Source organism: Azospirillum brasilense (assembly GCF_005222205.1).
In the GTDB taxonomy this organism is placed as follows: Bacteria; Pseudomonadota; Alphaproteobacteria; order Azospirillales; family Azospirillaceae; genus Azospirillum; species Azospirillum brasilense_G.
The window spans coordinates 900876-957277 of record NZ_CP032345.1; the positions used below are offsets into that span (position 1 = coordinate 900876).

The 56402-nt window shown below is 69.5% G+C and carries 51 protein-coding genes, 2 tRNA genes and 1 other RNA gene (1 of these 54 only partly in view); 34 read left to right on the forward strand and 20 right to left on the reverse strand.

Features of this window, described 5'->3' with window-relative positions:
• Window positions 1-23: 23 nt before the first annotated feature.
• From D3869_RS04480 to treZ, 3 genes are all read right to left on the reverse strand, one after another.
• The gene (locus D3869_RS04480; RefSeq protein WP_175426395.1) at window positions 24-1187 is read right to left on the reverse strand and encodes a PAS domain-containing sensor histidine kinase; all 1164 of its coding nucleotides are present in this window, start codon (window positions 1185-1187) and stop codon (window positions 24-26) included.
• A gap of 261 nt (window positions 1188-1448) precedes the next feature.
• The gene (locus D3869_RS04485; RefSeq protein WP_137139089.1) at window positions 1449-3509 is read right to left on the reverse strand and encodes an amylo-alpha-1,6-glucosidase; all 2061 of its coding nucleotides are present in this window, start codon (window positions 3507-3509) and stop codon (window positions 1449-1451) included.
• The gene (gene treZ, locus D3869_RS04490) at window positions 3502-5463 is read right to left on the reverse strand and encodes a malto-oligosyltrehalose trehalohydrolase (RefSeq protein WP_247895720.1); all 1962 of its coding nucleotides are present in this window, start codon (window positions 5461-5463) and stop codon (window positions 3502-3504) included. The genes D3869_RS04485 and treZ overlap by 8 nt, the downstream gene beginning before the upstream one ends.
• A 111-nt stretch (window positions 5464-5574) precedes the next feature.
• On the opposite strand from treZ, the gene D3869_RS04495 reads away from it, so the two are divergent.
• Window positions 5575-6321, forward strand: coding sequence for a ThuA domain-containing protein (locus D3869_RS04495; protein ID WP_137139091.1), 747 nt, complete (start codon window positions 5575-5577; stop codon window positions 6319-6321).
• Window positions 6322-6325: 4 nt separating this feature from the next.
• Here D3869_RS04495 and D3869_RS04500 read toward each other — a convergent pair whose 3' ends face one another.
• The 5 genes from D3869_RS04500 to D3869_RS04520 form a co-directional block, all read right to left on the reverse strand.
• A complete protein-coding gene (locus D3869_RS04500) occupies window positions 6326-6580 on the reverse strand; it encodes a hypothetical protein (RefSeq protein ID WP_137139092.1) in 255 nt (84 codons plus the stop codon).
• A gap of 30 nt (window positions 6581-6610) precedes the next feature.
• Entirely contained in the window at window positions 6611-7801 is a 1191-nt protein-coding gene (locus D3869_RS04505; protein WP_137139093.1) for a zinc-dependent alcohol dehydrogenase, read from the reverse strand.
• Entirely contained in the window at window positions 7798-8535 is a 738-nt protein-coding gene (locus D3869_RS04510) for an SRPBCC family protein (protein ID WP_137139094.1), read from the reverse strand. Before D3869_RS04510 ends, D3869_RS04505 begins: the two co-directional genes overlap by 4 nt.
• On the reverse strand, window positions 8532-8966 hold the full coding sequence (locus tag D3869_RS04515; RefSeq protein WP_137139095.1) for a DUF3775 domain-containing protein: 435 nt from the start codon (window positions 8964-8966) through the stop codon (window positions 8532-8534). The genes D3869_RS04510 and D3869_RS04515 overlap by 4 nt, the downstream gene beginning before the upstream one ends.
• Window positions 8967-9045: 79 nt before the next feature.
• Window positions 9046-9252 carry a hypothetical protein gene (locus D3869_RS04520; RefSeq protein WP_137139096.1) on the reverse strand — a complete coding sequence of 69 codons (207 nt, stop codon included), beginning with the start codon at window positions 9250-9252 and terminating at the stop codon, window positions 9046-9048.
• A 235-nt stretch (window positions 9253-9487) separates the two neighbouring features.
• Here D3869_RS04520 and D3869_RS04525 point away from each other — a divergent pair, with 235 nt between their 5' ends.
• The 4 genes from D3869_RS04525 (at window position 9488) to leuA (ending at window position 13419) form a co-directional block, all read left to right on the forward strand.
• A complete protein-coding gene (locus tag D3869_RS04525) occupies window positions 9488-10147 on the forward strand; it encodes an alpha/beta hydrolase (RefSeq protein ID WP_137139097.1) in 660 nt (219 codons plus the stop codon).
• Window positions 10148-10222: 75 nt separating this feature from the next.
• Window positions 10223-10597, forward strand: a complete 375-nt coding sequence (locus D3869_RS04530; protein WP_137139098.1) for a CidA/LrgA family protein — start codon at window positions 10223-10225, stop codon at window positions 10595-10597.
• Entirely contained in the window at window positions 10594-11316 is a 723-nt protein-coding gene (locus D3869_RS04535) for an LrgB family protein (protein WP_038526571.1), read from the forward strand. The genes D3869_RS04530 and D3869_RS04535 overlap by 4 nt, the downstream gene beginning before the upstream one ends.
• Window positions 11317-11706: 390 nt before the next feature.
• Window positions 11707-13419, forward strand: a complete 1713-nt coding sequence (gene leuA / locus D3869_RS04540) for a 2-isopropylmalate synthase (protein ID WP_137139099.1) — start codon at window positions 11707-11709, stop codon at window positions 13417-13419.
• A gap of 208 nt (window positions 13420-13627) precedes the next feature.
• Here leuA and glyS read toward each other — a convergent pair whose 3' ends face one another.
• The 3 genes from glyS to D3869_RS04560 form a co-directional block, all read right to left on the reverse strand.
• Window positions 13628-15715, reverse strand: a complete 2088-nt coding sequence (gene glyS, locus D3869_RS04550; protein WP_137139101.1) for a glycine--tRNA ligase subunit beta — start codon at window positions 15713-15715, stop codon at window positions 13628-13630.
• Window position 15716: 1 nt separating this feature from the next.
• Window positions 15717-16604 (reverse strand): glycine--tRNA ligase subunit alpha, encoded by an 888-nt coding sequence (locus D3869_RS04555; protein WP_035675330.1) that lies wholly within the window; start codon window positions 16602-16604, stop codon window positions 15717-15719.
• 88 nt (window positions 16605-16692) lie between these two features.
• Window positions 16693-16962, reverse strand: coding sequence for a hypothetical protein (locus D3869_RS04560; protein WP_035675333.1), 270 nt, complete (start codon window positions 16960-16962; stop codon window positions 16693-16695).
• 183 nt (window positions 16963-17145) lie between these two features.
• Here D3869_RS04560 and D3869_RS04565 point away from each other — a divergent pair, with 183 nt between their 5' ends.
• Complete coding sequence (locus tag D3869_RS04565; RefSeq protein WP_137139102.1) at window positions 17146-17373, forward strand: type II toxin-antitoxin system HicB family antitoxin; 228 nt, start codon at window positions 17146-17148, stop codon at window positions 17371-17373.
• 167 nt (window positions 17374-17540) lie between these two features.
• On the opposite strand, the gene D3869_RS04570 is transcribed toward D3869_RS04565, so the two are convergent.
• Genes D3869_RS04570 through D3869_RS04580 form a run of 3 tightly spaced genes read right to left on the reverse strand, consistent with a single transcriptional unit; the run spans window position 17541 to window position 19426 of the window.
• Window positions 17541-18413, reverse strand: a complete 873-nt coding sequence (locus D3869_RS04570) for a S49 family peptidase (RefSeq protein WP_349017875.1) — start codon at window positions 18411-18413, stop codon at window positions 17541-17543.
• Between the two features lie 51 nt (window positions 18414-18464).
• The gene (locus D3869_RS04575; RefSeq protein WP_137139104.1) at window positions 18465-19214 is read right to left on the reverse strand and encodes a tRNA1(Val) (adenine(37)-N6)-methyltransferase; all 750 of its coding nucleotides are present in this window, start codon (window positions 19212-19214) and stop codon (window positions 18465-18467) included.
• Window positions 19211-19426 (reverse strand): DUF2007 domain-containing protein, encoded by a 216-nt coding sequence (locus tag D3869_RS04580; RefSeq protein WP_137139105.1) that lies wholly within the window; start codon window positions 19424-19426, stop codon window positions 19211-19213. The genes D3869_RS04575 and D3869_RS04580 overlap by 4 nt, the downstream gene beginning before the upstream one ends.
• A gap of 110 nt (window positions 19427-19536) precedes the next feature.
• On the opposite strand from D3869_RS04580, the gene D3869_RS04585 reads away from it, so the two are divergent.
• The 4 genes from D3869_RS04585 to D3869_RS04600 all read left to right on the forward strand — a co-directional run bounded on the left by D3869_RS04585 (window position 19537) and on the right by D3869_RS04600 (window position 21554).
• Window positions 19537-20553, forward strand: a complete 1017-nt coding sequence (locus tag D3869_RS04585) for a polyprenyl synthetase family protein (protein WP_137139106.1) — start codon at window positions 19537-19539, stop codon at window positions 20551-20553.
• A 109-nt stretch (window positions 20554-20662) separates the two neighbouring features.
• Window positions 20663-20739, forward strand: a tRNA-Pro gene (locus D3869_RS04590).
• 203 nt (window positions 20740-20942) lie between these two features.
• Window positions 20943-21019: transfer RNA gene (locus D3869_RS04595), tRNA-Pro, on the forward strand.
• Between the two features lie 121 nt (window positions 21020-21140).
• Window positions 21141-21554 (forward strand): hypothetical protein, encoded by a 414-nt coding sequence (locus D3869_RS04600; protein WP_137139107.1) that lies wholly within the window; start codon window positions 21141-21143, stop codon window positions 21552-21554.
• Between the two features lie 4 nt (window positions 21555-21558).
• On the opposite strand, the gene D3869_RS04605 is transcribed toward D3869_RS04600, so the two are convergent.
• On the reverse strand, window positions 21559-21948 hold the full coding sequence (locus tag D3869_RS04605; protein WP_137139108.1) for a carboxymuconolactone decarboxylase family protein: 390 nt from the start codon (window positions 21946-21948) through the stop codon (window positions 21559-21561).
• A gap of 293 nt (window positions 21949-22241) precedes the next feature.
• On the opposite strand from D3869_RS04605, the gene D3869_RS04610 reads away from it, so the two are divergent.
• Entirely contained in the window at window positions 22242-24332 is a 2091-nt protein-coding gene (locus D3869_RS04610; RefSeq protein WP_247895722.1) for a hybrid sensor histidine kinase/response regulator, read from the forward strand.
• 54 nt (window positions 24333-24386) lie between these two features.
• On the opposite strand, the gene D3869_RS32985 is transcribed toward D3869_RS04610, so the two are convergent.
• Window positions 24387-24563 (reverse strand): hypothetical protein, encoded by a 177-nt coding sequence (locus tag D3869_RS32985; protein WP_172428330.1) that lies wholly within the window; start codon window positions 24561-24563, stop codon window positions 24387-24389.
• 162 nt (window positions 24564-24725) lie between these two features.
• Window positions 24726-24956 carry an SMc00767 family acetate metabolism repressor gene (locus D3869_RS04615; protein WP_014241201.1) on the reverse strand — a complete coding sequence of 77 codons (231 nt, stop codon included), beginning with the start codon at window positions 24954-24956 and terminating at the stop codon, window positions 24726-24728.
• Between the two features lie 364 nt (window positions 24957-25320).
• Between D3869_RS04615 and D3869_RS04620 the strand changes: the two genes are divergently transcribed.
• On the forward strand, window positions 25321-26214 hold the full coding sequence (locus tag D3869_RS04620; protein ID WP_137139110.1) for an NAD(P)-dependent oxidoreductase: 894 nt from the start codon (window positions 25321-25323) through the stop codon (window positions 26212-26214).
• A 42-nt stretch (window positions 26215-26256) separates the two neighbouring features.
• On the opposite strand, the gene D3869_RS04625 is transcribed toward D3869_RS04620, so the two are convergent.
• From D3869_RS04625 to D3869_RS04635, 3 genes are all read right to left on the reverse strand, one after another.
• Window positions 26257-27660, reverse strand: coding sequence for an FAD-linked oxidase C-terminal domain-containing protein (locus D3869_RS04625; protein ID WP_137139111.1), 1404 nt, complete (start codon window positions 27658-27660; stop codon window positions 26257-26259).
• A gap of 265 nt (window positions 27661-27925) precedes the next feature.
• Entirely contained in the window at window positions 27926-31534 is a 3609-nt protein-coding gene (locus D3869_RS04630) for a hydantoinase B/oxoprolinase family protein (protein ID WP_137139112.1), read from the reverse strand.
• 110 nt (window positions 31535-31644) lie between these two features.
• The gene (locus D3869_RS04635) at window positions 31645-32199 is read right to left on the reverse strand and encodes a GNAT family N-acetyltransferase (RefSeq protein WP_137139113.1); all 555 of its coding nucleotides are present in this window, start codon (window positions 32197-32199) and stop codon (window positions 31645-31647) included.
• A 322-nt stretch (window positions 32200-32521) separates the two neighbouring features.
• Between D3869_RS04635 and D3869_RS04640 the strand changes: the two genes are divergently transcribed.
• The 22 genes from D3869_RS04640 to ftsZ form a co-directional block, all read left to right on the forward strand.
• Window positions 32522-33262 (forward strand): TerB family tellurite resistance protein, encoded by a 741-nt coding sequence (locus tag D3869_RS04640; RefSeq protein ID WP_137139114.1) that lies wholly within the window; start codon window positions 32522-32524, stop codon window positions 33260-33262.
• Window positions 33263-33375: 113 nt separating this feature from the next.
• Window positions 33376-35202 (forward strand): ATP-binding cassette domain-containing protein, encoded by a 1827-nt coding sequence (locus tag D3869_RS04645; RefSeq protein WP_137139115.1) that lies wholly within the window; start codon window positions 33376-33378, stop codon window positions 35200-35202.
• Window positions 35199-36077, forward strand: coding sequence for a DMT family transporter (locus tag D3869_RS04650; RefSeq protein WP_137139116.1), 879 nt, complete (start codon window positions 35199-35201; stop codon window positions 36075-36077). The genes D3869_RS04645 and D3869_RS04650 overlap by 4 nt, the downstream gene beginning before the upstream one ends.
• 7 nt (window positions 36078-36084) lie before the next feature.
• A complete protein-coding gene (locus tag D3869_RS04655) occupies window positions 36085-36795 on the forward strand; it encodes an N-acetylmuramoyl-L-alanine amidase (protein WP_137139117.1) in 711 nt (236 codons plus the stop codon).
• A 62-nt stretch (window positions 36796-36857) separates the two neighbouring features.
• Window positions 36858-37275, forward strand: an RNA gene (gene rnpB / locus D3869_RS04660) — RNase P RNA component class A.
• Between the two features lie 553 nt (window positions 37276-37828).
• On the forward strand, window positions 37829-38326 hold the full coding sequence (locus D3869_RS04665) for a division/cell wall cluster transcriptional repressor MraZ (protein ID WP_038526524.1): 498 nt from the start codon (window positions 37829-37831) through the stop codon (window positions 38324-38326).
• A complete protein-coding gene (rsmH, locus tag D3869_RS04670) occupies window positions 38323-39336 on the forward strand; it encodes a 16S rRNA (cytosine(1402)-N(4))-methyltransferase RsmH (protein ID WP_137139118.1) in 1014 nt (337 codons plus the stop codon). Before D3869_RS04665 ends, rsmH begins: the two co-directional genes overlap by 4 nt.
• Complete coding sequence (gene ftsL, locus D3869_RS04675) at window positions 39333-40040, forward strand: cell division protein FtsL (protein WP_137139119.1); 708 nt, start codon at window positions 39333-39335, stop codon at window positions 40038-40040. The genes rsmH and ftsL overlap by 4 nt, the downstream gene beginning before the upstream one ends.
• Complete coding sequence (locus tag D3869_RS04680) at window positions 40037-41842, forward strand: peptidoglycan D,D-transpeptidase FtsI family protein (RefSeq protein WP_137139120.1); 1806 nt, start codon at window positions 40037-40039, stop codon at window positions 41840-41842. The genes ftsL and D3869_RS04680 overlap by 4 nt, the downstream gene beginning before the upstream one ends.
• Window positions 41805-43292 carry a UDP-N-acetylmuramoyl-L-alanyl-D-glutamate--2,6-diaminopimelate ligase gene (locus tag D3869_RS04685; protein WP_432613405.1) on the forward strand — a complete coding sequence of 496 codons (1488 nt, stop codon included), beginning with the start codon at window positions 41805-41807 and terminating at the stop codon, window positions 43290-43292. Before D3869_RS04680 ends, D3869_RS04685 begins: the two co-directional genes overlap by 38 nt.
• A complete protein-coding gene (locus tag D3869_RS04690; protein WP_137139121.1) occupies window positions 43289-44785 on the forward strand; it encodes a UDP-N-acetylmuramoylalanyl-D-glutamyl-2,6-diaminopimelate--D-alanyl-D-alanine ligase in 1497 nt (498 codons plus the stop codon). Before D3869_RS04685 ends, D3869_RS04690 begins: the two co-directional genes overlap by 4 nt.
• A 10-nt stretch (window positions 44786-44795) precedes the next feature.
• Window positions 44796-45881, forward strand: coding sequence for a phospho-N-acetylmuramoyl-pentapeptide-transferase (gene mraY, locus D3869_RS04695; RefSeq protein ID WP_035675379.1), 1086 nt, complete (start codon window positions 44796-44798; stop codon window positions 45879-45881).
• 13 nt (window positions 45882-45894) lie between these two features.
• Entirely contained in the window at window positions 45895-47298 is a 1404-nt protein-coding gene (gene murD, locus D3869_RS04700) for a UDP-N-acetylmuramoyl-L-alanine--D-glutamate ligase (protein ID WP_137139122.1), read from the forward strand.
• Complete coding sequence (gene ftsW, locus D3869_RS04705; RefSeq protein ID WP_175426396.1) at window positions 47298-48419, forward strand: putative lipid II flippase FtsW; 1122 nt, start codon at window positions 47298-47300, stop codon at window positions 48417-48419. Before murD ends, ftsW begins: the two co-directional genes overlap by 1 nt.
• Window positions 48420-48424: 5 nt before the next feature.
• Window positions 48425-49579 carry an undecaprenyldiphospho-muramoylpentapeptide beta-N-acetylglucosaminyltransferase gene (gene murG, locus D3869_RS04710; RefSeq protein WP_137139123.1) on the forward strand — a complete coding sequence of 385 codons (1155 nt, stop codon included), beginning with the start codon at window positions 48425-48427 and terminating at the stop codon, window positions 49577-49579.
• Window positions 49576-49836 (forward strand): hypothetical protein, encoded by a 261-nt coding sequence (locus tag D3869_RS04715; RefSeq protein WP_137139124.1) that lies wholly within the window; start codon window positions 49576-49578, stop codon window positions 49834-49836. The genes murG and D3869_RS04715 overlap by 4 nt, the downstream gene beginning before the upstream one ends.
• A 7-nt stretch (window positions 49837-49843) precedes the next feature.
• Window positions 49844-51259: a UDP-N-acetylmuramate--L-alanine ligase gene (murC, locus tag D3869_RS04720; RefSeq protein WP_014241223.1), complete on the forward strand. Its 1416-nt coding sequence runs from the start codon at window positions 49844-49846 to the stop codon at window positions 51257-51259.
• 11 nt (window positions 51260-51270) lie between these two features.
• Window positions 51271-52197, forward strand: a complete 927-nt coding sequence (murB, locus tag D3869_RS04725; RefSeq protein WP_137139125.1) for a UDP-N-acetylmuramate dehydrogenase — start codon at window positions 51271-51273, stop codon at window positions 52195-52197.
• Window positions 52194-53144: a D-alanine--D-alanine ligase gene (locus tag D3869_RS04730; protein ID WP_137139126.1), complete on the forward strand. Its 951-nt coding sequence runs from the start codon at window positions 52194-52196 to the stop codon at window positions 53142-53144. Before murB ends, D3869_RS04730 begins: the two co-directional genes overlap by 4 nt.
• Entirely contained in the window at window positions 53129-54091 is a 963-nt protein-coding gene (locus D3869_RS04735; protein ID WP_137139127.1) for a cell division protein FtsQ/DivIB, read from the forward strand. Before D3869_RS04730 ends, D3869_RS04735 begins: the two co-directional genes overlap by 16 nt.
• 81 nt (window positions 54092-54172) lie before the next feature.
• Window positions 54173-55435 carry a cell division protein FtsA gene (ftsA, locus tag D3869_RS04740; RefSeq protein ID WP_038530575.1) on the forward strand — a complete coding sequence of 421 codons (1263 nt, stop codon included), beginning with the start codon at window positions 54173-54175 and terminating at the stop codon, window positions 55433-55435.
• Window positions 55436-55560: 125 nt separating this feature from the next.
• Window positions 55561-56402, forward strand: partial view of a cell division protein FtsZ gene (gene ftsZ, locus D3869_RS04745; RefSeq protein WP_137139128.1) — the start only. 949 nt of this gene lie beyond the right edge of the window; the window shows 842 of its 1791 coding nt (coding positions 1-842); its start codon is at window positions 55561-55563; its stop codon lies off the right edge, out of view.

Below are 56402 nucleotides of genomic sequence, written 5' to 3' on the forward strand. Positions count from 1 at the left end.
GGCTCACCATCCATTTGCCGGTGTTACAATCCGGCACGGAGACCTTGAGTCAGGGTCACGGTGACCGCGGTTCCGCCGCCCGGCTTGCTGAAGATGCGGATGCCGCCGCCCATGCGTTCGACCAGGGCCTTGCAGATCAGCAGGCCGAGGCCGCTTCCCACCTCCCCGTCGGCACCGGGCGCGGCGTGGTGGGGATCGATGCGGAACAGATGGGGCTGGAGTTCCTCCGGAATGCCCAGCCCGTTGTCCTGGACCCGCACAGCCACCCGACCATCCGCCGGCGCGGCGGACAGCATGACGATGCTTCCCGAGGGGGAGAAGCGCACCGCGTTCTCGATCAGATGCTTCAGCACCGTGTTCAGCGCGGACAGGTCGCCCAGCACCGGGGTGGCGACGATCCGATTGACGATCAGGATGTCGCGGGAGCGGGCGCGCGGCTCCAGCTCCTCCAACACGTCCTGGAGCAGGCCGCCCAACTCATAAACCCGCAGATCCACGGGCACCTGATTCAGCTGCAGGCGTGACCACAGCGACAAATTCTCGATGGTCCGCATCATCTGCCGGCCGGCGTCGCTGCACAGCGCCGCGTAGGCGCCCAGCTGCGCGCTTCCCTGGCCGGCGGCGCCCACCGGTTCGGGCAACGCCGCGTCGGAAGAGATCATCTGCGTCGCGCCCAGAATGGCGCTCAGGGGATCCTTCAACTCCTGGCAGATCTGCCCGAGAAAGCGGTTCATCCGCGCGACCGCGTCCGCCAGTTGGTCCACCCGCAGGGCGCGCTGCGTCTCCTCTTCGCTGCGGCGGGTGATGTCGGTGACGAAGATGCAGAAACCCGGCGCCGTCCCGACTTCGCCGCCGTCCAGCCGCGAGTCGTTGAAAATCACGCGCAGCGGCATCCCGTCGGAGCGGATCAGGGTCACGTCGTAACTGCGGTGCGCGGTCAGGTCACGGATGGCCGCCTGCCGCTCCAGGACGCTTCGGCTTTCCTCGGCCACATAGGTCAGCAGGTGGGTTCCGATCAGCTCACCGGCCCGGTAGCCGAGCAGCGCGCACAGCGCCGGGTTGACGGCGACGGTGACCAGTTCGCCGTCCACCACCCAACAGGCCTGGGCGCTCTCCTCCAGAATCCGCCGGCTCAAGGCGTCCCAATCGACCGCCGGGTGCTTTGCTTTCGACAGCAGTGCCAGCATGCCCCCTCCCGTCATCATCCTGTGCGGGTGGTCACACGGCCGTGTGTGTTCGTGAATTTTCGTTCCATCCCGCCATCAATGATAGGCACGGGCGGCAGAAACCTTCAACAAAATGTGGGTTTCCCGGATGTTATGACGCTGTCATCGAATCGTGTTTTTGCCGGGTCGCCGCTTTCTGTTCAGTAACCAAGAGGTTGCCGCGGGCTATCTCCTTAACTTCTTATGACGCTTTTCATAGGCGGTATGACAAGGCGCGTGGAATCAACGATCCTCCTGCGTCGCCGCCCAGCAGCGCAGCACCTCCGCGACGCTCCAGGCCTGCGAGATGCAGCCGCGGGGACTGAAGGGCGGCTCGGCGTCGAAGATCTCCGAGATGGTGCCGATCCCCGCCTGGTCCAGATGCGGCAGGAAACCCTGAAGCAGGTCCCGCGCCCCCGCCTTGTCCTCCGGATGCAGCTTCAGCCACGCGTCGACGTAGGGGCCGATCAGCCACGCCCAGACCGTGCCCTGGTGATAGGCGGCGTCACGGGCGCGCAGGTCGCCGAAATATTTCGGCTTGTAGTCGCGCTGCCCCGGCGCCAGGGAGCGCAGCCCGACCGGAGTCAGCAGCCGTTGCCGCACCGTCTCGACCACCGGCTCCCAGCGGGCACGGTCGAGCACCGGGTTGTCGAGCGAGACGGTGAAGATCTGGTTGGGCCGGCAGGCGTCGTCGTCGCCCCGCTCGCCGTCCACCACGTCGTACAGGTGACCGGCCTGGGCGCACCAGAAGCGCGCGTTGAAGGAGGCGCGGGCCTGTTCGGCCAGCTCCTCCAGCGGGCGGGCCGCCTGGACGTCCCCCTCCTCGTTCAGCCAGCCGGCGGTCAGGCACAGCGCGTTGTACCAGAGCGCGTTGATCTCCACCGCCTTGCCCCGGCGTGGCGTGACCACCCAGTCCTCGACCTTCGCGTCCATCCAGGTGAGCTGGTAGCCCTCCCGCCCCTGGCGCAGCAGCCCGTCGCCGGGGTCCATGGCGATGCCGAAACGGGTGCCGCGCCGGTGATGGTCGATCACCTCGACCAGCCGGGGCAGCAGCAGTTGCAGCGTGTGGCGGTCCTCGGTCGCCTGGACGTAGCGGTTCAGGGCGTGGAAGAACCACAGGGTGGCGTCGGCAGTGTGGTAGAGCCCCTCATCCTTGCCGTCGGGGAACATGTTGGGGATCAGCCCGTCGCGGATGTAGTGCGCGAAGGTGCGCAGGATCCAGCCGGCCTCCATGTGGCGCCCGGTGGTCAGGGTCAGCCCCTCCAGGCTGATCATGGTGTCGCGGCCCCAGTCGGTGAACCAGTGGTAGCCGGCGATCACCGTGCGCACCTCGTCCCCCTCGGCACGGGCGCGCATCTGGTCGGCGACGCGGCCCGCCGGCACGAACAGGAAGCTGTCCGCCGAGAGCACCAGCTCCGCCATCGCCCCCTCGCGCAGCGACGGATGGGCCGTCCCGACAATGCGCCGCCGCCGCTCCTTCTCGAAGCGCAGGACGTCGGCGGGCGGCAGCGCCCACAGCCGCTGCCACGGCTCGGTCGCCGCGACGAAGCTCAGCGTCTGGCCCTGGCTGAGGGGGCCGCTGAAATAGCCGGGCGTCCACAGCGAGCCGCGGGATTCGTAGCCGCGCTCCGCCTCCACCGGATAGACGATGTCGCGCCGCGCCCCGCCGTCCAGCGTCAGGGGAAGCTCCGCCCCCTCGATGGTCATGCGCAGCACCGGCAGTTCCGGCCCGGCCCATATCTCATACTCGTGGCCGCGGGCGGTGACGCGGTAGTCGCGGGCCAACGGCTCGTCCACCGCGGATTCCAGTTTGCGGAAGGCCATCACCGGGCGGAGCCGAAGGCAGATCGGCTGCGGCGCCTTCACCACCCGGTAGGTGACATGGACGATGTTCTGCAGGTGCGGCAGCACGATCTGCTTTTCGATCACCACGTCGCCGATCTCGTAGCGCCAGACCGGCAGGCCGGATTCCATGCGGAACTCGGCGAGGCCGGAGGGGGCGGCGTCCGACGGGTAGTTGGGGTCGGGCCAGTGATCCGCCTGCGGGTTGTGGCTGGTCAGCCGCCGCTCGGTGCCGTCGCGCTCGATCAGCACGTCGTTGAGCTGGCTCAGCATCACCACCCGGCCCAGCGGCGCCGGCAAAGCCGCCACCAGCAGCCCGTGATAGCGCCGCGTCACCGCCCCCGACAGGGAGGAGGAGGCGTAGCCGCCCAACCCGTTGGCGACCAGCCATTCGCGGGACAGCGCGGCGTCCGGTGCGGACCGCAGGACGTCGCGGGTGATCTTGCGGATGAAATCAGCCATGGGTCTCCTGAGCGCTCGCGCCGTTGCCTTCGCCCCGTTCCTCGTCCGGACCAACGTCCTTGGCGGCCAGGACGACCGCCGCATGGCCGGGCAGCCGCCAGCCTCGGTCCGGCGATTCCAGCGGGGCGATGCCGCAGCCGCCATAGCGGGGGTCCTCACTGGACCACAGGGGCGTCCAGTCCCTGCCAACCGGCGGCGCCAGCAGCGGTTCCGGCAGGACGTCCAGCCGCAGGTCGCGGCCAAGATTGACCAGCAGCAGCCGGTCGTCTCCATCGCTGCCGAAAAAGCGCAGGACGAACGCCTCCTCCCCCAGCACGGCGCCGTCCAGCCCGCCGTCGCCCTGCGCCCGGAACACCGGGTCCTCACGGCGCAGGCGCAGAAGGTCGCGGTGCAACGCCCACACCTCGGCGTGGGTCTCCCGCTCCGCGTGGTCGAGCGTGCTGCGCCGGAACGTCTCCCCGTCTTGCGGGCGGGTCAGGTGGGCGCGCATGGCCGGGGTCGCGAGGCTGGGGAACTGGGACAGGAACTCCCCGCGCCCCGCCTCCACCTTGACGGCCAGATCGGGCTCGTGGTCGGCGAAGTAATAAAAAGGCGCGCTGGCCGCGAACTCTTGCCCCTGGAACAGCATCGGGGTGCCGGGACCCAACAGGGTCAGCGCCGTCAGCGCCCGGAAGCGCCCCGGCGTGGTCAGGGCGTGGATACGCTGGCCGCGGCCCGAATTGGCGATCTGGTCGTGGTTCTGAAGGAAGGCGACGAAGGCCGGCCGCGGCAGTCCATAGGCCGGTGTCCCCCGCCGCTTGCCCTGCCAGCGGTACCATTGCCCCTGGTAGAGGAAGCCGTGCTTGACGGCCGACAGCAGTTCCTGCGGCGTGCCGCGGTAGTCGGTGTAGTAGGCCTCGTTCCGCCCGGTCAGCGCAACTTGGGCCGCGTGATGGAAATCGTCGTTCCACAGCGCGTCCAGCCCGCAGCCGCCCCGCTCCACCGGCGTCGCCATCGCCGCCTGCTGGCACTCGTTCTCCCCGATCAGCAGGGTGCCGCGCCCGCCCGCCGCCTGGCGAACGGCCTGCCCGATCTCCTGGATGATGTGCGGGGTGGAGCGGTCGAAGATTTGCTGGGTGGCGTCCAGCCGCAGCCCGTCGAGATGGTACTCGTCGATCCAGAAGGCGGCGTTTGCCCGGAAGAACTCCCGAACCGGGCCGCAGTTCGGGCCGTCGAAGTTGAGCGCGTCCCCCCACTCGTTCTTGTAGCGGGTGGTGAAGTAGTCCGGGGCGAAGCGGGACAGGAAATTCCCGCTGGGACCGAAGTGATTGTAGACCACATCCAGGATCACCGCGAGGCCCAGCGCGTGGGCGCGGTCCACGAAGCGCCGCATGTCGTCCGGTCCGCCGTAGAGCCGGGTCGGGGCGAACAGGTCCACCCCGTCGTAGCCCCAGCCGAAGCGCCCTGGAAACTCCGCCACCGGCATCAGTTCGAGGACCGTCACCCCCAGCTCCACCAGACTCGGCAGCTCGCGCGCCGCCGCCGCCCAGCTGCCCTCCGGCGTGAAGGTGCCGATGTGCATCTCGTAGAGCACCTGCCCGCGCAGGCCGCATCCCGCCCAGCCGGCGTCGGTCCAGGCGAAGGCGGACGGGTCCACCAGCTGCGACGGCCCCTCCGGCCCGTCGGGTTGGAAGCGGGAGGCCGGATCGGGGAAGGCCGGGCCGTCGTCGAGCCGGAACCGGTAGAGGCTGCCGACCGGCACGCCCTCCACAATCGCCGCGAAATAGCCGCCGTCCTCCGCCTCCAGCGCCACCGCGCGCTCCTCCGGCCCGACCAGCAGGTGCACGCTGCGGCAGGCCGGCGCCCAGACCCGGGCCAGCGCTCGATCACCGGCCGCGGGCTCGACACCAATCGGACAACGGCGGAGGGTGAAGGCCGAACCGCCGGCCTGCGCTGCATCGGGAGGACTCGACACGGGACACTCCCACCGCAATGTTTCGACCATCGCCCCCAACAGGCGCCATCTCCCTTCGTCCCATGGGCGATTCCATTGGAACCGGCCCCCCCTCCGGAAAGGTCTCCCGCCATGCCGCACCCCTCGCCGCGCGTCCTAATCTGGAACGAGTTCCGCCAAGAACGCCGGGAGGAGGCGGTGATGGCTCACTACCCCGACGGCATTCACGAGGCGCTGGCCGCCCCCCTGCGCGCCGCCGGCCTGACCGTGGAGACCGCCACGCTGGACGAGCCGGAGCATGGCCTGACCGAGGACCGGCTGAACGCCGCCGACACGCTGGTGTGGTGGGGCCACCGCGCCCATGCCGAGGTGTCGGACGCGGTGGTGGAGCGGGTGAAGCGGCGGGTGACCGAGCAGGGGATGGGCCTCGTGGCGCTCCATTCCAGCCATTTTTCCAAGCCCTTCGTCGCCTTGATGGGCACCGGCTGCTACCTGAAGCACCGCGTGGCGGCGGAGAAGGAACGGCTGTGGGTCGTGGACCCCGGCCACCCCGTGGCGGCGGGCATTTCCGATGCCATCGAGCTGGACCGGGAGGAGATGTACGGGGAGCCCTTCGACGTGCCCCCGCCCGACGACCTCGTCTTCCTGAGCTGGTTCCAGGGCGGCGAGGTGTTCCGCAGCGGCTGCGGCTGGCGGCGGGGGATGGGCCGGGTCTTCTATTTCCGGCCCGGCCACGAGACCTATCCCACCTACCACCACCCGCACATCCAGCGCGTGATCCTGAACGCCGTCCGCTGGGCGGCACGGCCAGAGGGGCTGGAGGCGCCGGTGCGGGGACGGCGGACGACTCCGCCGGAGCCCATCCCGCCCCGGACGTGACGGATCAGACCCGCTCCCCGAAGCTCTCGGCGGCGGCATCAATCACGGCGGGGTGGGCGCGCAGCCGGTTGAGCGCGGTGTCCCGCTGGGAATCGTCCAGTTCCAGCGTGACGATGACGTCGACGGCGCCGCCGCGCTCCGCGTCGCGTTCCTCGCGTGCGGTCTGGACGACATGGCCGCAGCGGTCGCGCAAGCTCCCGACGATCTCCGCCTCGACACCCCGTCCCTTCTCCGCCAAATAGGCGTAGACGATCTTCATGGCCGTTCCACCCCTTGTTTAGGCCCGCCGTCACGGCGCGAAGACGACCCGCATGCAATCGTCGGCCTTCTCCTTGAACATGCGGTAGCCCTGGGGCGCGTCGTCCAACGCCCATTTGTGGGTCAGCAGGTAGGCGGGATCGAGTTCACCCTTCTCGATGTGCTCGAACAGGCGCTTGACGTAGCGTTGGCCGTGCTGCTGGCCCATGCGGAAGGTCAACGCCTTGTTCATCGCCGCCCCCATCGGGAACTTGTCGATGAGGCCGCCATAGACGCCGACGATGGACAGGGTGCCGCCCTTGCGGCAGCACTGGATCATCTGGCGCAGGACGGCGGGCCGGTCGCTCTCCAGCCGCAGGGCCTGCTTGCCGCGATCGTACAGATCCTCAATGGCCAGCCCTTTGATGGACGGGGCGCCGCTGTCCGCCTCCATGCCCACCGCGTCGATGCAGACGTCCGGACCGCGCCCGCCGGTCATCGCCAGCAGGGCGTCGTAGATGTCGACGCGGCTGTAATCCAGCGTCTCCGCCCCCGCCTTCATCTGGGCGGCGCGCAGCCGGTCGGGGAAACGGTCGATGCCGATCACCCGCTCCGCCCCCATCAGGAAGGCGCTCTTCATCGCCATCTGGCCGACGCCGCCGCAGCCCCAGACGGCCACCACGTCGCCCGGCTTGATGGCGCCCATGTCGGCGGCCATGTAGCCGGTCGGCACGGCGTCGGAGACGAAGACCGCCTGCTCGTCCGTCACCCCCTCCGGCACGCGGAAACAGTTGGTGTCGGCGAAGGGGACGCGGATGTATTCGGCGTGGCTTCCGGCGTAGCCGCCGAAGGCGTGGCTGTAGCCGAAGATGCCGGCGGTGCAATGCCCGTAGGCCATCTCCTCGAAGGCCGGTTGCGGGTTGGAGTTGTCGCAGAGCGAGAACTCCTCATGCTCGCAGTGCCAGCACTTGCCGCAGCCGATGATCGACACGGTGATGACCCGGTCGCCGCGGTTCAGCCGCGTCACCTCCGGCCCCTTCTCCACCACCTCGCCCAGGAATTCATGGCCGATGATGTCGCCGGCCCGCATGGTTGGGACGTAGCCGCCGATCAGATGCAGGTCCGACCCGCAGACCGAGGACAGGCTGACCTTGATGATCGCGTCCTGCGGGGCAAGGATCGTGGGGTCCGGAACCCGCTCCACCCGCAGGTCGTTCACGCCGTTCCAGCAAAGCGCCCTCATCCCGTCACCTCACGCAGTTTGGCTGTCACCCGGCCCCGCTCGGCCCGCCCGCTCGGCTGGCCCTCGATGGTGGGAAGCTCGCCGACCTCCATGATCCGCTTCAGGCGGCGCAGCGCCTCGCGCGCCTGCTGCTCCGGCGCGGCGCCAAACAGGCGGGACACGGCGTTGCCGCCGGCGCCGCCCGGCGGGTGGTAGGCCAGGGTCAGGCTGACCTCCGTCCCGCGCCCGCCCGGCGCCGGACGGAACAGGACGGTGCCGCGGTGCGGCAGGTCGGCTCCCTCCAGCGTGTGCCAGGTGATGAGTTCGTTCTCCCGGACCTTGTCGAGCCGGCTGTTCCAGACCACCGGAACGCCGCCGGGGCCGTGGGCCTTCCAGCGGCTTTCCGTGTCGGACAGGATCTCCACGGCGTCGAGGTGGGGGAACAGCGCCGCCAGATGGCGGACGTTGCGCCAGTGGCGGAACAGTTTTTCGGCCGGGACCGCGATGGTGACGTTCGCCTGGGTGGTCGTCGGCTCCCGGCGCACCGCCGGCAGAGCAACCTGCCGCAGCGGGCTGGACAGCGGAACCCCCGCCGCCCCGGCGAGGAAAAGCCCGCCGCCGAGCGCGGCCAGCGCCCAGCTTCCCCGCCGCGCCCCGGCGAAGCCCAGCGCCGTGCCGCCGAGGATGGCGGCCCAGCGTTCGAGCGTGCCCGCGGAGCCCTCCGGGCGCCGCCCGCCGTCCCGGTCCCCGGTCATTGCCCGTCCTTCTTCTTCAGCAGATCCAGCTCGTACAGCCCCTTCATCAGGTCGTCGTGCAGATCGATGCGCTCCGCGATGTCGGTGTAGTGGGTGGCGTCGGGCGCCCGCCCGGCCTCGTCCAGCGCGCGGTCCCACTGGTTCCCGGCGAAGTCGCCGCGCCCCACGAACATGACCGCTCGCAGCTCCATCCGCTGTTCGGGCGTCAGGTCCTCCAGCATCTTCTGGAGCTGGCTCAGCGCGCCGCTGGCGTCGGAGGACAGGATGCTGAGGGCGTCGAGATCGGTCGGGTTCCGCGAACCGCGTTCGCTGCGCTGTTCCCCGAGGTCGATGTTGCGCATTCCAGCGAGGAAACGCTGGCGGTCGGCCACGGCCTCGTAGGCGAGGTCGGCGGCCTGCTTCACGGTATCGACCGAAATCTGTTTGAGCATGTGTCGCACTTCTTTTCAGTTGCACGGCTTTGCCCGACGCCAACAGCCGGGCTGCGGGTTCGTCGCGGAGGAGCCCCGGTTACCCGTCCCGCTTGCGCTGCTCGTCGGAGGCGCCGCGGGACCCGCCTGAGCCCGAGCCGCGCTCGCGCCCCTGCCCGCTGGACTGGTTCTGGCCGGGCTTGTTGCCGGCGGCCTTGTCCGGATTCTCATGGCCGGACTTGGCGGCCTTGCCGGGGCCGCCGGACTGATGCTTTTCCTGCTCGGTGTCGCGGTTGCTGCGGGACATGGGGTTTCTCCCGGTGTGGTTTCTCGGGTTGGCGGCCTTGGCGCTGCGGGGCATTGCGCGCGGCTCTTATCGCGAAGCCCTTGTCGGGAACCCTTGTCGGGAAGCCCTTGTCGCGAACCGCCTCTCGGCACAACCGGAGACGGTGCGGCGAGGTTCCGAAGCAACATGCCGGAGCAACTGAGATGCCCGGTGGCTTGTTAATCCCCGCAAGACCTTGGCAAGCCGGAGAACACCCATGCCGCTCCTGTCGGCGCAGATCGGTGACACCGTGGACGAGACGTTCGCTCCCGTGCGGCTGGAAACCGACCGCGGCACCGTGGACGCCCGCCTCTACGCCGCCCCGGACGGGCACAAGACGGCGGGAACGCTGGGCGTCATCTGGCTCGGCGGAGTCGGCGGCGGCTTCGACTCGCCGGCCCAGGGGCTCTATCCGCGGCTGGCGGACGATCTCAGGCCCGACGGCATCGCCTCGCTGCGCGTCCGCTACCGCAATCCCCGCGCGCTGGACGAAGCGGTCTATGACGCTCTGTGCGGCCTGACCTTCCTCGGCCGGATGGGCATCCACCATGTGGCGCTGGTCGGCCATTCCTTCGGCGGGGCGGTGGCGATCCAGGCCGCGGCCTCCAACCGCGGGGCGGTCTGCACGGTGGTGACTCTGGCCACCCAGGGGCTGGGCACCGACGCGGTGGCGGACCTGAGCTGCCCGGTGCTGCTGGTCCATGGCGAGGCCGACGAGGTGTTGACGCCCATGTGCTCGATCCACGTCCACCGCATGGCGCGCGAACCGAAGAAGCTGGTCCTGGTGCCCGGCGCGGGTCACTGCCTGGACGAGACCGCCGAGGCCGTCTGCCGCGAGGTGCGCGACTGGCTCAAGGCTCAACTGCTGGAGCGGTAGGGCATATCCACTCCCCCCACGGCGTCCTCCGGGATTAGGCTGCGGCCACCTCCCCGAAAAGCCCGGAGCCTGCCGATGCTCGGCACCCTGACCCTTCTTCTCTCCTGCCAGCTGGCGGGGGAACTGACCGCCCGCCTGCTGCATCTGCCCGTACCGGGGCCGGTGATCGGCATGGTCCTGCTGTTCGTCGGCCTGCTGGTCCGCGGCGGCGTGCCGGAGCCGTTGCAGGAGACGGCGGGCGGCATCCTGCGCCACCTGTCGCTTCTCTTCGTTCCGGCGGGCGTCGGGGTGATGGCCCATCTGAACCGGCTGGAGGCCGAGGCCCTGCCCATCGCCGTCGCCCTGCTGGGCAGCACGCTGATCGGCGTCGCGCTGACCGCCTGGGTGATGAGCGTGCTGAGCCGCCGCGGGCCCGACGCCGAGTCCAGGGATGCGGAGGACGCGCCATGAGCCCCGATTTCCACGAGATCTGGGTCTATCTGTCGGCCAGCCCGCTCGCCGGCCTGACCCTGACGCTGGCCGCCTATCAGGCGGGGATGTGGGTGTTCGAGCGGTTCGGGCGGCGGCCCGCGCTGAACCCGGTGATGATCGCGGTGCTGCTGATCGCCGCGACGCTGATGGTGGCTGGGATCGACTACCGCACCTATTTCGACGGCGCCCAATTCGTGCATTTCCTGCTCGGCCCGGCCACGGTGGCGCTGGCGGTCCCGCTCTACCGCCAGTTCCAACAGGTCCGCCGCTCCGCCGTGGCGCTGCTGGTCGCACTGCTGACCGGTTCCGCCGCGTCGGCCTTGAGCGCCGTCGCCATCGCCTGGGCGCTGGGCGCGTCGGAGCGCACCATGCTGTCGCTGGCGCCGAAGTCGGTGACCTCCCCCATCGCCATGGGCGTGTCGGAGCAGATCGGCGGGCTGCCCTCCCTCACCGCGGTCTTCGTGATCCTGACCGGGATCATCGCCGCCTCCTTCGGCACCTGGGTCCTGAACCTCGTCCGGGTGACAGACTGGCGGGCGCGCGGCTTCGGGCTGGGGGTGGCCGCCCACGGCATCGGCACCGCCCGCGCGCTCCAGGTCAACGAGGTGGCCGGAGCCTTCGCCGGGTTGGGAATGGGTCTGAACGGGCTGGTGACGGCGATCCTGCTGCCGGTCCTCTACCGCCTGTTCTTCACGTGAAGCGCCGTCCCGCGACAGAAGATTTCATGGAATCGTGGCTTGACAGAGCAAGCCTGCCTGCGCAGAGTGTGGCCCATGACTCGCATCGACCACACGAACGCCCTTCTGCGACTTATCACCCCGGCGCTTTGAGCGTCCGGGTCGTCTGCGTTCGTCCGCCCTGTTCCCTGGTCGAAGTGTCTGTTTTCCCAATGAGCACCCATTGCACGCGTCCATTCGGCACGCGCCCTTGCGGGGCGAAACGTGTCTCCCGGCTGGGGCCGGGGCTGCGACTTAGGAACGGTCGCTGAGCCGCCCGGCAGCTCGGCGACCGTAGTCCCGCCGGTCCCCACACCACACGAGACAACGCCCCGCCGCAAGACCGGGGCTCCCAAGGGATCACGAAGCGTCATGAACCACATCGCCACCCCCGCCGCCGCCACCACGTCTGCGACCTCTGCCGCCAAGCACGAGAAGTACGTCCCCTTCGCCCCGGTGAAGCTGACCGACCGCCAGTGGCCGAACCGGACCATTGAGAAGGCGCCGGTCTGGTGCTCGGTGGACCTGCGCGACGGCAACCAGGCGCTGATCGAGCCGATGGGTCCGGACCGCAAGCGCGCGATGTTCGACGCGCTGCTGAAGATGGGCTTCAAGGAGATCGAGATCGGCTTCCCCGCCGCCTCGCAGACCGATTTCGACTTCTGCCGCGAGATCATCGAGGGCGGCAAGATCCCCGACGGCGTGACCATCCAGGTCCTGACCCAGGCCCGTGAGGAACTGATCCGCCGCACCTTCGAGGGCATCAAGGGCGCCAAGCGCGCCATTGTCCACCTGTACAACTCGACCTCGGAGCTGCAGCGCCGCGTCGTCTTCGGGCTGGACCGCCAGGGCATCGTCGACATCGCCGTCGCCGGCACCAAGCTGATCAAGCAGCTGGCCGCCGAGCATCCGGAGACCGAGATCGTCCTGCAATATTCGCCGGAGAGCTTCACCGGGACCGAGCTGGAGTTCGCCCTGGAGATCTGCGAGGCGGTGATGGAGACCTGGGGCGCCAGCGCCGCCAACAAGGTCATCCTGAACCTGCCGGCGACGGTGGAGATGTCGACCCCGAACATCCACGCCGACCAGATCGAGTGGTTCTGCCGCAACATGAAGAACCGCGACGCGGCGATCATCTCCCTGCACCCGCACAACGACCGCGGCACCGGCGTCGCGGCGGCGGAGCTGGGCATGCTGGCCGGCGCCGACCGCGTGGAAGGCACCCTGTTCGGCAACGGCGAGCGCACCGGCAACGTGGACGTGATCACGCTGGCGCTGAACCTGCTGACCCAGGGCGTCGATCCGGAGCTGCGCATCGACGACATCAACGAGATCGTCCGCGTCGCCGAATACTGCACGCAGCTGCCCGTCCATCCGCGCCACCCCTACGCCGGCGAGCTGGTCTTCACGGCCTTCTCCGGCTCGCACCAGGACGCCATCAACAAGGGCCTGAAGGCGCTGGCCAAGTCCAACCACGGCACCTGGGAGGTTCCGTACCTGCCCATCGACCCGCAGGACCTGGGCCGCAGCTACGAGGCGGTGATCCGCATCAACAGCCAGTCGGGCAAGGGCGGCATCGCCTATGTGCTGGAGAAGGATTACGGCATCCAGATCCCGCGCCGCCTGCAGATCGAATTCTCCAAGACGGTGCAGCGCATCGCCGACGAGACCGGCAAGGAGCTGGCCCCCGCCGACATCCACAACGCCTTCAAGGCCGAGTATCTGGACATTGACGCCCCGCTGGCCCTGATCGAGCATTCGACCGAGCCGCGCGGCCCGAACTCCGGCGCCCGCGTGCTGAACGTGGTGGTGTCGCGCGACGGCGTGGTCAGCACGTTGAAGGGTTCGGGCAAGGGTCCGATCGATGCCTTCCTGGACGCGCTGCGCCAGGGGGCCGGCATCGACCTGCATGTGGTGGACTACCGCGAGCACGCCGTCGGCGAGGGCGAGGACGCCCAGGCCTGTGCCTATGTCGAGGTGAAGACCAACGACGAGCGCACCCTGTTCGGCGTCGGCATGGACGCGGACATCGTGACCGCCTCGCTGCGCGCCCTGGTCAGCGCCGCGAACCGCGCCTCGCGGTAAAGGGAGCTTGGAAAATGAGAAGGGGCGCCCGGCTGGGGCGCCCCTTTTTTGTTGGGTGTATGGGGAGTGTCCGAGACGGGCCCCCACCCTGACCCTCCCCCGCTGCGCAGGGGAGGGAAACTTGGCCCTCCCCTGCGCAGCGGGGGAGGGAGGGACCCACGCGCAAGCGTGGGAGGGTGGGGGCACCGCAATGGCACCCCCTCCCCCATCACCCCTCGATGCGCGAGAAGTCCGCCACCGCGTTCAGCGTCGCCCGGATCTGGCTGAGCAGCCGCAGGCGGTTGGCGCGCAGGTCGGCCTGCTCGGCGTTCACCGTCACCTTGTCGAAGAAGGCGTCCACCGGGCCGCGCAGGCGGGCCAGCGCCGCCATGGTGCCGGTGAAGTCCTCCTGCGCCAGCAGCGGCCGGGCCGTCTCGCCGGCACCGGACAGGGCGCCGTAGAGGTCCTTTTCCTCCGCCAAGGTCAGCAGGGCCGGATCGACCGGCTGGTCATAGGCCTTGCCGTCCTTCTTCTCCTCGATGCGGACGATGTTGCTGGCGCGCTTGTAGGCGGCGAGCAGGTTCGCCCCCTCCTCCGACCCGACGAAGGTCTGGAGCGCCTTCACGCGGGCCAGCAACCGGACGAGATCGTCCTCGCCGCCCAACGCGAACACGGCGTCCACGAGGTCATGCCGCACGCCCTGGTCGCGCAGCGTGACCTTCAGACGGTCGGCGAAGAAGGCCATCAGGTCGGTGGCGACGCCATCGGCGGCGGCGAAACCGCCGACCGTGTAGGCGCCGTGCGCGGCCTTGAACAGCTGCGTCAGGTTCAGCCGCAGCCCGTTCTCCAGGATCAGCCGGATGATGCCCAGCGCGGCGCGGCGCAGCGCGTAGGGGTCCTTGGAGCCCGTCGGCTTCTCGTCGATGGCGAAGAAGCCGACCAGCGTGTCGAGCTTGTCGGCCAGCGCCACGGCGACCGACACCGGAGCCGTCGGGCAGGAGTCGGAGGGCCCGAGCGGCTTGTAATGCTCGGCGATGGCCTCGGCGACCGCCGGGTTCTCGCCCTCGCCCAGCGCGTAGTAGCGGCCCATGATGCCCTGGACCTCGGGGAACTCGCCGACCACTTCGGTCACGAGGTCCGCCTTGGACAGCAGGGCGGCGCGGGTCGCCGCGTCCGCGTCGGCGCCGATGGCGCGGGCGATCTCGGCAGCCAGCACCTGGACGCGCGTGACCTTCTCCGCCACCGTGCCGAGCTTGGCGTGGAAGGTGATGGCGCCCAGCTTGGACACCCGGTCTTCCAGCTTCGTCTTGCGGTCCTGGTCCCAGAAGAACTTGGCGTCGGACAGGCGGGCGCGCAGAACACGCTCGTTGCCGGCAACGATGGCCTTGCCGCCGTCCGCCGTCACCGTGTTGGCGACCACGACGAAGCGCGGGGCCATCTTCCCGGCCTTGTCCAGCAGGGCGAAATACTTCTGGTGCGTGCGCATGGAGGTGATGAGAACCTCCGACGGCACGTCCATGAACTTCTCGTCGATGGTGCCGACCAGGGCGACCGGCCATTCGACGAGGCCGGCGACCTCCTCCAGCAGCCCGTCGTCGGGTGAGAGGGTCAGGCCCTCCGTTGCGGCCAGCGCCTCGGCGTCGGCCTTGATCTTGGCCTTGCGCTCGGCGCGGTCGAGCAAGACGTGAGCGGCGCGCAGCTTGGCCTTGTAGTCGGCGAAGTCGGTGACCGTGAAGGCGTCCGGCGACAGGAAGCGGTGGCCGCGGGTGCTGTTGCCGAAGACCAGCTTGCCCTGCGCGCCACCCAGGTCGAACGATCCCTCCAGCACCGCGCCGCCGAACAGCGCGATGATGGAGTGCAGCGGGCGCACCCAGCGCACCGTGCCGGTGCCCCAGCGCATCGACTTCGGCCAGGGGAAGTCACCCATGACCGCCGGGATGATCTCGGCCAGCACCTCCGCGGTGGCGCGGCCCTTCTTCTCCGCCACGGCGAAGTAGAAGACGCCCTTGCCGGTGTCGCGCTGCTCGCACTGGTCGAGGCTGGTCAGGCCGGCGGACTTCAGGAAGCCGGCGACCGCCTGCTCGGGCGAGCCGACGCGCGGCCCCTTCTTCTCCTCGCGGACGTCGGCGGTGCGCTCGGCCAGGCCGTCGATCACCAGCGCCAGGCGGCGGGGGGTGGAGTGGGCCTCGGCCGTGTCGAAGGACAGGCCGTTGGCGGCCAGCTTCTCGGTGACGAGGCGCTTGAGGTCGTCCGCCGCGCGCGCCTGCATGCGGGCCGGGATTTCCTCGGAGAAGAATTCGATCAGAAGTTCGGGCATGTTACTTGGCCCCCCCGGCGGTCCACGCCTCGCAGCAGGCTTTCGCCAGCGCGCGCACGCGGCCGATGTAGGCGGCGCGCTCCACGACGCTGATGACGCCGCGCGCGTCCAGCAGGTTGAAGAGGTGCGACGCCTTGATGCACTGGTCGTAGGCCGGCAGCGCGACGCCCTTGGCGATCAGCGACTGGCACTCCGCCTCGGCGTCCTTGAAATGCTGGAGCAGCATGTCGGTGTTGGCGTGCTCGAAGTTGTGGGCCGAATATTCGACCTCGGCGCGCTTGAACACGTCGCCGTATTTGACGCCCTGCCCGTTGAAGTCCAGGTCGTAGACGTTCTCCACGCCCTGCACATACATGGCCAGACGCTCCAGCCCGTAGGTCAGCTCGACCGCGACCGGGTCGCACTCGATGCCGCCGACCTGCTGGAAGTAGGTGTACTGGGTGACCTCCATGCCGTCGCACCAGACCTCCCAGCCGAGGCCCCAGGCGCCCAGCGTCGGGCTTTCCCAGTCGTCCTCGACGAATCGGATGTCGTGCAGCGACGGGTCGATGCCCAGCACCTTCAGGCTTTCCAGGTAAAGCTCCTGCGGGTTGGCCGGCGAGGGCTTCAGGATGACCTGATACTGGTAATAGTGCTGGAGCCGGTTCGGGTTCTCGCCGTAGCGGCCATCCTTCGGGCGGCGCGAGGGCTGCACATAGGCCGCCTTCCACGGCTGCGGGCCAAGCGCGCGCAGCGTCGTCGCCGGGTGGAAGGTACCCGCACCCACCTCCATGTCGTAGGGCTGGAGGATCACGCAGCCCTGCTCCGACCAGAACTGGTGGAGCTTGAGGATCAGGGCCTGAAAGGACAGGCCGCGGCTGTCTTGGGAAGACCCGCTCGGGGAGGCCATCGGCGGTCACTTATGATTGGTGTGGAAAAACGCGCCGCACGATACGCGGCGGTATCCCCGGAATCAAGCGCCCGCCAGGGGTTGCGGCTCAACGCCCGTAGGGGCAGACCGGCCGGCCGCAGGCCACGGCGGAGCGCGGGGCGACGTAGGCGCCGCATTCCGGGCACTTCTCCATGTCCTCCGCAGCCACCTGGGGCGAGCCGCCGCCGCTGGTGGAGGTGGGCTTTCCGGAGCCGCGACGCTCCCGCTCGCGCAGGCGCTCCCGCCCGACCGCGCCGACGCGGTTGTACCAGCGCCAGCCGAACCACACGGCGCCGATCACCAGGATCAGGAACAGGATTTTGGACAAGCTGAACATGGACGCAGGATTAGGGGGTGCGAGGCCACCCGGTCAAGAGGGGCCTCGCACCCCAAAAGATCGACCCGTCGAAAATGGATCGAACATCGAAAGAAGCGCCCGTCCAGCGCAAAGAGTCCTTGTCGTCCGCAGCGGAAGCGGCACCTAATGGGTGAAAACCGTGCGCAGAGGAGACGCAACGTCATGAACGCCAGCGCCTATCCGGTCATCGTCCGCCCCCTGCCCCCGGAGCAGGGTGTCGGCTATGTGGCCGAGGTGCCCGACCTGCCGGGCTGCACCGCGGGCGGCGCCACCCCCGCCGACGCCAGCACGGCGGCGCTCGACGCCATCACCGCCTGGATCGAGAACGCCCGCCGCACCGGCGCGCCGGTCCCGCCCCCCTCGGAGCGTTTGCGCGAAGTCACCCAGTGAGAGCCCAGGATATTTTCATCGGGGCATAAGCCCTCGCACTTGGCCCCCACCCTAGCCCTCCCCCGCTATCGCAGGGGAGGGAACTCCGCCGCGCGACCCTCAATCCCCTCCCCTGCGCAGCGGGGGAGGGCCAGGGTGGGGGCTCGTGGCGACCACAAGCGGAAAAATCAGAGGCCGTAGCGCGACCAGAGCGCGCGTTCCTCGACAGCGGACAGAGCCGCCGCCGGAAGGTCGGCCGCGAGACGGTCCAGCGAAGCCATGCCCACCGGCGCATCCACGCGGAAACCCATGCGGCGGAACCAGCGCCGGTCCTCCTGCACCACGCGCAGCCGGACCTTCTCGCCGAAGCGGCCGCGCAGCACGCTGCGCAGGTCGCCGATGCCGTCGATCAGCCCCAGCTCCAGCGCGCGCCGACCCGCCCAGAAGGCGCCGGAGAACAGTTCCTCCTCCGGCCCGGACAGGCGGGCGCCGCGGCGGTCGCGCACCATCGCCTTGAAGGCGTCGTGGATCTCCGCCTGGATCGCCTTCAGATGAGCCACCCCGTCCTCCCGCTCCGGCGAGAAGGGGTCGAGAATTACCTTCTTGTCGCCCGCGGTGTAGAGCCGCCGCTCGATGCCGTAACGCTCGATGAAGTCGTGCGCGCCGAAGCCGGCGGAGACCACACCGATGGAGCCCAGGATGCTGCTCTCGTCCGCCCAGATCTCGTCCGCCGCGCAGGCCAGCCAGTAGCCGCCGGACGCCGCCGCGTCCTCGCAGAAGGCGAAGACCGGCACCTTCTTCTCGGTGGCGAGGTCGCGGATGCGCTTGGCGATCAGCGCCGACTGCACCGGCGACCCGCCCGGCGAGTTGACGACCAGCGCCACCGCCGCCTGCGTCTTCGGCGCGAAGGCGCGTTCGATCAGCCCGGCCATGTTGGCCATGGTCAGCCCCTGGCGGAAGGCTCCGGCCTGACCGATGACACCGGACAGGCGGAGGACGGACACGATCGGCCCGGCGTCGCGCCAGGGGCCGAACGGGAGTTTGGCGAGCAGCTTCGTCATGTTCATCGCCGGTTGAAATGGTGGCGCTGACGCCGGATTGAAAGCACCGGCTTAAGCGATCAATGGTTCCATGTCGCGCAGAATCCGCTGCGCCTGCGCGCCATAGGCGCCATCGGGGCCGTGCAGCACCAGCCCGGCGGTGAATCGCGCCGGCGAGCGCCCCCCCTTTTGCGCCGCCAGCAGGATGCGCCGCGCCTCCTCCCCCGCCTTCGGCCAGAGCGGGACGAGCGTCAGCGAGCCGATTCGGGCGCCGTGGAGCGCGGCCAGGATCTCGTCCACCCGGTCGGCCCGGTGGACCATGGTCAGCGTGCCGCGCGGCTTCAGCATCGCAGCGGCGAAGCGCACCCAGTCGGCCAGGCCCGCCTCCCCCTCCACGTTGGCGGCGGCCTTCCAGGGGTCAGGCGGCACGCTGGCCGCCCCGGCGCGCAGATAGGGCGGGTTCATCATCACCCGGTCGAAGGTGCCGGGAACCAGCTCCGGCGGCGGGGCGAGCAGGTCGCCCTCAAGGACGCCCACCCGGCCGTCCAGCCCGTTGAGGGCGGCGTTGCGCCGGGCGAAGTCCGCCGCATCCGCCCGCTTCTCCAGCCCGACGACCACGACACCCGGCACACGGGCGGCGAGGCACAGCGCCGCCGCCCCGGTGCCGGTGCCGACGTCCAGCACCCGCTCCCCCGCCCCGGCGGCGGTGAAGGCGGCGAGCAGCACCGGGTCGATGGCGGCGCGGTAGCCGGCCTGCGGCTGGTGCAGGCGGACACGCCCGTCGAGAAGCGTGTCGAACGCCGCGTCGCTCTCCGCCGTCACGCCCCCAGCTCCTCCCCGGCGTCGCGCAGCAGGCGGCAGGCGGCGGCGTGGTCGTCGTCGTCCACCATCAGGCGGCGGGGGATGGCGCCGATGGAGCCCTCCAGAATGCTGGTGTGGGTGTCCAGCACGATCCCCTCGATTCCCGCGTCGGTCAGCAGGGCGAGAAGCCAGCTCAGACGGACCGGATCGGTGGTGCGCAGCAGTTCCTTCATGAAATCCCGGCTGTTCTGTGCCCTTATTCGCCTTGCGGACTTGACCGAAGAGGCTATGCCGTTATGCTCCCTGCCGGAATTCGTCACGTCAATCATCATTGGAGTCGACCTTGGCGGTCGTGACCAACCTCGAGCCGAAACGGCGGAAGTCCACCCCGCTCGACGATCTGACCGCCCTGGTGGCCGATGACCTGGGCGCGGTCAACGAGATCATCGTCCAGCGGATGCACTCGTCCGTGGAGATGATCCCGCAGCTTGCCGGCTACCTCATCGCCGCGGGTGGCAAGCGCCTGCGCCCCGTCCTCACCCTCGCCGCCGCCGAGCTGTGCGGCTACAAGGGCGAGGATCACAAGATGCTGGCCGCGGTGGTGGAGTTCATCCACACCGCCACCCTGCTTCACGACGACGTCGTGGACGAGAGCGACCTGCGCCGCGGGCTGGCCTCGGCCAACGCGGTGTTCGGCAACAAGGCCAGCGTGCTGGTCGGCGACTTCCTGTTCTCCCGCAGCTTCGAGCTGATGGTGGAGGTCGGGTCGCTCGACGTGCTGCGCATCCTGTCCAAGGCGTCCGCGGTCATCGCCGAGGGCGAGGTGCTGCAGCTGCGCACCACCAACGACACCGAGACCAGCGAGCAGGCCTATTTGGAGGTCATCAAGGCCAAGACGGCGGAGCTGTTCGCCGCCGCCTGCCGCGTCGGCGCCGTGGTGGCCGCCCGCCCGCAGGCGGAGGAGCTGGCGCTCTACGATTACGGCATGAATCTGGGCATCGCCTTCCAGCTCGTCGACGACGTGCTGGACTATTCCGCCTTCCAGGCGAAGCTGGGCAAGACGGTCGGCGACGATTTCCGCGAGGGCAAGATCACCCTCCCCGTCGTGCTGGCCTTCCGTCGCGGCAATGACGAGGAGCGGGCCTTCTGGCGCCGCACCATGGAGGAGCTGGACCAGCAGGAGGGCGACCTGGAGCGCGCCCAGGAGCTGATGGCCAAGCACAACGCGCTGAAGGACACGGTGGAGCGTGCGCGCCACTACGGCTCCATCGCGCGCGACGCGCTGGGCCTGTTCCAGGACAGCCCGGTGAAGGCCGCCCTGCTGGAGGTGCTGGACTTCGTGATCGAGCGCGATTTCTAAGCGTACGCAACTTTTTCGCCGCCGGGGGTGATTTTCACGTTGCAGCCCCCGGATCGAGCGGCTATATACGCGGCCCACGGTGACGCCGGCCACGGCGCCACCGACGGACCGGAGAGTAGCTCAGCCTGGTAGAGCACTGCTTTCGGGAGGCAGGGGCCGGAGGTTCGAATCCTCTCTCTCCGACCAACACGAAAAGGGCCGATGCGGCAACGCATCGGCCCTTTCGCTTTTCCGGCCCGGCCAACCAGCCCTTGCGGCGGTCTTCCCCCGGCTTTCGCGACCCGGCAAAAAAACATTCCGCAAATGCCGCTTATTCCCATTGCAGCCCGCGGGCAATGGGTCTATACACCCGCTCCACGGCGACGCTGGCGACGGCGGCACCGACGGACCGGAGAGTAGCTCAGCCTGGTAGAGCACTGCTTTCGGGAGGCAGGGGCCGGAGGTTCGAATCCTCTCTCTCCGACCAATACGAAAAGGGCCGATGCGGCAACGCATCGGCCCTTTCGCTTTTCCGCTCCGCCGCTGCGGCACAGGCCGCGCTCCCGCCTGTTGTCCCTTTGGAAGCGACACAGACGGGGAGCGGACCCATGGAACAGGCGATCGGACAGGAACCCCAGGCGGCGGGCGGCCCGGTGGGGACGGAGATCGACCCCAAGGCCGTGGTGGTGTCCCGCGCGGTGCGCGACCTGCTCCAGCCCCACGGCTTCCGTCCCCGCGACATCGGCAGCGGGCTGGGCGGCGGCATGGCCTGGAACCGGCGCGGCGGCGACGACACCCACGAGATGATCACCTGCAACGGGCGGCTGTCCGGCGACCCCGACCGGGCGGAATGGACCGCCGGGCGCTACGGCAACCGCGGCGGCTTCGTGGAGGTCACCGGCCTGACGCTGCGCGGCGCGCTGGACGCACTGGCGGTGCTGCCCCGGCCGGTGCGGGTGGACGGCTCGCTGGCCGAGGGCATCTACCCATCGCTGGAGGACGCCCTCGACGACATCGCGTGACGGGCTATTTCAGCGCCTCGTCGATCTCCACCTGATAGCCCTTGGCGAGGCGGTTGGTCTCGTTGGCCATGCCGACGACGGCCATCAGCTCGCCGAACTGCGCGTCGGTCATGCCGGCGCGGCGCGCGGCGGCCTCGTGCGAGCGGATGCAGTAGTCGCAGCCGTTGGTGACGCTGACCGCGACGAAGATCATCTCCTTGACCATCGGGTCCAGCGCGCCGGGGGCCATCACCTCCTTCAGGCTCTCCCAGGTGCGCTTCAGCGTGGGCGGGTGATGGGCGGCCATCTTCCAGAAATTGTTGACGTCCGGCACGTTGCGGGCCGCCTTGATGTCGTCGTAGACAGCGCGCACTTCGGGAGCGGCGTCGGCGTGCTCGATGGGCTTCAGGGGCATGGCTGATGGTCTCCGCGGCAGCAGGGCACAGATGAGGGGAACGATCCCGCGGCATTGTCGCCGCTTCGGCTTCGCGGGGCCATGGCGAAGGAACCCGGCCTCATATCTCTTCCGCTGAAGGTCATAGGGGCGCCTGAAAGTTCAGGTTGCTCCAGCCGCCGCGGACCGGCATAGCTTCCTGGTTCCGATGGCCTGCGCACGGCGTCCCGCCCTGTCGCCACCCTCCCCGCCTTCAAGTCCCCCAGACCATGCCCCTCCGCCACCTCGACGCCCTGGCAACCGAATCGGAAGGAATGGTGCGCCTTCTGCGCATCCTTCTGGTCGCCTCCGTCCTGGTGCCCTCCCTGCTGTTCACCGCCATCGCCTGGCGCGACTTTCACGAGGAAGAGGCGCAGGCGGAGCGCAACATCCGCAAGACCGTGCTGATCCTGCACGAGCACATGCAGAAGGTCTTCGACACGGTCGAGCAGGTCCTGGACCGGCTGGACGAGCGGACCGCCGGCATGAGCTGGGACGAGATCGGCCGGGCCGACGACCTGCACGGCTATCTGAGGACGCTGGTGGAGGAGCTTCCCCAGATCGGCGTCGTCGGGCTGGTCGATCCCAACGGCGCGCTGCGCAACGACAACCGGCTGTTCCCGGCCCCGCCGATCAATGTGGGCGACCGGGAGTATTTCCGGACCCAGGCGGCCGCCGACGCCGGCATCCTGGTCAGCGAGGCGATCACGGGGCGCGGGTCGGGCAAGCGGCAGTTCAACGTCACGCGCCGCCGCGCCGCCACGGGGGGACCGGAAGGGCCGTTCAACGGCGTTCTGCTGACCGCGGTGATGGCCGATTACCTGAGCGATTTCTATCAGCTCGTCGTCGCCGGTCCGAAGGAGTCGATCTCCCTCGTCCGCCGCGACGGCTCGGTTCTGGTCCGTTTCCCCTCAATGGGCGACCGCCAGACCCGTCACGCCACGGACAGCATCCTGCTCGGCGCCATGGCGGCGGGGCAGACCGAGGGGGTGTTCCGCACGCGGGGCCGCCTTGATGGCGTGACGAGGCTCAACGGCTTCATGCATGTCGCGCCCTACCCGATCTACGTCACCTACGGCATTCCGATCAGCGAGATCCGGGCCGGCTGGATGCGCAACATCCTGCTCTACGCCGCCTTCACCGTGCCGGCGATGCTGGCCCTCGTCGGCATCACCCTGCTGGCGCTGCGCCGCGCGCGGAGCGAGACGCGGGCCATCCGCCGCTGGACCGAAGAGGCGCGCGCCCGCGAAGCCCTGGAGAACGCGCTGCGCCAGTCGCAGAAGCTGGAGGCGCTCGGTCAACTGACCGGGGGCGTCGCCCACGATTTCAACAATCTTCTGACCGCCGCCCTGGCCAACCTGCATCTGATGGAACGGCACCTGCCGGCGGAAGGCGCGCGCTATCTGAACGGCACGCGCACCGCTCTGGAACGCGCCCGGACGCTGACCGGGCAGTTGCTCGCCTTCTCGCGGCAGGAAGCGGTGGACCCCAAGGTGATCGATCTGGGGGACGCCCTGCGGAGCATGGCCAATCTGCTGGAGCGCTCCATCCGCGCCGACATCGCGCTGGACTGGGCGCTTCCCAGCGCTCCGCTGCCGGTGGAGGTGGACCCGGTCCAGCTGGAGCTGGCGGTGCTGAACCTCGTGGTCAACGCCCGCGACGCGATGCCGGCGGGCGGGCGCATCCGCATCGCCACCCGGCAGGAGGAGACGCCCGACGGCCCGCTGGCCGTTCTGGAGATCACCGACACCGGCGGCGGCATGCCGCCGGAGGTCGCCGCCCGCGCCTTCGAGCCCTTCTTCACCACCAAGCCGCACGGCAAGGGGACGGGGCTGGGCCTGTCGATGGTCTACGGCTTCGCCCGGCAATCCGGCGGCAACGCCACCATCTCCAGCGCGCCGCGCCGCGGCACGGTGGTCCGCGTCAGCCTGCCGGTGTCCGGCCGGGCGCCGGAGGCCGAAGCGGTTCCGGACGCGGCGGAGGTGGTGCCGCCCGGCCCGGTGCGCCTGCTGGTTGTCGAGGACAACGCTCTGGTGCTGATGGCCACCGTGGAGGGGCTGGCGCAGGAGGGTTTCGACGTGGTGACCGCCGACCACGGCGCCGCCGCGCTGGAGATCCTGGAGCAGGACTCAGCCTTCGACGTGATCGTGACGGATGTCGTCATGCCCTACGGCGTGTCGGGAATCGATCTGGCGCGGCGGGTGCAGGAGCGCTGGCCCGACATCCGGGTTCTGCTGATTTCCGGCTACAGCCCCGAATCGCTGAACGGGCTCAAGGCCGACGCCGCCGTCCTGCCCAAGCCCTTCACCCCGGACCAGCTCGCCGCCCGCGTCCGCGCCCTGCTGCGCACCATGAAGACCGCCTGACCGAAGACTGGCTGACCGGAGACTGGCTGACCGAAGACTGGCTGACCGGACACGTCAGAGCAGGACGCTGATGAACATCGGCGCCCACAGCACCGCCGACCAGATCAGCCCCAGGAAGATGCCGTGGGTGAGGTCGGTGAAGGTCGGTTCCGACAGGCAGTGCATGCGCCAGAACGCTTCGCGGTCGTTCATGCCCCGACGCTGCGGGGGATGGTTCTGAACGTCCTTCATGACCGTTTCCTTGTTGGGGGCCAAAAGGAAGGAACCGGCGAAGGGCGCCGCGGTTCCGCCGCGCGGGAGGAACATCGATCGGGCAGGACGGGAAACGCCGAAAAGGAAAAGGCCCCCTGCCCTTTCGGGCGGGAGGCCTTCCGGTCGGATGGGATGAGCCGCTTACTTGGTGCGGATCATCGGGGTGAGCTGGTCGCCCCAGTTGCCCGTCGCGTTGTGATAGCGGGCGGTGCGCATCAGCTCGACCGTCACGCCGGCTTCCACGGCCTTGACGACGGCGTCGTTCAGGCGGTGCAGGCTGTTGGCGAGGACGCGGATGGCGCTCTCCTGCTCGTCCGTGAGGTTCGAACGCTCGTCCGGCGGCGCATCCTGGAAACCCGACTGATTCGTCATGCGGCTATCCTTCCCTTGTTCTCCGGCCCGGGTCTTGCGGCCCCGGCTCTGCCCTGGTTCACCGGCGCCGTTGCGCCGGCATGGCCGGGTGCTGCGCTGCAAACCCGGCATTAACGTCTTAACACATCACGCGCCGGTAGCAAGGGCGCGGCAAGACAACCTCGTTCGAAAGAGTCATGCCTCCCGCGGCAGAGTGCCGCTCCCGGAGGATGCTGGATGGGGGAAGGACCCTGCCGCACTTCAATCGCGCTGCGTCCGGCGGACGGCGTTTGATCGGCGCGCGCTCCCGGCCTAGCTTGGCGGTCCAAGGGCAGACGCCGACAAAAACAACCCGCAGCCGATCACAACGAAGAAAGACAGGACCATGGCCGACACCGCGACCGATTCCCGCTCCGTCGCCTTTCTGGGGCTTGGCACGATGGGCTTCCCCATGGCCGGCCATCTGGCCGTCCGGGGCGGCCACCGGGTGACCGTCTACAACCGCACCGCCGCCAAGGCCGAGGCCTGGGCCGCCCGCTTCGGCGGGGCCGGCGCCGCCACCCCGGCCGCCACCCCGGCCGAGGCCGCCCGCGACGCCGAGGTGGTTTTCCTCTGCGTCGGCGGCGACGACGACGTGCGGGCGGTGGCCGGCGAGGCGATGGACGCCATGAAGCCCGGCACGATCATCGCCGACCATTCCACGGTGTCCGCCACCGTCGCGCGCGAGATGGCCGAGCTGGCCCGCGCGCGCGGCCTGTTCTTTCTCGACGCGCCGGTGTCCGGCGGGCAGGCCGGGGCGGAGAACGGCGTGCTGACGGTGATGGTGGGCGGCGACGCCGACGCCTTCGCCCGTGCCCAGCCGCTGATGGCCTGCTACGGGCGCTCCGTCACCCATATGGGGCCGGCGGGCGCCGGCCAGCTGACCAAGATGGTCAACCAGATCTGCATCGCCGGTCTGCTGCAGGGTCTGGCCGAGGGCATGGCCTTTGCCCAGAAGGCCGGGCTGGACGGGCACAAGGTCGTGGATGTGATCGGAAAGGGGGCGGCGCAGTCCTGGCAGATGGACAACCGCGCCAAGACGATGCTGGACGGCAAGTTCGACTTCGGTTTCGCCGTGGACTGGATGCGCAAGGACCTGGGCATCGTGCTGGGCGAGGCCCGCAACAACGGCGCCAGCCTGCCCGTCACCGCCCTGGTCGACCAGTTCTACGCCGAGGTGCAGGGGATGGGCGGCAACCGGCTGGACACCTCCAGCCTGATGACGCGGCTGACGCGCTGACCGGAGGGAGGATGGGGAGCGCCGCGGCGCTCCCCTTTTGCCTCAGATGCGGACGACCTTGCCGGGGTTCATCCGGTTCTCCGGGTCGAAGGCGCGCTTCAGTTCGCCCATCACGGCGAAGGCGTCGCCGGCCTCCTTCTCCAGGAACTCCATCTTGCCGTAGCCGATGCCGTGTTCGCCGGTGCAGGTGCCGCCCATGGCGAGCGCCCGGTCGACCATGCGGTCGTTCAGGCGCTTGGCCTCGGCCATCTCCTCCGGCTTGTCGGGGTCAATGACGTAGACGAGGTGGAAGTTGCCGTCGCCGACATGGCCGACCAGCGGGGCCAGCATCGAGGATTCGGCGATGTCCTTCTTGGTCTCCAGGATGCAGTCGGCCAGCCGCGAGATCGGCACGCAGACGTCGGTCGGCCAGCCCTTGGAGCCGGGGCGCAGCGCCAGCGCCGCGTAATAGCCGTCGTGGCGGGCCTGCCAGAGCTTGGAGCGGTCCTCCGGACGGGTCGCCCAGGTGAATTCGCTGCCGCCAAACTCCGCGGCGATGGCCGCGACCATCTCGGCCTGCTCCTTCACCCCGGCCGCCGTGCCGTGGAACTCGAAGAACAGGGTCGGGGCGACCGTGTAGTCCAGCTTGGAATACTTGTTCACCGCGTCCATCTGGACCTCGTCCAGCAGCTCGATGCGGGCGACGGGGATGCCGGACTGGATGGTCTGGATCACCGTGTCCACGGCGCCGCGAATGTCGTTGAACGGGCAGACCGCCGACGAGATCGCCTCCGGAATGCCGTAGAGGCGCAGCGTCACCTCGGTGATGATGCCGAGCGTGCCCTCCGCCCCGACGAACAGGCGGGTCAGGTCATAGCCGGCGGCGGACTTGCGGGCGCGCCCGCCGGTCTTGATGATCCGGCCGTCGGCCAGCACCACGGTCAGCCCCAGCACATTCTCGCGCATGGTGCCGTAGCGCACCGCGTTGGTGCCGCTGGCGCGGGTGGAGGCCATGCCGCCCAGCGAGGCGTCGGCGCCGGGGTCGATGGGGAAGAACAGGCCGGTGTCGCGCAGATGCTCGTTGAGCTGCTTGCGGGTCACGCCGGCCTGGACGGTGACGTCGAGGTCCTCGGGGCTGACGCGCAGGACCTCCTTCATGTTCGACACGTCGATGCAGACGCCGCCGGCCAGCGCCGCGACGCCGCCCTCCAGCGAGGTGCCGGTGCCGAAGGGAATGATCGGCAGCTTGTGCTTCGCGCACAGCTTGACGATGGCGCTGACCTCCGCGGTGGAGGTGGCGAAGGCGACGCCGTCGGGCGGGAAGTTGGGGTGGTAGGACTCGTCCTTGCCGTGATGCTCGCGCACCGCCGCGGCGGTGGTGAAGCGGTCCCCAAGCAGGGCCTTGAACTCGGCCTTCATCTCGTCGGTGAAGGCGACGCGAGGCTGGGCGGCGGGTACGGCGGTCATGGACGAATCTCCCCGGGGGTCCTTTTGGCACGAAGCCGTGCGGTGGTAGGACCGGAGAAGCTAAGCCCCGCCGCCCGCGCAGACAAGCGACTCGCGCGCATGGGTGGGTGCCACAGCAAAAGCCCTCTCCCCCCTGGGGAGAGGGGAGGGTGAGGGGGCATTACGCCCGGCCGGGCGGAGAAGGGCTCCCGCTTCGTGCCCTTGGCCGCCTTCGGCGCCCCCTCATCCTAACCTTCTCCCCAGGGGGGAGAAGGAACAGGCATTCTCACGCCTCCTCGTAGCCGCCGCCGCCCGGGGTCTCGACGACCAGCACGTCGCCCTCCCCCATGGCGGTCTTGTCCTGCGGGCCGAGCTCCTCCACCGAGCCGTCGGTGCGCTGGACCCAGGTGCGGCCGATCTGGCCGGGGGCGCCGCCCTTCAGGCCGAAGGGCGGAACCCGGCGGTGGTTGGACAGGATGGCGGCGGTCATCGGCTCCAGGAACTTCAGGCGCCGCACCACCCCGTCGCCGCCGCGCCAGCGCCCCGCCCCGCCCGATTCGCGGCGGATGCGGAAGCTGTCCAGCAGCACCGGGAAGCGCCATTCCAGCACCTCCGGATCGGTCAGGCGCGAGTTGGTCATGTGGGTGTGCACCGCGTCCGTCCCGTCGAAGCCGGGACCGGCGCCGGAGCCGCCGCAGACCGTCTCGTAATACTGGTAGCGCTCGTTGCCAAAGGTCGTGTTGTTCATCGTCCCCTGGGCCGAGGCCAGCACGCCGAGCGCGCCGTACAGCGCGTCGGTGACGCACTGGCTGGTCTCCACGTTGCCGGCCACCACCGCGGCGGGGTAGCTGGGCGACAGCATGGTGCCCGGCGGGATGACGATCTCGATCGGTTTCAGGCAGCCTTCGTTCATCGGGATCTCGTCGTCCACCAGCGTGCGGAAGACGTAGAGCACCGCCGCCCGGCACACCGCCGTCGGGGCGTTGAAGTTGCTGGTGAGCTGCGGGCTGGTGCCGGTGAAGTCCACCCGCGCCGACCGCTCGTCCTTGTCGATGGTGATGCGGACCTTGATGACCGCGCCGTTGTCCAGCTCCTGCACGAACTCGCCGTCGGTCAGCACGTCGATGACGCGGCGGACCTGCTCCTCGGCGTTGTCCTGGACCAGCTTCATGTAGGCGTTGACCGTCTCCAGCCCGAACTGGGCGACGATGCGGCGCAGCTCGCGCGCGCCCTGCTCGTTGGCGGCGATCTGGGCCTTCAGGTCGCCCAGGTTCTGCGCCACGTTGCGCGCCGGCTGCGGCCCGGCGGTGAAGAGGGCGACGACCTCCTCCTCCAGGAAGCGGCCCCGCTCGACCAACTGGATGTTGTCGAGAAGGACGCCCTCCTGGTCAATCGTCGTGCTGTCCGGCGGCATCGAGCCGGGGGTGATCCCGCCGACGTCGGCGTGGTGCCCGCGCGAGGCGACGTAGAACAGCACCCGTTCGCCGGCCTCGTCGAAGACCGGAGTGATGACGGTGATGTCCGGCAGATGCGTCCCCCCGTGATAGGGGTCGTTCAGCATATAGACGTCGCCGGGGTTCATCGCGCCGTGGCGCCGCTCGACGATGGCGCGCACGCTCTCGCCCATGGAGCCGAGATGCACCGGCATATGCGGGGCGTTGGCGATCAGCCCGCCGTCCGCGTCGAACAGGGCGCAGGAGAAGTCCAGCCGCTCCTTGATGTTCACCGAATAGGCGGTCTTCTCCAGCGTGAAGCCCATCTGCTCGGCGATGGACATGAAGAGGTTGTTAAAGACCTCCAGCATCACCGGGTCGGCCTTGGTGCCGATGGCGAGGCGCTGCGGCAGCTCCTCGAAGCGGGTCAGGACGAGGTGGTTCTTGCGCGTGACCTCGGCGATCCAGCCGGGCTCGACCACCGTCGTGGCGATCTTCTCCTTGATGACGGCGGGGCCGGTCACGCGGTTGCCGGGCTGAAGCTGGTCGCGGTCGTAGACCGGCGCCTCGCGGTCGGTGCCGCCGGTGTGCAGGGTGACCGTGGCGAGGCGGCGCGGCAGGGCGCCGGTGACGCCGGGCAGGTCCTGGTCGTCGGCGCTCTCGGTGCGGCCAACCGCCTCCACCGACACGGCCTCGACCACCAGGGCCTTGCCCTCCATCATGAAGCCGTAGCGCTGGCGGTGCGCCGCCTCGAAGGCAGCGGCCATGGCGTCGAGCGGCCCGAAATCGACGACCAGCGGGCTGTCGGAGCCCTCCACCTTGATGTGCGCCTTGCGCAGAACGGCGAGACGGTCCTCCGGCACGCCCTGGCGGGCCAGCTCCATGCGCCCCTCGGCCTCCAGAGCGGCGAGCGTGGCGGTCAGCTCGTCCACCAGCGCGTCGTCGAGCCGGGCCTCCACCGCGCGCTCGCGGATCGCCACCGTGTCGGCGAGGCCGATGCCGTAGGCCGACAGCACGCCGGCGTGCGGGTGCAGGAAGACCTTCCGCATGCCCAGCGCGTCGGCGACCAGACAGACATGCTGCCCCGCCGCCCCGCCGAAGCCGTTCAGCGTGTATTGGGTGACGTCGTAGCCGCGCTGGACCGAGATCTTCTTGATGGCGTTCGCCATGTTGTCCACGGCGATCTTCAGGAAGCCCTCGGCCACCTGATGCGGGGTCATCTCGGTGCCCAGCGCCTCGTTCACCTCTTCGGCCAGCTCGGCGAACTTCTCGCGCACGATGGCGGCGTCGAGCGGCTGGTCGGCCTCCGGCCCGAAGACGTGTGGGAAGAAGTCGGGGTGCAGCTTGCCGACCATCACGTTGCAGTCGGTCACGGTCAGCGGCCCGCCGCGGCGGTAGCAGGCCGGGCCGGGGTTGGCCCCGGCGCTCTCCGGCCCGACGCGGAAGCGCGCCCCGTCGAAGAAGCAGACCGAGCCGCCGCCCGCCGCCACGGTGTGGATGTGCATCATGGGCGCGCGCATCCGCACCCCGGCCACCACCGTGTCGAAGGCGCGCTCATACTCCCCGGCGTAGTGCGACACGTCGGTGGAGGTGCCGCCCATGTCGAAGCCGATGACCCGGTCGAAGCCGGCCATGCGCGCGGTGCGCACCGCGCCGACGATGCCGCCCGCCGGGCCGGAGAGGATGGCATCCTTGCCCTGGAACCAGCGCGCGTCGGTCAGGCCGCCGTTCGACTGCATGAACATCAGCCGCACGCCGGAGAGGTCCCCGGCCACCTGCTCCACATAACGGCGCAGGATCGGCGACAGGTAGGCGTCGACCACCGTGGTGTCGCCGCGCCCGACGATCTTCATCAGCGGGCTGACCTGATGGCTGACCGACACCTGGGTGAAGCCGATGGAGCGGGCCAGCGCCGCCACCTGCTTCTCATGATCCGGAAAGCGGTAGCCGTGCATCAGCACCACCGCAGCGGCGCGGAAACCGTCCTGGTAGGCCTGCTCCAGCTGGACCCGAACGGCGCGCAGATCCACCGCCTTCAGCACCGTGCCGTCGGCCTTGATCCGCTCCGGCACCTCGGCCACCCGCTCGTACAGCAGCTCGGGCAGGACGATGTGGCGGGCGAAGATCTTCGGGCGCGCCTGGTAGCCGATGCGGAGCTGGTCGCCCAATCCTTCGGTGATCAGCAGCAGCGTGCGCTCGCCCTTGCGCTCAAGAAGCGCGTTGGTGGCGACGGTGGTGCCCATCTTCACCGCCTCGACCGCCTCCGCCGGAATCGGCTGGCCGGCGGCGAGGCCCAGCAGGTCGCGGATGCCCTGGATGGCGGCGTCGCGGTAGCGTTCCGGATTCTCCGACAGCAGCTTGTGCGTGACCACCGACCCGTCCGGGCGTTTGGCCACGATGTCGGTGAAGGTGCCGCCGCGGTCGATCCAGAACTGCCACCGGCCCTGCTGTTGGGGCGCCATATCCCACTCCCTGATGTCTTGGCTTTACGGGGAGTGTGACCATACGCCGCCGCTGGTCAAGACGGGGTGCACGAAAGGGTGGGATGCGCTGCTTTCCCCTGCCCGTCCGGTCAGGCCGCCTTGAGCAGCGCGGGCAACCCGTCCAGCATGGCGTTCACGGCCCCCGCCCCATCCTCGAACGCCTCCAGCGCCAGCGAGAATTGCGAAGGACGCGGCAGGTCGATGGTGATGGCGAACTCCCCGCCGTCGCGCTCCATGTGGCCGCCGAAGCGGCGCGACAGGGCGCGCATGCGGGTGTTGTCGGACAGGCACATCATGTGGACCTGTCGGATGCCCCGATTGGCCGCGATGGCCAGCGAGCGGCGGACCAGGGTGGAGCCGACGCCCCGCCCCTGAAACCCCTTCTCGACGCTGATCGCCAGTTCCGCCGCGCCGGGCCACAGCAGCCGGTCGAAGCACAGCTCCACCGCGCCGCGCAGCTCGCCGCGGTCGAACAGGCCGAGCAGCGTGGTCCGCGTCCAGTCGAGCGAGTCGCAATGCTGGACGATGACCTCGTCGGAGACGGTGCCGGTGAATCGGGCGTAGCGGTCCGCCTTGTCCAGCCGCAACAGATGCGCGCGGTACGGACCGCGCTCGGCGGGGAGAAGCTTGCGGATGGCGGACATAGGGAGACTCGTGGCGCTGGTGATTCGGGACATCGCACCGCTTCGCGTCGTCCGCTTCCCCATCGGCGGCCTGGATCGGCCGTCCTCTTTTGTTGCGGCGCAACATGGCGAAGGCTCGGCCGAAGGGCAAGGCCCCTGACGATGACGGCGCGGCATCTGTTGCAGCGCAGCAACATTTGGCTTCGCCGGAAAATCCCCTACCCCCAACGGATGAAAAGGGCGCGGCGCGCGAAGATTTTGGGAAACAACGAAAAAGTATGGGCCGGTTGGCGCGGTGCCGGACTGCCGGTATGCTGCTCCGGCGGTCGAAAGGCGGATAAAAATGAGCATCTGGGGCAGCGTCCTGGGCGGGGCGGCCGGTTTCACCATCGGCGGGCCGATCGGAGGCCTGATCGGTCTGGCCGCCGGCTACGCGGTGGGGCGCGGCATCCGCGGCCTGTGCGGCCCGGCGGACGCCACCAAGTCCATCGCCTTCACCATCGGCGTGATCGCCCTGTCGGCGAAGATGGCCCGCGCCGACGGCGTGGTGAAGCGGGTGGAGGTGGACACCTTCAAGCGGCTGTTCCGCGTCCCGCCGGAGGAGCTGGACACGGTCGGCCACGTCTTCGACCTCGCCCGCAAGGACACCCACGGCTTCGAGGAATACGCCCAGCAGATCGCCGGCCTGTTCGATGACCGCCGCGCCGTGCTGGAGGAGCTGCTCGACAGCCTGCTGGCCATCGCCGAGGCCGACGACGAGCTGCACGAGACGGAAGTCGAGTATCTGCGCACGGTCGCCCACATCTTCGGCTTCACCGACGAGGAGTTCGAGCGCATCGTCGCCGGCCACCACATCGCCGGCACGCCGAACGAGACCGATCCCTACGGTGTGCTCGGCGTCTCCCGCCGCGCCAGCGACGAGGCGATCAAGGCCGCTCACCGGCGGCTGGTGCGCGAGCATCACCCGGACGTGCTGATCGCCCAGGGCATGCCGCAGGAGTTCGTGGATCTGGCGACGCAGAAGGTCGCCGCCATCAACGCCGCCTACGACCGGATCGAGAAGGAGCGCGCGCGGCTGAGCTAGGCGTCGCGCCTTCCCTCCCTTCCTGTGCATCCCCGCCCCGGCGCAATCGGGTGTCGCGGGCCTGCGGACCGCACGCTATATAAGCACACCTCCGCACACCGTACCGTTGGGTCATGGCTCCTCCCGCTCCGATCACCGCGCTCCAGGGCGTGTCCGTCACCTTCGGTGGCCGTCCGCTGTTCGAAACCATCGACCTGTCCATCGGACGGGGCGACAAGGCCTGTCTGGTCGGGCGGAACGGGTCCGGCAAATCGACGCTGATGAAGGTTCTGGCCGGCATGATCCAGCCGGACGGCGGCACCGTCTTCACCCAGCCGGGCGCGCGCATCGCCTATCTGCCGCAGGAGCCGGACTTCACCGGCTGCGCCACCGTGCACGACTATGTCGCCGCTGGCCTGCCCGCCGACGAGCGGGACGAGACGCACCGGGTGGACGCCGTGCTGGACCGGCTCCAGGTGCCGGGCCATCTCGACCCCAACACGCTGTCGGGCGGCGAGGCGCGGCGCACGGCGCTGGCCCGCACGCTGGTCGGCGCCCCCGATGTCATGCTGCTCGACGAGCCGACCAACCACCTCGACCTTCCCACCATCGAGTGGCTGGAGGAGGAGCTGTTGGCCTACCGCGGCGGTCTGCTGCTGATCTCGCACGACCGCAGCTTCCTGAACCGGCTGGCCAAGCGCACGCTGTGGCTGGACCGCGGCACGGTGCGCGCCACCGACCGCGGCTTCGCCGAGTTCGAGACCTGGCAGGCCGAGGTCTTCGAATCGGAGGAGATCGCCGCCCAGAAGCTCGACCGCAAGATCGAAGGCGAGATGAAGTGGCTGCGCGAGGGCATCTCGGCCCGGCGCACCCGCAACATGGGCCGCGTGCGCGCCCTGCTCCAGCTTCGCACCGACCGCGCCGAGCGCATCAAGGGCGGCCAGCAGGCCAAGCTCGCCGTCGCCGAGGCCGAGCGCGGCGGGCGCTTGGTCATCGAGGCGGAGCACATCTCGAAGGGCTTCGACACGGCGGACGGCCGCAAGACCGTCGTCAACGACTTCTCCACCCGCATCCTGCGCGGCGACCGGGTCGGGCTGATCGGGCCGAACGGCGCCGGCAAGACCACGCTGCTGAAGATGCTGACCGGCCAGATGGAGCCCGACGGCGGCACGATCCGGCTGGGCACCAATCTGGAAACCGCCTATTTCGACCAGCGGCGCGACGGGCTCGACCCCGAGGACACCATCCGCAAGGTGCTGTGCCCCTTCGGCGGCGACAGCGTGATGGTCAACGGCCAGCCGCGCCACGTCGCCGGCTACATGCGCGACTTCCTGTTCGACACGCGCCAGCTCGACAGCCCGGTCAAGGCGCTGTCCGGCGGTGAGCGCAACCGGCTGCTGCTCGCCCGCCTGTTCGCGCGGCCGAGCAACATGATGATCCTCGACGAGCCGACCAACGACCTCGACATGGACACGCTGGACCTGCTGGAGGATGTGCTCGGCGATTATCAGGGCACGCTGCTGCTGGTCAGCCACGACCGCGACTTCCTCGACCGGCTGGTCACCAGCACGATCGCGGTGGAGGGGGACGGCGTGATCGCCGAGTATCCCGGCGGCTATTCCGACTATCTGGTGCAGCGCCCGCCGCCCAAGGAGAAGGCCGCCGCCCCGGCCAAGGCGAAGCCCGCCGCCGCCCCGGCGGCGGCCAAGCCGAAGGGCAAGCTCAGCTACAAGGACCAGCGCGAGCTGGACGACCTGCCCGCCCGCATGGACAAGCTGACCGCCGAGGTGGCGAAGCTCGAAGCGGCGCTGGCCGACCCCGACCTGTTCGCCCGCGACGCCGCCAAGTTCCAGAAGACGTCCGATCAGTTGCAGGCGAAACAAAATGAGCTGGCCGCCGCCGAGGAGCGCTGGCTGGAGCTGGAGGCCCTGCGCGAGGAGCTGGAAGGCGGCCGCGGATGAGTCTGCGCGACTCGCTGATGGCGCTCCTGGTCATGGCGATCTGGGGCCTGAACTTCGTCGTCGCGAAATGGGGGCTGGCCGAGTTCCCGCCGCTCTTCATCATGGCGCTGCGCTTCATCGCGGTGGCGGCGCTGATCCTGCCCTTCAAGCGCATTCCCTGGAGCGCGGTGCCGCCCATCGCCCTGCTGTCGCTGACCCTGGGGACCGTGCATTTCCCGCTGATGTTCAGCGGGCTGAACGGCATCGACGCGGCGACCGCCTCGCTGGCGGCGCAGGCACAGGTGCCCTTCTCCTCCCTTCTCGCCGCGCTGATCTTCAAGGACAAGCTGGGCTGGCGCCGCGCCGCCGGCATGGCCGCGGCCTTCGCGGGCGTCGCGGTCATCGCGGGCGAACCGCGGCTGTCCGGATCGCTGGTGCCGCTCTTCATGATCCTGGGGGCCAGCTTCGCCTTCGCCGTCGCCAGCGTCCAGATGAAGCTGATCGTCGGGGTGGACGGCTTCGCGCTGAACGGCTGGATGGCGCTGTTCGCCGCCCCGCAGCTGCTGTTCCTCTCCTTCCTGTTCGAGGAGGGGCAGATGGCGGCGCTGTCCGACGCCACCCTGTGGGGCTGGGGCTCCATCGCCTACATGGCGGTGGGCGTGACCATCGGCGCCTATGGGATGTGGTACCCGCTGCTGCGCAAATACTCGGTCAACCAGACCATGCCCTTCCTGCTGACCGTGCCGGTCTTCGGCGTGCTGGCGGGCGTTCTGCTGATGGACGATCCCTTCACGCTGCGTCTCGTCCTGGGCGGTCTGTTGACCGTGGGCGGCATGGCCGTCATCGTGAAGCGCCGCCCAACGACGGTGGCGGAGAAGGTCACGAATCCGACCTGAGGACACCATGACGCGCGCGGGCACGGGATGCATCGACCGCCCCTCCCCCAACCACGGGCCGCGGCCCGAGGGCGTGGGGGTGGAACTGCTGATCCTCCATTACACGGGGATGCCCACCGCCGAGTCGGCGCTGAGCCGGTTGTGCGATCCCGCCGCCCAGGTCAGCGCCCATTACACGGTGGACGAGGACGGCACCGTCCACGCCCATGTGCCGGAGGACCGGCGGGCCTGGCACGCCGGCCTGTCCTCCTGGCGGGGGCGGGCCGACGTCAACAGCCGCTCCATCGGAATCGAGATCGTCAATCCGGGGCACGAGTTCGGCTACCGCCCCTTCCCCGCCGTCCAGATGGCCGCGGTGGCCGATCTCTGCCTGGACATCATGGGGCGTCATGGGATCGCGCCGGCCGATGTGCTCGGCCACAGCGACATCGCGCCCGCCCGCAAGGAGGACCCCGGCGAGCTGTTCGACTGGCCGGGGCTGGCCGCCCGCGGAATCGGGCTGTGGCCGGAGCCCACCGCGGCGGACGATTCGGTGAACGACTCGGCGGAATCCGCGGAGGATGTGGCGGCGCTTCTGGGACGCTATGGGTACGACACCGCCGAATCGCGGGTCCTGCTGTCCTTCCAGCGCCATTTCCACCCCGAACGCCTGACCGGGGTGCCCGATCCGGAAACGCTGCGCCGCCTGCGCGCGCTGCTGCGGATGACCGGGCGCTGAGAATCCGAATCGCCCCCGAACATCGTTGCGAATCGGGCGGCGACCCTATACACAGTGCCCCGCCAGATGGCCGGATGGCCGCCTTCGACCTTTTGGATCGGGGGAGGAAAGTCCGGGCTCCACGGAAACACGGTGCCGGCTAACGGCCGGCGGGGGCGACCCTAGGGAAAGTGCCACAGAGAGCAAACCGCCACCGGCCTCGCGCCGGCGGTAAGGGTGAAAGGGTGCGGTAAGAGCGCACCGCGCGCCTGGCAACAGGGGCGGCACGGTAAACCCCACCGGGAGCAAGACCGAATAGGGGCGGCACGGCCCGCCATCTCCCCTGATCCTTGATCGGTTGGGATGGTCTGGGGCCAAGCGCGTTTCCGCGCCGCCGCCCGGGTTGGTTGCGTGAGGCGCCGGGCAACCGGCGTCCCAGATGAATGGCCATCCATCAGGGTAACCTGAGGACAAAACCCGGCTTACAGGCCATCTGGCGTTTATCCCCACCACCTCCGGACAACGGACCACCCCTTTTCCGCGGCGCGGGACCGGGATGGCGCCCCCTTGTCCACAGATGTCCCCAGCTTCATCCACAGCCGGTGGATAACTGTGGGGCAAATTCCCATGCCGTCCCATGCCACGCCCCGGCAGCTTACCCCAGCAGGCTATACCATTCGTAGGGTGCGATTCGCCTTTATGGAAAGCCACATGGTGGGAACCATTCGCGGGACTCACGGAACATCCTGCGAACTCTGTGGGGCAACGCCGCGTAATCGCTCATTAGCGCGCTGGTATATTGCCGATTCTCGCCGATTCCGTTCACCTATTTGCACGCTGGCAACACATCGCCCCAAAAGTCTTGACAGCACCATATGAATACTGGAGGGGGCGTTGACGCCCAAACTGTCCCATGCTATCCCATGAAAGCCCAGTTCGGAGGGGGAACTACCCAACCAAGGTAGCCAAACCGGGCGCGTTCAGCGGCAAGAGCGGATAGGGCTTCGCGACGGCGAAGACCGGCAACGGGATAAGGGGGGCGTTCGTCAGGCCGATGGCCATTTTCCTGTCCACATACGTCAACAAAGTTGACAGGAAAGGCCGCTGCTCCATCCCGGCGCAGTTCCGGCAGTCGCTTGCCAAGACGTCGGCTCCCGGCACCGTCTATCTCTGGCCTTCACTGAATCATCAGGCGCTGGAAGGCGCCGATCAGGATTATCTCGACGTGCTTTCCGAAAGCCTGGAATCCCCCGATCTGGATTCGGACGAGCGCGACATGATCGAGACCTTCATCTTCGGCAAGCTGATCCCCGTCTCGCTGGACACCGAAGGCCGGATCGTCCTGCCCAAGGAACTCGCCGAATTCGCCGGAATCGACGAGGAAGCCGCCTTCATCGGCCGCCGCAAGACCTTCCAGATCTGGGAGCCCGGCGCCCTGAAGGCCCATGAACAGACGCTGCGCGACCAGGTCGTGCGCAAGGACATTTCGCTGAGCCAGATCGTCGCCAAGGCGTCCCGCGCCGCCGCCGGCCGGGGAGGGGAGGGCGCATGATCGTGAAGCCCCCTGGCCCCGCTCCCACCGCCGCCGCCGTCCCGGCCTCCCCGCACATCTCCGTCCTGCTGAACGAGGTCGTGGACGCGCTCTCCCCGCGCGACGGCGGCGTCTATGTGGACGGCACCTTCGGCGCCGGCGGCTATTCCCGCGCGATTCTCGACCGGGCCGACTGCCGGGTCTGGGGAATCGACCGCGATCCCGAAGCCATCGAACGCGGCCGTCAGCTCGCCCTCGCCTATCCGGGCCGGCTGGCGATCGTCGAAGGCCGATTCGGCGACATGGACCGGCTGCTCGCCGAGCACGGCGTCGAATCGGTGGACGGCGTGGCGCTGGACATCGGCGTCTCCTCCCCGCAGATCGACGAGCCGGAGCGCGGCTTCTCCTTCCGATTCGACGGCCCGCTCGACATGCGGATGGGACGCGACGGGCCGACCGCCGCCGACGTGGTGAACACCGCGTCTGAAGCTGAGCTGGCCGACATCGTCTTCCATTACGGCGAGGAGCGCATGGCCCGCCGCGTGGCCCGCGCCATCGTCGCCGCACGGCTGGAGACGCCCTTCGCGCGCACCCGGCAGCTGGCCGAGGTGGTGCGGTCGGTGGTGCCGAAGGGGAAGGGCGACGCCATCGACCCGGCGACCCGCACCTTCCAGGCGCTGCGCATCCATGTGAACGACGAGCTGGGCGAGCTGCGCCGCGGCCTCGCCGCCGCCGAATCGCTGCTGAAGCCCGGCGGCCGCCTCGCCGTCGTCTCCTTCCATTCGCTGGAGGACCGGGAAGTGAAGACGTTCCTGAAGGAACGCTCCTCGCCCCCGCCCTCCCCGTCCCGACACGCGCCGAGCCTTGCGGCGGACGCGCGTTCCCCATCCTTCCGGCTCCTGTCGCGCAAGCCCATCGTGCCGACGGACCAGGAAGCCCACAGCAACCCACGCGCGCGCTCTGCCCGGCTGCGCGCGGCTGAACGCACGGCGGCGCCGGCCTATCCGGCGCCCGGCAAGGAGGCGGCATGAAATACAAATCCGCACTTTTCTGGGGTGGCCTGATCGCCGCCGCCGGCTTCGTCCTGTTCGAGACCAGCTACGAGGTTCAGGAGCTGGAAGAGAAGCTGGGCTCGCTCAACCGCAAGATCATGGTGGAGCAGGAGGCCATCCAGGTCCTCAAGGCCGAGTGGAGCTTCCTCAACGACCCGACCCGTCTCGAGACCCTGTCGCGCGAGCATCTGGCGCTGCAGCCGACCGAGGCGCGCCAGTTCGTGGCGATGAACATCGTCCCGATGCGCCCCTCCCCCACCGTCGCGCCGGAGGAGGCTCCGCTGCCGCCGATGGTCCGCAACCAGACGCCGGGCAAGGCGCCGAACGTGGCGACGGCCTCGACCGGGGACAGCGTCGTGGGCGGCGGCGCCATCATTCAGGGCGGCGTGATCATTCCGGCCTCGGCCTCGCCGATCAAGCCGGCCCCGATCAAGCCCTCGGCCATCGTGCCGGCCTCGGCCAAGGTGCCGCCGCTCCCCTCCGCCGCCAAGTCGGCCCCGGCCCCGGTGGTGACGACCAAGCCGACGGAAGTCGCCACCAAGCCGCCGGTCACCGCGCGGACGCTGGCGCCGCCCGCGGCGCGCCCGCAGCCGCAGCAGGCCCAGGCCGCCCCGCCCGCGGCCGCGCCGGCCCAGCATGACAGCATCGGTCTTCTCGTCGCCCGTCTCGGAGCCAACCGATGAGCGTTCCGCCGCCCGGCATCGATCCCGCGCACGGCGCCTACAGCGTTCCGCCCCCGGCTTCCAAGCCGCGGACGTCGCTGTCGGTCGCGCTGGAGCAGAGCCGGAACCGGTTGATGGTGACCGCGGCCATGGTCGCCGTGGTCTTCTCCGCCATCGGCGTGAAGCTGGTGGACGCGACGCTGTTCAACCACGCGGCGGAACCGCGCCCGCGCATGGCCGCGGAGGTCGACGCCCCGCCGGTCAACCGCGCCGACATCGTGGACCGCAACGGCAACCTGCTGGCGACCTCGCTCGCCACGCAGTCGCTCTACGCCGACCCGAAGCTGATCAGCCGCCCGGACGAGGTGGCGCGCAAGCTGACTACCGCCCTGCCGGAGCTGGACTACAAGGACCTGCTGACCAAGCTCAGCGGCGACAAGCGGTTCGTCTGGATCAAGCGCAACCTGACGCCCAAGCAGCAGGCGGCGGTGTTCCGGCTGGGCTTGCCGGGCGTCTATTTCGAACGGGAGGAGCGCCGCTTCTACCCGGCCTCCAACCTGACCTCGCATCTGGTCGGCTTCACCGGCGTGGACAACAACGGCCTCGCCGGGCTGGAGCAGCAGTTCAACAAGCGGCTGACCACCGACCCGAAGCCGCTGCAGCTTTCGATCGACCTGCGCCTTCAGCACATCATGAAGAAGGAGTTGCAGACGACGATTGAGGAGTTCAGCGCCATCGGCGCCACCGGCATCATCTACGATGTCCGCAACGGCGAAGTCATGTCGATGGTTTCGCTGCCCGATTTCGATCCGCACAACCCGACGGGGCTCGACCCGGACACGCTGTTCAACCGCGCGACGCTCGGCGTGTACGAGATGGGCTCCACCTTCAAGATCTTCAACACGGCGATGTCGCTGGATTCGGGCAAGATCCGCGTCTCCGACACCTTCGACACGATCAACAACATCCAGGTCGGCCGCTTCACGATCCGCGAATACCACCCCTTCCGCCACAACCTGACGGTGGCCGAGGTGTTCCAGGAATCGTCGAACCTGGGCTCGGTGCGCATGGCCCTGACGCTCGGCGTGCAGCACCAGAAGTCCTTCCTGACCAAGCTGGGGATGACCCGCCCGACCACGCTGGAGCTGCCGGAGAACGGCTGGCCGCTGGTGCCCAACCCGTGGCGGGAGGTCAACACCATGACCATCTCCTTCGGCCACGGCATGTCGGTCAGCCCGATGCACACGGTCAACGCCGCCGCCTCGATCATCAACGGCGGCGTGCTGCACCCGCCGACCCTGCTGAAGCGCGATCCCGCGGCCGAGGTCCCGGGCGAGCAGGTCATCAGCCCGAAGACCTCGGCGATGATGCGCCGGCTGTTCCGCTTCGTGGTCACCGACGGCACGGCGAAGTCGGCCAACGCCAAGGGCTACGTCGTCGGCGGCAAGACCGGCACGGCGGAGAAGCAGAAGGGCCGGAGCTACGCCCGGAACTCCCGCATGTCGTCGTTCCTCGGCGCCTTCCCGATGCACGATCCCCGCTACATCGTCTATGTCCTGGTGGACGAGCCGAAGGGCACCAAGAAGACCTACGGCTTCGCCACCGGCGGCTGGGTCGCCGCCCCCGCGGTCGGCCGGATCGTGAAGCAGATCGGCCCGCTGCTGGGCGTCCAGCCGGTGGACGAGGCTTCCCCCGACGTCATCAACGCCACCTACATCAACACCGCCGGTCAGACGACCCCGCCCGCACCGCCGCCTCCGCCCGCGCAACCGAAAGGCAGCACCGTTGCTTCTGTCCCACCTGCTGGCAACAAGCCGCGCTGACGCGACGTCCTCCTCCGTCGAGGGGTCCGCCGTCGAAGTGCCAGCCATCGACGTGACCGGGTTGACCGCGGACAGCCGCGCGGTCAGGCCCGGTTTCGTCTTTGCCGCCCTGCCGGGCGCGAAGGCGGACGGGCGCGTCTTCATCGCCGACGCGCTCGCCAAGGGCGCCGTCGCCGTGGTGGCGCCCGCCGGGACCGCCCTGCCCGCCGGCAGCGCCGCGACGCTGATCACGGACGAGCAGCCGCGCCGCCTCTTCGCGCGCCTCGCCGCCGCCTTCCACGGGCGGCAGCCGGACACCGTGGTCGCCGTGACGGGAACCAACGGCAAGACCTCCACCGTCCAGTTCGCCCGCCAGATGTGGGACCTGATGGGCCTGAAGGCGGCCAGCCTGGGCACGCTGGGGCTGATCGGGCCGGGGCTGGACGATTACGGCGGGATGACCACGCCGGACCCGGTGTCGCTCCATCGCGACCTCGCCGCCGTCAAGGACAAGGGAATCGAACATCTGGCGATGGAGGCGTCCAGCCACGGGCTGGAGCAGTTCCGTCTCGACGGCGTGGCCCTCAAGGCCGCGGGCTTCACCAACCTGACCCGCGACCATCTGGACTACCACGGCACCATGGAGGCCTATCTCCAGGCCAAGGCGATGCTGTTCGGACGGGTGTTGCCCGATGGGGGAACCGCCGTCCTGAACGCCGACAGCGGCACCTTTGCCGAACTTGCCGGGATTTGTTCACAGCGCGGTCACCGCGTCTTCGGATACGGTCTGGCCGGTCGCGAGATCCGGGTGAACGGGGTCGAGCCGCTGGCCCACGGCCAGCGCCTGGACCTGACGGTCCTGGGCCGCGACATCACCGTGGACCTGCCGCTGGCGGGCCGCTTCCAGGCGTGGAACGTGCTGTGCGCGCTCGGCCTGGTGATCGGCTCCGGCGCGGACCGTGACGAGGCTCTGGCCACCCTGACCCGCCTGGAAGGCGTGCCGGGGCGCCTGCAGCACGTCGCCACCCACCCCTGCGGGGCGGCGGTCTATGTCGATTTCGCCCACACGCCCGACGCGCTGGAAACGGTGCTGCTGGCGCTGAAGCAGCACGCCCGGAACCGCCTGATCGCGGTGTTCGGGTGCGGCGGCGACCGCGACCGCGGGAAGCGGCCGGTGATGGGGGAGCTGGCCGGCCGTCTGGCCGACCGCGCCATCGTCACCGACGACAACCCGCGCACCGAGGTGCCGGCGGCCATCCGCAAGGAGGTCCTGGCGGGCCACCCGGCCCTGGAGGAGATCGGCGACCGGCGCGAGGCCATCCGCGCCGCCGTCCGCAGCCTTCAGCCCGGTGACGTCCTGGTCATCGCCGGCAAGGGACATGAGCATGGTCAGATCGTCGGGACGGAGGTCCTTCCCTTCGACGACGCGACCGAGGCACGAGCCGCCGTGGCAGAGGTTGGAGCAGCATGAGCGAGGCCAAGACCGTCCTGTGGACCGCCGAGGACGCCGCCGCCGCCACCAGCGGTCAGGCGACGCGCTCCTGGGCGGCGACCGGGGTCAGCATCGACAGCCGCAAGGTGGCGCCGGGCGACCTGTTCGTCGCCATCAAGGGGCCGAACTTCGACGGCCACGACTTCGTCGCCAAGGCGCTGGAGGCCGGCGCCGCCGCGGCGCTGGTCAGCACCGTGCCGCCCGGCGTGCCGGGCGACGCCTCCCTCCTGGCGGTGGAGCAGGACACGCTGGCGGCGCTGGGCGATCTCGGCCACGTCGCGCGGCTGCGCACCCAGGCCAGGGTGGTGGGCGTCACCGGCTCGGTCGGCAAGACCAGCACCAAGGAGGCGCTGCGCCACGTCCTGTCGGCGCAGGGCCGCACCTTCGCCACCGAAGGCAGCCTGAACAACCATTGGGGCGTACCCCTGTCGCTGGCCCGCATGCCGGAGGACAGCGAGTTCGGCGTGTTCGAGCTGGGCATGAACCACGCCGGCGAACTCGGCCCCCTGTCGCGGCAGGTCATGCCCGACGTCGCGGTCATCACCACGGTCGAGGCGGCCCATCTGGAGTTCTTCGACTCCGTCGAGGCGATCGCCGACGCCAAGGCCGAGATCTTCGAGGGCATGAACCCCAACGGGGTCGCCGTGCTGAACCGCGACAACCCGCATTTCGCGCGCCTGCTGGCCGCCGCGCGCACCCAGGGGCTGAGCCGGATCTGGAGCTTCGGCTCCCACGCCGATGCCGACGCCCGTCTGGTGGACTGCTCGCTGCACGCCACCTGCAGCGCCGTGACCGCGGTCATTCGCGGCGAGCGCATCCAGTACTGCCTGGCCTTGCCCGGCCGGCATTGGGTGATGAACAGCCTCGCCGTTCTGCTGGCGGTCAAGGCGCTGGGCGCCGACGTCGCCGCGGCGGCCCGCGCGCTGTCCACCATCGCGCCGGTGAAGGGCCGCGGCACGCGCAAGCGCGTCCAGACCGCCCGGGGCGCCTTCACCCTGATCGACGAGAGCTACAACGCCAGCCCCGCCGCCATGACCGCGACCTTCGCGGTGCTCGGCAAGATCGACCCCGGCGCGGGCGGCCGGCGCCTCGCCGTGCTGGGCGACATGCGGGAGCTGGGCGACCGTGCCGACGCCCTGCACGCCGCGCTGGCCGAACCGCTGCGCTCTGCGCATGTGGACGCCGTCTACGCCTGCGGCCCGCACATGCGCGCCCTGTTCGACCGCCTGCCCGCCGCCATGCGCGGCGCCTGGACGGAAACCAGCGCCGAGCTGGCCCCCCTCCTGGCCAGCGCCGTGCGCGGCGGCGACGTGGTGCTGATCAAGGGATCGCTGGGCAGCCGCATGGCGACGGTGGTGGACGCCCTGTCCGCCCTGGACACCAAAGACGACAAACAAACCGAAAAGAACAACAACGGCTCCTCGCCCGCGGCTGACACGGATCAGGCCGCGGCGCAGGGCCACAAAGGCTGACCGCTCGACGATGCTCTACAACCTGCTCTTTCCTCTGGCGGACGTCTTCACGCCGTTCAACCTGTTCCGGTATCTGACCTTCCGGACGGGAGGCGCGGTGCTGACGGCGCTCGTCATCAGCTTCGTGTTCTTTCCGCGCCTGATCGCGTGGCTGAAGCGCAAGCAGGGCGAGGGCCAGCCGATCCGCTCCGACGGGCCGGAAAGCCATGCGAAGAAGAAAGGCACGCCCACCATGGGCGGCCTGATGATCCTGATCGCCGTGTCGATCAGCACGCTGCTGTGGGTCGACCTGACCAACGCCTACACCTGGATCGTGCTGCTGGTGACGATCGGCTACGGGCTCATCGGCTTCGGCGACGACTACCTGAAGCTGACCAAGCGCAACACCAAGGGCCTGTCGGGCCGTTTCCGCCTGACCTGGGAGATCATCATCGGCGTCTCCGCCGCCGCCGCCATCATGTATGTGTCGGCGCCGCCGCTGTCCGGTGGCCTGGCCGTTCCCTTCGTGAAGGATTTCCTGATCCAGCTCTCCTGGTTCTTCATCCCCGTCGGCGCCTTCGTCATGGTCGGCGCCTCGAACGCGGTGAACCTGACGGACGGTCTGGACGGGCTGGCCATCGTGCCGACGATGATCGCGGCGGGCTGCTTCGGCCTGATCGCCTACCTGACCGGCAACGCGATCTTCGCCAACTATCTCCAGATCCATCATGTGCCCGGTGCTGGTGAGCTTGCCGTTTTCTGCGGGGCTCTGGTCGGTGCGGGGATCGGTTTCCTCTGGTACAACGCGCCCCCCGCCATGGTCTTCATGGGCGACACCGGCTCGCTGGCCCTCGGCGGCGCGCTGGGAGCCGTCAGCGTGGTCACCAAGCACGAGATCGTGCTGGCGATCATCGGCGGCCTGTTCGTGCTGGAGACCGTGTCGGTGATCGTCCAGGTCGCCTCGTTCAAGCTGACCGGAAAGCGCGTGTTCCGCATGGCGCCCCTGCACCATCACTTCGAGAAGAAGGGATGGGCGGAGTCCACCGTGGTCATCCGCTTCTGGATCATCGCCTCCATCCTGGCCCTCGTCGGCCTGTCCACGCTGAAGCTCCGCTGAGGGTCGCCGCCCGATGATCAACCTGTTCTACATGGAAGGACTGCCGGTGGCGGTCATGGGGCTGGGCAAGTCGGGCCTCGCCACGGCGGAGGCGCTGACCCAAAGCGGCGCCGACGTGTGGGTTTGGGACGACAACGAGTCCAGCCGCGCCGCGGCGCTGGACAAGGGCTACAAGGTCGTCGACCTGACCACGGCGGACCTGACCGAGCTGACCACCATCGTCTGGTCGCCGGGGATCCCGCACACCCACCCGAAGCCCCACCCGGTGGCCCTGCGCGCCCGCGCCGCGAACATCGAGCTGGTCTGCGACATCGAGCTGCTGGCCCGGTCGGAGCGTGATTCGGCCTACATCGGCATCACCGGCACCAACGGGAAGTCCACCACCACCACCCTGATCGGCCATGTGATGGAGGCCGCCGGGCGGCGCATCGCGGTCGGCGGCAACCTGGGCACCCCGGCGCTGACCTTCCCCTCCGTGGGGGCCGGCGGCAGCTACGTTCTGGAGATGTCGAGCTACCAGCTCGAGCTGACCTACTCGATCACCTTCGACGTGGCGGTGCTGCTGAACATCACGCCGGACCATCTGGCCCGGCACGGCGGCATGGACGGCTACGTCGCCGCGAAGAAACTGATCTTCCACCGCCAGACCAAGCCGCGCACCGCGGTGATCGGCGTGGACGACCCGACCTGCCGGGCGATCTGGGAGGAGCTGAAGGCCAAGGGCGACCAGGTGATCTGGCCGGTCTCCGCCCTGGGTCCGGTGCCCGGCGGCGTCTACGCCGCGGACGGCTGGCTGGTCGACGACACCTTCGGCGCCGCGGAGCGGGTGGCCGAGCTGGCCGCCTTCCCGGCGCTGCTCGGCACGCACAACTGGCAGAACGCCGCCGCGGCCTTCGCGGCCTGCAAGGCGGCGGGCGTGCCGACCCCGGCCATCGTCGCCGCCATGACCACATTCCCCGGCCTCGCCCACCGCCAGCAGCTGGTGCGGACCATCGACGGCGTGCGCTTCGTCAACGACAGCAAGGCGACCAACGCCGACGCGACGGAGAAGGCGCTGGCGACCTTCGACCCGATCTATTGGATCCTCGGCGGTCAGGCGAAGGAGACCGGGCTCGACGGGCTTGAGGCCTACGCGCCGCGCGTCCGCCACGCCTTCCTGATCGGCGAGGCGTCGGACCGCTTCGCCGTGTGGCTGGAGACCAACAAGGTTCCGCACACCCGCTGCGGCACGCTGGACGTGGCGGTGAACGCCGCGGCGGAGCTGGCGCTGGCCGAGGCGCTGCCCGGCGCCTGCGTGCTGCTGTCGCCGGCCTGCGCCTCCTGGGACCAGTTCGCGAATTTCGAGAAGCGCGGCGAGGCTTTCGCCGACGCCGTGAACCGTCTCGAAGGCAACGCCGTTCCGGGGGACCGCGCCTGATGATCACCTTCGACCGCACCGACCAATCCATCTTCGGCCGCTGGTGGTGGACGGTGGACCGCTGGCAGCTCGCCGCGCTGGCGGTGCTGATGGCGCTCGGCACGGTCCTGATCACCGCGGCCAGCCCGCCGGTGGCGGAGCGCATCGGCATCCAGGACACCTTCTACTTCGTCGAACGCCACCTGATGATGCTGATCCCCAGCGTCGCCATCATGTGCGGCGTCTCGCTGCTCAGCCCGCGCGGCGTGCGGCGGGCGGCGCTGGTGGTCTTCCTGATTTCGGTGGCCCTGGTCTACGCGACGCTGGTCGTCGGCGTCGAGATCAAGGGCGCGCGGCGCTGGATCCACGTCCCCGGCCTGTCGATCCAGCCGTCGGAGTTCGTGAAGCCGGCCTTCGCCGTGGTCGGGGCGTGGCTGTTCTCGCTGTCGCGCACCAACCCCGGCTTCCCCGGCACGATCCTGTCGATCCTGCTCTACGGCCTGACCGTCGGCGGCCTGCTGCTGCAGCCCGACCTGGGCATGACGGTGGTGGTGTCGGCGGTGTGGTTCTCCCAGTTCTTCCTGGCCGGTCTGAACATCATGCTGGTCGGCGGCCTGGGCGTGCTGGGTGTGGCCGGCCTCGTCGGCGCCTATTTCACGCTGCCGCACGTCCACAGCCGCATCAACCGCTTCCTCGACCCGTCGAGCGGCGACACCTATCAGGTCAGCCGCTCGCTGGAGGCCTTCGCCAACGGCGGGCTGATGGGCACCGGCCCCGGCCAGGGAACGGTCAAGTATTCGCTGCCGGACAGCCACGCCGACTTCATCTTCGCCGTCGCCGGCGAGGAGATGGGGCTGATCTTCTGCCTGATCATCATCATCCTGTTCGCCTTCATCGTGCTGCGCGGCTTCGCGCGGGTGTTCAACGACACCAACTACTTCGTGCTGCTGGCGGCCAGCGGCCTGCTGATCCAGTTCGGCCTGCAGGCGGCGATCAACATGGGCTCCGCCCTGCACCTGATGCCGACCAAGGGCATGACGCTGCCCTTCATCTCCTACGGCGGCTCCTCGCTGCTGGCGCTGGGCTTCGGCATGGGCATGGTGCTGGCGCTGACCCGCAAACGCTTCGGCCCGGCGGAGTGACGACGATGGCCGACACCACGCAACGCCCCGCCCTCCAAAAGCCGATCATCCTCGCCGCCGGCGGCACCGGCGGGCACTTCTTCCCGGCGGAAGCGCTGGCGCGCGAGCTGCTGGCCCGCGGCGAGGCGGTGGCGCTGGTCACCGACAAGCGCGGCCAAGCCTTCGGCGACAGCCTGCCGGAGGTGACGGTCCACCGCATCCGCTCCGCCGCCCCCGGCGGCAACCTGCTGGCCAAGATGAACGCGGCGTGGCAGATGGGCCTCGGCCTGCTCGGCGCCAACGCGCTGATGCGCCACCTGAAGCCGGCGGCGGTCGTCGGCTTCGGCGGCTACCCCTCCGTCCCCACGGTCTACGCCGCCGCGCAAGGCCGCGTGCCGGTGATGCTGCACGAGCAGAACGCCGTGCTGGGCCGCGCCAACCGGATGCTCGCCGCCGCGGCCCGCCGCATCGCCGTCGCCTTCCCCGAGGTCGCCTCGGTGAAGGAGGAGCACCGGCCGCGCCTCGTCCGCACCGGCAACCCGGTCCGCCCGGCGATCGCCGCCCAGCGCGACGCCGCCTACGCCGTTCCAGCTCCCGGCGGCCCCGTCCGCATCCTGGTGATGGGCGGCAGCCAGGGCGCCCGCGTTTTCTCGGAGGTCATCCCCGAGGCGCTCGGTCGCCTGCCCGCCGATCTCCGCGCCCGCATCCATCTGGCGCAGCAGTGCCGGCCCGAGGACCTGGAGGCCGCGCGCGCCGCTTACGCCGGCATGGGCCTCGGCGGGCTGGAGCTGGAGAGCTTCTTCCGCGACGTGCCGGACCGGCTGGCCGCCTGCCACCTCGCCATCACGCGGGCCGGTGCCTCGACCATCGCCGAACTGACCTGCATCGGGCGCCCGGCCATTCTTGTGCCATATCCCCATGCCATGGACGACCATCAGACGGCCAACGCGCGGCAGCTCGCCGCCGCCGGGGCCGCCTGGGTGATGGCGCAGCCGGACTTCACCGCCGACGCGCTCGCCGCCCGCCTGACGGAACTGCTGGAGTCGCCGGACGCTCTGACCGCCGCGGCGCGGGCCGCCCACGGCTGGGGCATGGCCGACGCCGCGCGCCGGCTGGCCGACGCCGTGCTCGACATGATCGCCAACCCGAACCACGCCCGAACCAAGGAAGCCGCGGAATGAACAAGGCAACGCGCAGCACCATCGCACGCCCCCGCTCGTCCCGGCCGTCCCGGTCCCTGGGCGACTGGCCGGCGGACATGACGCGGACCGAAGGCGCCTGGAGCAACCGGCCCGACTGCCCGCTGCTGCCGCGCGCCGGCGCCGGCTTCCTGCGCGACCGGCTGCACGTCACGATCGGTTCCCAGCCCCTTCCCTACGGCCTGTCCGACATGGCCGTGGACGCCACCCTCAGCCTGATGCTCCGCCGCGGAAAGTAATCCAGACATGCGCGCCCTCCCCCTCTCGATCGGCACCATCCATTTCGTCGGCATCGGCGGCATCGGCATGAGCGGCATCGCCGAAGTGCTGCGCAACCTCGGCTACACCGTCCAGGGCTCCGACCTGGCGGAGAGCGCCAACGTCAAGCGCCTGCGCGGGCTGGGCATCCAGATCAGCATCGGCCACCGCGCGGAGAACATCGCCGGGGCCGCGGTCGTCGTCGTCTCCTCCGCCGTCAAGCGCGACAACCCGGAGGTCGTCGCCGCTCGCGCCGCGCTGGTCCCGGTCGTCCGCCGCGCCGAGATGCTGGGCGAGCTGATGCGTCTGAAATGGGCCATCGCCATCGGCGGCACCCACGGCAAGACCACGACGACCTCGATGGTCGGCAACATGCTGGAGCACGCCAACCTCGACCCCACGGTGATCAACGGCGGCATCATCAACGCCTACGGCACCAACACGCGGCTCGGCTCCGGCGACTGGATGGTCGTCGAGGCGGACGAGAGCGACGGCACCTTCATCAAGCTGCCGGCCTGCATCGCCGTGGTCACCAACATGGACCCGGAGCATCTGGACTATTACGGCACCTTCGACAACATGCGGGCCGCCTTCGACAGCTTCGTCCAGAACATCCCCTTCTACGGCTTCGCGGCGCTCTGCATCGACCATCCGGAAGTGCAGGCGATGATCCCGCGCGTGTCGGACCGCCGCATCATCACCTACGGCTTCAGCCCGCAGGCCGACGTGCGCGCCGTGAACATGCGGCTGGGCACCGAGGGCGCGGAGTACGACGTGGTGATCGACGACCGCCACACCGGGGAGAGCCGGACGATCATCGGCGTCCGCCTGCCGATGTACGGCCCGCACAACGTCCAGAACTCGCTGGCCTGCTTCGCCGTGGGCAACGAGATGGGCCTGCCCGACGTCGTGATGCGCGACAGCATGGCGAAGTTCCAGGGCGTCAAGCGCCGCTTCACCAAGACCGGCGAGTCGAACGGCATCACCGTCATCGACGATTACGGCCACCACCCGGTGGAGATCGCCGCCGTCCTGAAGGCCGCGCGCACCGCCGGCACCGGCCGCACCATCGCCGTCGTCCAGCCGCACCGCTATTCGCGCCTCGCCAACCTGTTCGAGGAGTTCTGCACCTGCTTCAACGACGCCGACGCGGTGATCGTGGCCGACGTCTACGCCGCCGGTGAGCAGCCGATCGAGAACGTCAACCGCGACAGCCTCGTCGAGGGCCTGCGCATGCACGGCCACCGTCAGGTGCTCGCCCTGCATGGCCCGGACGAGCTGCCGCAGCTGGTCCGTGAGATCGCGCGGTCCGGCGACCTCGTGGTCTGCCTGGGCGCCGGCAACATCACCCAGTGGGCCAACGCCCTGCCGGGTGAGCTGGACAAGCTGTCGGGCAAGGCGTGACGGGTCTTCCGATGACAGCCACCACCGCCTCCCTCATCGACCGGATGCCCGCCTGCCGCGGACGGCTGACCGCCGCCGCGCCGCTGGCCAACGTGACGTGGTTCCGCGTCGGCGGTCCGGCGGAGGTCATGTTCCGGCCGGAGGACGCCGACGATCTGGCTGGCTTCCTGGCCGGACTGCCGGACGACGTGCCGGTGACGGTGCTGGGCGTCGCGTCCAACCTGCTGATCCGCGACGGCGGCATCCCCGGCGTGGTGATCCGGCTGGGCCGCGGCTTCGCCGGCATCGCGGCGGACGGGCTGACGCTGGAGGCCGGGGCCGCGGCGCTCGACCTGAACGTCGCCGCCGTGGCGCGCGACGCCGGGGTCGCCGGGCTGGAGTTCCTGTCGGGCATCCCCGGCACCATCGGCGGCGCGCTGCGCATGAACGGCGGCGCCTACGGCCACGAGATCAAGGACGTGCTGGTCTCCGCCCAGGGCGTGACCCGCCGCGGCGAACGCGTGTCCTACGACAACGCCGGCATGGGCTTCACCTACCGCCACGCGGGGGTGCCGGAGGACGTCATCTTCACCGGCGGCACCCTGCGCGGCACGGCCGGCGACCCGGCGGAGATCGCCCAGCGCATGGCGGAGATTTCCGGCAAGCGCGCCGACACCCAGCCGGTCCGCTCGCGCACCGGCGGCTCGACCTTCAAGAACCCGCCCGGCCACAAGGCGTGGGAGCTGATCGACCGGGCCGGCTGCCGCGGCCTGTCCATCGGCGGCGCGCAGGTGTCGGAGAAGCACTGCAACTTCCTCATCAACCAGGGCACCGCCACCGCGGCGGAGCTGGAGGCGCTGGGCGAGGAAGTCCGGCGCCGGGTGTTCGAGACCTCCGGCGTCACGCTGGAGTGGGAAATCAAGCGGGTCGGCGTGGCCCGCGAAGGAGCGTCCGCATGACCACCCCCCACAAGAAGCATGTCGCCGTCCTGATGGGCGGCTGGTCGGCGGAGCGCGAGGTGTCGCTGGTCAGCGGCGCCGGCGTCGCCAAGGCGCTGGAGGAGGAAGGCTACCGCGTCACCGCGGTGGACGTGCAGCGCGACCTGGAGGGGCTGCTGCGCGCGCTGACCGACCCGCGTCCCGACGCGGTGTTCAACGCCCTGCACGGGCGCGGCGGCGAGGATGGGACGATCCAGGGCGTGCTGGAATTCCTCGGCATTCCCTACACCCATTCCGGCGTGCGCGCCGCCGCGGTCGCCATGGACAAGGCGATGACCAAGGCGCTGCTCGCCCCGGTCGGCGTGCGCTCGCCCAAGGGCCTCGTCCTCACCAAGGGCGAGTTGACCGGCGGCGCCCACCCGATGCCCGCCCCCTACATCGTGAAGCCGGTGGACGAAGGCTCGACCGTCGGGGTCACGCTGGTGCGCGAGGGGCAGAACAGCCCGGTCGGCGACGCCTGGACCTTCGGCGAGCGCGCCCTGGTCGAGGAGTTCATCCCGGGCCGCGAGCTGACCGTGGGCGTCATGGGCGGGCTGGACGGCGAGTGCCGCCCCCTGACCGTGACGGAGATCCGCTTCGAAGCACAGGTGTATGACTACACGGCTAAATACAGCGCCGGTCATGCCGTTCATACTGTGCCCGCGCAGATTCCCGAGCATGTCGCGGAAGAAGCCAAGAGGTTGGCGGTCCTGGCCCACCGGACCCTGGGATGCCGCGGCGTTTCGCGCAGCGACTTCCGCTGGGATGATCGTAAAAGTGGGACCGACGGACTCTTTTTCCTGGAAATCAACAACCAGCCGGGCATGACGCCGCTGTCGCTGGTTCCCGAACAGGCCGCTGCCGTGGGGCTCTCCTACGGGGCTCTCGTCGCTTGGATGGTGGAGAACGCCGCATGTCAACTCGACTGAGCATCGATCCGCAGTTCCGCGCCGGTTTCGGGGGCTCTGCGAACCGGGCCCGCGAGGACATGCCCGTGCCGCCGCGCGCCATGGCGAAGTCGGCGCAGAAAGGCAACCGCCGCCGCGCCTGGCCGCGCTGGACCCGTCCCGCGGTCAAGGCGGCCATCCTGCTGACGCCGGTCCTGGTCGTCGCCGGCATGGCCGCGTCGGCGTGGCAGCGCGGCACCTTCGCCGAGACCACCGCGGCGTTGCAGGAAAGCCTGATCCAGACCAGCGCGTCCGCCGGCTTCGCCATCGCCGACGTGCTGGTCGAGGGCCGGACCGAGACCGACCCGGCGTCGATCCTGCGCGTGCTGGGCGTGCAGCGCGGCGATCCGATCCTCGCCGTCACGCTGTCCGACGCCAAGGAGAAGCTGGAAAGCCTGCCCTGGGTCGCCTCGGCCTCCATCGAGCGCCATCTGCCCGGCATCCTGTTCGTCCGCCTGACGGAGCGGGAGCCGATGGCGATCTGGCAGCACGACCGCAAGTTCACGGTCATCGACCGCGAAGGCCGCCCGCTCGCCGACGCGACCGAGCTGGCGCGCCGCGGCAACCGGCGGATCGAGACGCTGCCGCAGGTCGTCGGCGCCAACGCGCCGATGCAGGTGCCGAAGCTGCTCGCGGCCCTCGACAACGTGCCGGCACTGCGCGAAAAGGTGAGCGCCGCCTCCTGGGTCGGCGACCGCCGCTGGGATCTCAAGCTGAAGAACGGTGTCGTGGTGAAACTTCCGGAAGCCCGCATGCCGTCCGCGCTGCGCCAGTTGGCGGAGATGGACGCGACGGGTCAGGTCCTGGACCGCGACATCGTGGCCATCGACCTGCGCCAGAACGACCGCGCCGTGCTGCAGACCTCCGCCACCGCCGTCCTGCCCTGGACGGAGGAGGAGAACAAGAAGAAGCCGGGCAAGAAGACGTGATCCTCCGCCACACCTCCTCCTGAACCCCTTTTCTGAAACGCGGACGACCGGACGCATCGAGGCCATAGGGTTGTGCTGAACATGGGCTTCAACGGGGCGAAAAAGCCAAAACGAGCCACCCGCGGCGGGATCATCGCCGCGCTGGACGTCGGCTCGACCAAGGTGTGCTGCCTCATCGCCCGCGTCGAGGATGCGGGGGCCGTGCGCATCGTCGGCATCGGCCACCAGATCGCCACGGGCGTGCGCGCCGGCGCCATCATCGACATGGAAGCGGCGGAGACCTCGATCGGCGCCGCCGTCCACGCGGCCGAGCAGATGGCCAACGAGACGATCCGCGACGTGATCGTCAACGTGTCCTCCCCGATCTCCCACGGCTTCAACGCCGAGGTCCCGGTCTCCGGCCAGGAGGTGACGGAGAGCGACGTCCGCCGCGCGCTGGCCCACGCCCGCAGCCTGCAGGTCGGCCCGGATCAGGCGCTGGTCCACGCGATTCCCGTGGGCTTCGCGCTCGACGGCAGCCGCGGCATCCGCGACCCCAAGGGCATGTACGGCGAGCGGCTGGGCGTCCAGGCCCACGTCATCACCTCGCCCGCCGGGGCGGTGCGCAACCTGCAGACCTGCGTGGCCCGCTGTCACCTCGACATCGAGGGCCTGGTCGCCAGCCCCTACGCGTCCGGCCTCGCCTGTCTGGTCGACGACGAGATGGAGATGGGCTCCGCCTGCATCGACATGGGCGGCGGCACCACGACGATCTCCGTCTTCTCCGAAGGCACGCTGGTCTGGTCGGACTGCATCCGGCTGGGCGGCAACCACGTCACCAACGACATCGCGCGCGGGCTGACCACGCCGGTCGTCCATGCGGAGCGCATGAAGACGCTGCACGGCAGCGCCATCACCAGCCCCGCCGACGAGCGCGAGATGATCGACGTCCCCCAGGTCGGCGAAGAGGAGCGCCTCGGCGCCAACAACCTGCCGAAATCCTATCTGGTGCGCATCATCCAGCCCCGGCTGGAGGAGATTTTCGAGCATGTCCGCTCGCGGCTGGAGCATTCCGGCTACGCGAAGCTGGTCGGCCGGCGCGTCGTCCTGACGGGCGGCGCCAGCCAGTTGCCGGGCATGCGCGAGCTGGCGCAGCTGATCCTGGACAAACAGGTCCGCATCGGGCGACCGACGCGGATCACCGGTCTGAACGAGGCGCAAGGCGGTCCGTCCTATTCGACCGCCGCGGGCCTCCTTCTGCACGCCGTGCGCAATCCGGCGGAACTTCCCGTGGCGGGCCATGAGGCTGGCGCCGGCACGGGGTTCTTCGGGCGCGTCGGCCTGTGGCTGCGGGAGAACCTTTGAACTGAACCCAAAAAGGCTCCCGGCACGCCCCGTCATTCCTGCCTAAAAACACCACCCGGAACCAACCGGGCAAGAACCCGCGACGCAAAGCATCGAACCAATCAAAAGGTTGTGGAGGCCATAACATGATCAACGTGACCATCCCCAGCATCGAACCCGAGCTGAAGCCCCGCATCACCGTCTTCGGTGTCGGCGGCGCCGGCGGCAACGCCGTGAACAACATGATCAAGTCCAACCTGGAAGGCGTGGACTTCGTGGTCGGCAACACCGACGCGCAGGCCCTGAAGGGCTCGCTCTGCGAGAAGCGCGTCCAGCTCGGCACCACCATGACCCGCGGCCTGGGCGCCGGCTCCAAGCCGGACGTCGGCCGCGCCTCCGCCGAGGAGCAGCTCGAGGAGATCATCGGTCACCTCGAAGGCGCCAACATGGTGTTCATCACCGCCGGCATGGGCGGCGGCACCGGCACGGGTGCGGCCCCGGTCATCGCCCGCGCCGCCCGCGAGCGCGGCCTGCTGACCGTCGGCGTGGTGACCAAGCCCTTCCATTTCGAGGGCGCGCACCGCATGCGCCTGGCCGAATCGGGCATCGCCGAGCTGCAGCAGTATGTCGACACGCTGATCATCATCCCGAACCAGAACCTGTTCCGCATCGCCAACGAGAAGACGACCTTCGCGGACGCCTTCAAGATGGCCGACGACGTTCTGCATTCCGGCGTGCGCGGCGTGACCGACCTGATGGTGATGCCCGGCCTCATCAACCTGGACTTCGCCGACATCCGCTCGGTGATGACCGAGATGGGCAAGGCGATGATGGGCACCGGCGAGGCCGGCGGCGAGCGCCGCGCCATCGAGGCCGCCGAGGCCGCCATCTCCAACCCGCTGCTCGACGACGTGTCGATGAAGGGTGCCCGCGGCGTCCTCATCAACATCACCGGCGGCTACGACATGACCCTGTTCGAGGTCGACGA

Bases quoted from the DNA above. Each gene is read 5' to 3' on its own strand.
- murD (WP_137139122.1), top strand. From the start codon at position 45,895: ATGATCAACCTGTTCTACATGGAAGGACTGCCGGTGGCGGTCATGGGG.
- D3869_RS04630 (WP_137139112.1), bottom strand. From the start codon at position 31,534: ATGGCGCCCCAACAGCAGGGCCGGTGGCAGTTCTGGATCGACCGCGGC.
- ftsL (WP_137139119.1), top strand. From the start codon at position 39,333: ATGAAATACAAATCCGCACTTTTCTGGGGTGGCCTGATCGCCGCCGCC.
- D3869_RS04640 (WP_137139114.1), top strand. From the start codon at position 32,522: ATGAGCATCTGGGGCAGCGTCCTGGGCGGGGCGGCCGGTTTCACCATC.
- D3869_RS04560 (WP_035675333.1), bottom strand. From the start codon at position 16,962: ATGTTCAGCTTGTCCAAAATCCTGTTCCTGATCCTGGTGATCGGCGCC.
- D3869_RS04515 (WP_137139095.1), bottom strand. From the start codon at position 8,966: ATGCTCAAACAGATTTCGGTCGATACCGTGAAGCAGGCCGCCGACCTC.
- rsmH (WP_137139118.1), top strand. From the start codon at position 38,323: ATGATCGTGAAGCCCCCTGGCCCCGCTCCCACCGCCGCCGCCGTCCCG.
- murG (WP_137139123.1), top strand. From the start codon at position 48,425: ATGGCCGACACCACGCAACGCCCCGCCCTCCAAAAGCCGATCATCCTC.
- D3869_RS04650 (WP_137139116.1), top strand. From the start codon at position 35,199: ATGAGTCTGCGCGACTCGCTGATGGCGCTCCTGGTCATGGCGATCTGG.
- D3869_RS04580 (WP_137139105.1), bottom strand. From the start codon at position 19,426: ATGAAGGAACTGCTGCGCACCACCGATCCGGTCCGTCTGAGCTGGCTT.
- D3869_RS04570 (WP_349017875.1), bottom strand. From the start codon at position 18,413: ATGACGAAGCTGCTCGCCAAACTCCCGTTCGGCCCCTGGCGCGACGCC.
- D3869_RS04730 (WP_137139126.1), top strand. From the start codon at position 52,194: ATGACCACCCCCCACAAGAAGCATGTCGCCGTCCTGATGGGCGGCTGG.
- D3869_RS04615 (WP_014241201.1), bottom strand. From the start codon at position 24,956: ATGACGAATCAGTCGGGTTTCCAGGATGCGCCGCCGGACGAGCGTTCG.
- D3869_RS04525 (WP_137139097.1), top strand. From the start codon at position 9,488: ATGCCGCTCCTGTCGGCGCAGATCGGTGACACCGTGGACGAGACGTTC.
- D3869_RS04500 (WP_137139092.1), bottom strand. From the start codon at position 6,580: ATGAAGATCGTCTACGCCTATTTGGCGGAGAAGGGACGGGGTGTCGAG.
- D3869_RS04510 (WP_137139094.1), bottom strand. From the start codon at position 8,535: ATGACCGGGGACCGGGACGGCGGGCGGCGCCCGGAGGGCTCCGCGGGC.
- D3869_RS04620 (WP_137139110.1), top strand. From the start codon at position 25,321: ATGGCCGACACCGCGACCGATTCCCGCTCCGTCGCCTTTCTGGGGCTT.
- mraY (WP_035675379.1), top strand. From the start codon at position 44,796: ATGCTCTACAACCTGCTCTTTCCTCTGGCGGACGTCTTCACGCCGTTC.
- D3869_RS04505 (WP_137139093.1), bottom strand. From the start codon at position 7,801: ATGAGGGCGCTTTGCTGGAACGGCGTGAACGACCTGCGGGTGGAGCGG.
- D3869_RS04680 (WP_137139120.1), top strand. From the start codon at position 40,037: ATGAGCGTTCCGCCGCCCGGCATCGATCCCGCGCACGGCGCCTACAGC.
- D3869_RS04480 (WP_175426395.1), bottom strand. From the start codon at position 1,187: ATGCTGGCACTGCTGTCGAAAGCAAAGCACCCGGCGGTCGATTGGGAC.
- D3869_RS04625 (WP_137139111.1), bottom strand. From the start codon at position 27,660: ATGACCGCCGTACCCGCCGCCCAGCCTCGCGTCGCCTTCACCGACGAG.
- D3869_RS32985 (WP_172428330.1), bottom strand. From the start codon at position 24,563: ATGAAGGACGTTCAGAACCATCCCCCGCAGCGTCGGGGCATGAACGAC.
- D3869_RS04735 (WP_137139127.1), top strand. From the start codon at position 53,129: ATGTCAACTCGACTGAGCATCGATCCGCAGTTCCGCGCCGGTTTCGGG.
- D3869_RS04715 (WP_137139124.1), top strand. From the start codon at position 49,576: ATGAACAAGGCAACGCGCAGCACCATCGCACGCCCCCGCTCGTCCCGG.
- D3869_RS04485 (WP_137139089.1), bottom strand. From the start codon at position 3,509: ATGGCTGATTTCATCCGCAAGATCACCCGCGACGTCCTGCGGTCCGCA.
- D3869_RS04555 (WP_035675330.1), bottom strand. From the start codon at position 16,604: ATGGCCTCCCCGAGCGGGTCTTCCCAAGACAGCCGCGGCCTGTCCTTT.
- ftsW (WP_175426396.1), top strand. From the start codon at position 47,298: ATGATCACCTTCGACCGCACCGACCAATCCATCTTCGGCCGCTGGTGG.
- D3869_RS04665 (WP_038526524.1), top strand. From the start codon at position 37,829: ATGGCCATTTTCCTGTCCACATACGTCAACAAAGTTGACAGGAAAGGC.
- murC (WP_014241223.1), top strand. From the start codon at position 49,844: ATGCGCGCCCTCCCCCTCTCGATCGGCACCATCCATTTCGTCGGCATC.
- D3869_RS04655 (WP_137139117.1), top strand. From the start codon at position 36,085: ATGACGCGCGCGGGCACGGGATGCATCGACCGCCCCTCCCCCAACCAC.
- D3869_RS04535 (WP_038526571.1), top strand. From the start codon at position 10,594: ATGAGCCCCGATTTCCACGAGATCTGGGTCTATCTGTCGGCCAGCCCG.
- D3869_RS04495 (WP_137139091.1), top strand. From the start codon at position 5,575: ATGCCGCACCCCTCGCCGCGCGTCCTAATCTGGAACGAGTTCCGCCAA.
- D3869_RS04565 (WP_137139102.1), top strand. From the start codon at position 17,146: ATGAACGCCAGCGCCTATCCGGTCATCGTCCGCCCCCTGCCCCCGGAG.
- D3869_RS04645 (WP_137139115.1), top strand. From the start codon at position 33,376: ATGGCTCCTCCCGCTCCGATCACCGCGCTCCAGGGCGTGTCCGTCACC.
- leuA (WP_137139099.1), top strand. From the start codon at position 11,707: ATGAACCACATCGCCACCCCCGCCGCCGCCACCACGTCTGCGACCTCT.
- D3869_RS04530 (WP_137139098.1), top strand. From the start codon at position 10,223: ATGCTCGGCACCCTGACCCTTCTTCTCTCCTGCCAGCTGGCGGGGGAA.
- D3869_RS04610 (WP_247895722.1), top strand. From the start codon at position 22,242: ATGGTGCGCCTTCTGCGCATCCTTCTGGTCGCCTCCGTCCTGGTGCCC.
- D3869_RS04635 (WP_137139113.1), bottom strand. From the start codon at position 32,199: ATGTCCGCCATCCGCAAGCTTCTCCCCGCCGAGCGCGGTCCGTACCGC.
- glyS (WP_137139101.1), bottom strand. From the start codon at position 15,715: ATGCCCGAACTTCTGATCGAATTCTTCTCCGAGGAAATCCCGGCCCGC.
- ftsA (WP_038530575.1), top strand. From the start codon at position 54,173: ATGGGCTTCAACGGGGCGAAAAAGCCAAAACGAGCCACCCGCGGCGGG.
- murB (WP_137139125.1), top strand. From the start codon at position 51,271: ATGACAGCCACCACCGCCTCCCTCATCGACCGGATGCCCGCCTGCCGC.
- D3869_RS04520 (WP_137139096.1), bottom strand. From the start codon at position 9,252: ATGTCCCGCAGCAACCGCGACACCGAGCAGGAAAAGCATCAGTCCGGC.
- D3869_RS04605 (WP_137139108.1), bottom strand. From the start codon at position 21,948: ATGCCCCTGAAGCCCATCGAGCACGCCGACGCCGCTCCCGAAGTGCGC.
- D3869_RS04600 (WP_137139107.1), top strand. From the start codon at position 21,141: ATGGAACAGGCGATCGGACAGGAACCCCAGGCGGCGGGCGGCCCGGTG.
- D3869_RS04690 (WP_137139121.1), top strand. From the start codon at position 43,289: ATGAGCGAGGCCAAGACCGTCCTGTGGACCGCCGAGGACGCCGCCGCC.